Origin of the sequence: Roseicella aerolata, from assembly GCF_020523605.1 — a bacterium.
Taxonomy (GTDB): domain Bacteria; phylum Pseudomonadota; class Alphaproteobacteria; order Acetobacterales; family Acetobacteraceae; genus Paracraurococcus; species Paracraurococcus aerolatus.
In genome coordinates this window covers 1-55927 of sequence record NZ_JAJAQI010000009.1, presented here as the reverse complement: position 1 = coordinate 55927, position 55927 = coordinate 1, and the positions used below count along the sequence as shown (strand labels likewise).

The following is a 55927-nucleotide window of genomic DNA, read 5'->3' as shown; positions in this document are numbered from 1 at the left end:
TCGCGCCCCAGGCGCAGAGCCCGACGCCGATCCGCCCCGGGACGGATGGTCCCGCCAGCACCACCAGCGCCAGGCCGGCCAGCGCCAGCGCCAGCAGCCCCCAGGCCTCGCCGCGCAGCCGCGCCTCCAGCCCCGGCCAGGCGAAGAGCACGCCGCCGAGTGCGAAGCAGGCGGCGAAATAGGACAGGTTGGCCCAGTCCTGCACCAGATTGGGCAGGAAAGGCCAGTAACCACCCGTACCGGCCACCAGCCCGGCCAGCAGCGCGGCGGGCGCATAGGCCATTGCGCGGCCAGGCACCGAAGCCTCCGGCTGGCGGCGCGCCAGCCAGACCAGCAACGGCAGCAGGGCCAGCGAGATCAGGAAGAGGTAGGCCAGGAACCAGAGATGCGACCAGGTCATCAGGTTCAGCCGAGTCAGGTAGCGCGGGATGAATTCCAGGAAGCCATAATCCGGTGGCGCCACCAGCCGGAAACCGCCGAGGCGGAGGTCCCGCCCCTGCTGCAGCTCGATCCACTTGATCACCGGCCCCAGCAGCAGGATCCCGGCAAACAGCGGCACCAGCACCCGTGCCGCCCGGTCCTGGACATATCTCCCCGCTGTCCGGCGCCGCAGGGAGGCGACGGCCGACCAACCGGCAAGGACAAAGAAGATCGCCAGGGTGGCGATCCGCATCGCCTCATAGCTCACCGTCGCCACCAGCCAGGGCTCGGTGCTCTTCACGTGGTAGCGCGGCTCCTCGGCATAGATCAGAAGGGCATGGGCGAGGATGACCGCGAAGCAGATCAGGACCCGCAGCAGGTCGAGGTCGGTGCGGCGATTGTGCGGGACAGCAGCAGACATTCCGGCTGCATACCGTGGCCGCTTGCGCTCACGCTATTGTTGCACGAACACGGCCGAAGGAAATTCGCCCGAATCCCATTCGGCCAGAACCTGGAACTCCCGGATCCGCGCGGCAGCGGGTGGCTCACGCGGCCTTCGCCTGTCCCGCCACCCGTGCCAGCGCCACCAGCAGATCCTTCGCCACCCGCACGCGCTGTTCCAGCTTCATCTCCCGCAGCAGGGCCAGCTTGTGGTCAGGCCGCAGCTTCACCAGGCCCTTCTGCGCAGCAACCCAGCTCACCAAGCCGCCCGGGTTGCGGAACTGGTTCTTGAAGAAGCTCAGCACCACGCCCTTCGGCCCGGCATCCACCTTCTCCACCCCTGCCTCCCGGCAGAGCGCCTTGATGGCGACCACCTGCAGCAGGTTCTCCACCTCCGGCGGCAGCGGGCCGAAGCGGTCGGCGAGTTCGGCCGCCATCGCCTCGATCTCGGCCTCGGTCGCCAGCGCGCCGATACGGCGATAGAGGCCGAGCCGGACCGGCAGGTCCCGCACATAGGCCTCCGGGATCAGCACCGGCAGGCCCAGATTGATGTTGGGCGTCCAGCCGCCGGCATAATCCAGCTCGGACCGCTTCTTCCCCTGCCCGGATTTCAGGTCGGCCACCGCCTCCTCCAGCATCTGCTGGTAGAGCTCGATGCCCACCTCGCGGATATGGCCGCTCTGCTCGTCGCCCAGCAGGTTGCCGGCGCCGCGGATGTCGAGGTCGTGCGAGGCCAGGGTGAAGCCGGCGCCGAGATTGTCGAGCGTCTGCATCACCTCCAGCCGCTTCTGCGCCGCGGCGGAGAGGCGGTGGGTGGCCGGCCAGGTCAGGTAGGCATAGCCGCGCTGCTTGCCGCGCCCGACCCGCCCGCGCAGCTGGTACAGCTGCGCCAGGCCGAACATGTCGGCACGGTGGATGATCAGCGTGTTGACGGCCGGCATGTCGAGGCCCGACTCGACGATGTTCGTCGCCAGCAGGATGTCGTGCTTGCCGTCGCCGAACTCGGCCATGACCTTCTCGAGCTGCGTCGGCGCGAGCTGGCCATGCGCCTCGACCACGCGGGCATCGGGGACGATCTCGCGCAGGCGGGCGGAGACCTTCTCCATGTCCTCGAGGCGCGGGACCACGCAGAAGATCTGCCCGCCGCGGAACCTCTCGCGCTGGATCGCCTCCCGCAGCACCACGCCGTCCCAGGGCATGATGAAGGTGCGCACGGCGAGGCGGTCGACCGGCGGCGTGGCGATGACGCTCATCTCCCTGACGCCGGTCAGGGCGAGTTGCAGCGTGCGCGGGATCGGTGTTGCGGTCAGCGTCAGGACATGGACGTCGGTCTTCAGCGCCTTCAGCTTCTCCTTGTGGGCGACGCCGAAATGCTGCTCCTCATCCACGATGACCAGGCCGAGATCGGCAAACTCCACGCCCTTGGCCAGCAGGGCATGGGTGCCGACGACGATGTTGATGCTGCCGTCCTTCAGCCCTTCCCGCACCTTGGCCGCTTCCTTGGCCGTCACCATCCGCGAGAGTTGTGCGACATGGATGGGGAAGCCGGCGAAGCGCATCGTGAAGGTGCGGGTGTGCTGGCGGGCGAGCAGCGTGGTCGGCACCACCACCGCCACCTGGGCGCCGGACATCGCCACGACGAAGGCGGCGCGCAGCGCGACCTCGGTCTTGCCGAAGCCGACATCGCCGCAGACCAGCCGGTCCATGGGGCGGCCGGCGGCCAGGTCCTCCAGCACGTCGGCGATGGCGCGCTGCTGGTCCTCGGTCTCGGCAAAGGGGAAACGGCTGCAGAACTCGTCCCAGGCGCCTTCGGGCGGGGCCGCCAGCGTGCCTTCGCGGGTCGCGCGTTCCGCGGCGATGCGGATGAGCTGCCCGGCCATGTCCTGGATGCGCTGCTTGGCCCTGGCCTTGCGCGACTGCCAGGAGGAGCCGCCCAGCCTGTCGAGCGCCACGCCCTGGGTCTCGGAGCCGAAGCGCGACAGCACCTCGATATTCTCGACCGGCAGGAAGAGCTTGTCGCCGCCCTCATAGATCAGCCGCAGGCAGTCATGCGGCGCGCCGTTGACCTGCAGGGTCTCCAGCCCGTCATAGCGGCCGATGCCATGGTCCTGGTGCACCACCAGGTCGCCCTGCTCGATGCCCGTCGCGTCGGCGATGAACTGGTCGGCGCGCTTGCGCCGGCGCGGCGGGCGGGCGATCCGCTCGCCCAGCAGGTCCTGCTCACCGACGACCGAGAGGCCGAAGCCGGCGCCGGTCGCGGCGGCGGGGGCGAGGAAGCCGCGTTCCAGCCCCAGCACCGCCAGCGCCACCACGCCCTTGGGCAGCCTGCCGATCTCGGAGAAGTCCTCGACCGCCTGGGCCGCGACCTTGTTCTCCCGCAGCAGGTTGCCCAGCCGCTCGCGCGAGCCGCGGGTCCAGGCGGCGACCACCGGCCGCCGCGCCTGCTCCAGCATCGCCTGGGCATGCTCGGCGAGGGCCTGGAAAACATTGCCACCGGTGTTGCGGACCTCGGTGAAGAGCCGCCCCGGGCGGCCGCCGGCCTCGATCCCTTCCGCGCCATCCGGCTGGGCGAAGGGGGAGAAGCGGAAGAGCGGCCCCTGCCCCAGCATCCGGTCCCAGGCAGCACGCGTCAGATGGAGACCGCCGGGCGGCGCCGGCCGGTAGGGCACCTCTCCCTCGCTGCTGCGCACCGGCTGCCGGCGGGCTTGGTAGTGGTCCTCGATCATCTCGAGCCGCGCTGCCAGCACGTCCTCGGCCTGGTGGTCCAGGCTGACCGACGCACCGGGGAGGTAGTCGAGCAAGGTCTCCATCCGCTCGTGGAACAGCCCGGCCCAGTGCTCCATGCCAGGATGCTTCCGCCCGGCGCTGACCGAGACATAGAGCGGGTCCTCGGCCGCGGCATTGCCGAAGAGCTCGCGGTAGGCGGTGCGGAAGCGGGCGATCGAGGCCTCGTCGAGGAACACCTCCCCCACCGGGCGTAGCCACAGTTCCGCCAGCGCCTCCCCGCTGCGCTGGGTGCCGGTGTCGAAGCGCCGCAGGCTCTCGATCTCGTCACCGAACAGGTCAAGCCTCACCGGATCCGGCTCACCGGCCGGAAAGAGGTCGATGATGCCGCCGCGCACGGCATACTCGCCCGGCTCCATGACCGTGCCGGTGCGGCCGTAGCCATTGGCCTCCAGGAAGGCCGTCAGCTTCTCCGGGGCGACCCGGCCGCCTTTCCGCAGCAGCAGGGTGGCGCCGAGGAAGACCTCCCGCGGCGGGACCTTCTGCACCAGGGCATTGACGGTGGTGACGACGATGCGCGGCCGGGTGCCCGGCTCCAGCAGCCGGGTCAGGGTTGCAACCCGCTCGGCCACGATCTCAGGGTTTGGGGAGACGCGGTCATAGGGCAGACAGTCCCAGGCCGGAAAGCGCAGCACCTCGACCTCGGGGGCGAAGAAGCCCAGCGCCTCGGCCAGCCGGGCGGTGCGCGCGTCGTCACGGCAGACATGCAGGACCGGCCCCTCGGTCTCGGCGCGCCGCCGGGACAGCAGCAGGGCGTCGAACCCCTCCGGCGCGCCATGGACGATGAGCCCCTGGGCACGGTCCTGCACCTCGCTCATCGCGGTCGGAGTTCCTCGGGCAGGCCGGCACCGGTGCCGGCGCATTCCACCGCCATGCGGTCCAGCATGGGGGTCCGGCACTCGGGCGGAATGGGCCGGCGGCCGGAGAGCCAGTCGGCCAGGTCCACATCGGGGTATTCCAGCACCGCCTCCAGCTCGTCCAGCTCGGCGGTGGTGAAGGCCGCGATATGGGCCGCTACGAAGCGGCCAATCATCAGGTCGGCCTCCTTCGTCCCGCGGTGATGGGCGCGGAAGAGAAGCCGGCGGCGGCGGGGATCGAGGGTTTCTGTTTCGGTCGGCATGTCGTCACGGGGCTGAGCCGCTGGCATATAGGGGGGGATGGGAATCCTGTCAGCCCGACGCGGCATCAGCGGTGGAAGTTGCGCGTGACCGAGGAGAAGGAGGCCGATCCGCCCCTGGCGCCGCTTTTCGCCCCCCTGGCCGAGCTGCCGGGGGTGGGGCCGGCGATCGCCAAACGGTTGAAGGAGGCGGTGGGCGGCGAGCGGGTGCTCGACCTGCTCTTTCACCTGCCCGAGCGCTACGCGCAGCGCATCCGGATCGACAGCCCGCTCGAGGCCCCGCTGGACGCCGAGGTGATCCTGCCCGCGCTCGTCGTCTCCCTGCGGGCGGCCCGGTCGAAGCTTGGCCGGCCCTATGTGGAGGTGCGGGCCGAGGCCGGCGGCAAGCGCCTGCTGATCCGCTACATCAACGGCAACCTCGCCTGGCTGCAGAAGCTGCTGCCACCGGGGACCGAGCGGCTCTTTGCCGGAAAGGTGAAGACCGAGGGCGGGGTCTGGTCCATGATCAACCCCCTCTCCGCCACCGGGCCGGAGGGTCTGCCGGAGCTGGAGCCGGTCTGGCCGCTGGTGAAGGACCTGCGGCTGTCGCAGGTGGCCAAGGCGATGGCGGCGGCGCTGGACCGGCTGCCGGAGCTGCCCGAATGGCACGACGCCGCCCTGCTGCGGCGGGAGGGTTGGCCAGGCTTCGCCACCGCGCTGCGGGCGGTGCAGCAGCCCGAAAGGGCGCCGGAGCCGCCCATCCGCGCCCGGCTCGCCTATGACGAGGCCCTGGCCGGGCAATTGGCGCTGGCGCTGGTGCGACGGCGGGTAAGGCTGCGGGCCGGCCGGGCGCTGGCCGGTGACGGCCGCCTCCGTGCCCAGGCGCTGGCCGCCTTCGGGCATGACCTCACCCCCTCCCAGGCGCATGCCCTGTCGGAGATCGATGCCGACCTCGCCGCCCCGCACCGGATGCTGCGGCTGCTGCAGGGCGATGTCGGTGCCGGCAAGACGCTGGTCGCGGTGTTCGCCATGCTCCGGGCGGTGGAGGCCGGTGCCCAGGCCGCGCTGATGGCGCCGACCGAGCTGCTGGCGCGGCAGCATATCCGCACACTCGACCGCCTCTGCACCCCGGCCGGCATCCGGGTGGAACTGCTGGCCGGCAGCGTGAAGGGGGCGCAGCGCAAGCGGGTGCTGGGGGGCCTCGCCAGCGGCGCGGTGGATATCGTGGTCGGCACCCATGCCCTGTTCCAGGAGGGGGTGGTCTTCCGCGACCTCGGCCTCGCCGTGGTGGATGAGCAGCACCGCTTCGGCGTCGCGCAGCGGCTGATGCTGGCCGAGAAGGGCGACGCCGCCGACATGCTGGTGATGACCGCGACGCCCATCCCCCGCACCCTGCTGCTGACCCAGTGGGGCGAGATGGCGGTCAGCCGGCTCTCCGGCAAGCCGGCGGGGCGGCAGCCCATCACCACCACCCTGCACGGGCTGCGGCAATTGCCGGACGTCGTCGCCGCGGTCGGCCGCGCCATGGCCCGCGGCGCCCGGGTCTACTGGGTTTGCCCGCATGTGGCCGAGAGCGACGCCATCGACATCGCGGCCGCCGAGACCCGCTTCGCCGAGCTCTCCGAGCGCTTCCCCGGCCAGGTCGGCCTCGCCCATGGCCAGCTGGATCCGGAGGTGCGGGAGGCCGCGCTCCGTGACCTCGCCGCCGGCCGCACCAAGCTGCTGGTGGCGACCACCGTCATCGAGGTGGGCGTGGACGTGCCGGAGGCGACGGTGATGGTGGTGGAGCATGCCGACCGCTTCGGCCTGGCGCAGCTTCACCAGCTGCGCGGCCGGGTCGGGCGCGGCGCGGCGGCCAGCTATTGCATGCTGCTCTATGACGAGGCGCTCGGCATGACCTCCCGCGAGCGGCTGCTGATCCTGCGGGACACGGAGGATGGCTTCGCCATCGCCGATGCGGATTTCCGCCTGCGCGGCGGCGGCGAGGCGCTGGGGACGCGGCAGTCCGGCGCGCCGGTCTTCCGGCTGGGCCTTGCCGAAGGCGAGGCGCAGGAAGGGTTGATCATCATGGCCAACCGCGACGCCGCCCTGCTGCTGGAGAAGGACCCGCTGCTGCAGGGACCGCGCGGCCAGGCAACGCAGGTGCTGCTGCGGCTGTTCGGCCGGGCGGAGGCGATGGCAACGTTGAGGGCGGGTTAGGGCTCGGCCAGCGCCCGCCCCGCCCGCAGATCACCCCCCGTTTCACGCGGTCGCAACCGCTGGCTGAACCTCCCCTTGCAAAGCCCTGTCAGGCTTGTACATCGGCCGGCTGGACGGGGCAGAGACAGGGGGACCGGCATTGGCCGCGCTGATCGAGATCGAGCGCCTGACCAAACGTTTTTCCGGGTTCACCGCCGTGGACGATGTGTCCTTCTCGGTGGCCCGTGGGGAAGTGCTCGGCTTCCTCGGCCCGAACGGCGCCGGGAAGTCCACCACCATGCGCATGCTGGCCGGCTTCATGCCGCCGACATCGGGCACCGCGCGCATCTGCGGCGCCGATGTGGTCGCCCAGCCGGTCGCGGCCAAGCGCAACCTCGGCTTCCTGCCGGAAGGCGCCCCGACCTATCCGGAGATGACCGTCACCGGCTTCCTTGCCTTCGCCGGCCGCATCCGCGGCTTCCGGGGTTCGGAGCTGCATGACCGGGTCGCGCATGCCATGCTGCTGACCCAACTCGAAGGCGTGCGGCTGCAGCCCATCGAGACGCTGTCCAAGGGCTTCAAGCGCCGCGTCGGCCTCGCCCAGGCGCTGCTGCACGACCCGCCGGTGCTGGTGCTGGACGAGCCGACGGACGGCCTAGACCCGAACCAGAAGCATGAGGTTCGCGAGCTGATCCGCCGCATGGCGCCGCAGAAGGCCATCGTCATCTCCACGCATATCCTGGAGGAGGTCGGCGCCGTCTGCACCCGCGCCATCATCATCGCCCGCGGCAAGCTGGTGGTGGATGCGCCCCCTTCGGTGCTGGAGCGCGAGGGCCGCAGCCTGGAGGAGGTGTTCCGCAGCCTCACCCTCGGCACGCCCGCGCCGGCTGCCGCGAAGGAGGCCGCGTGATGGCCCCTGCCCTCACCGTCGCCCGGCGTGAACTGGCCGGCTATTTCGCGACGCCGGTCGCCACGGTCTTCATCGTCATCTTCCTGGTGCTGGCGGGCGCGCTGACCTTCACCCTCGGCAACTTCTTCGGCCGGGGCCAGGCGGACCTGCAGCCCTTCTTTTCCTTCGTGCCCTGGCTCTTCCTGTTCCTCGTCCCCGCGCTGACCATGCGTCTCTGGGCGGAGGAACGCCGCCTCGGCACGATCGAGCTGCTGCTGACCCTGCCGCTGCCCCAGTGGCAGGCCGTGCTCGGCAAGTTCCTGGCGGCCTGGGCCTTCTGCGGCATCGCCCTCGCCCTCACCTTCCCGCTCTGGATCACGGTCAATGTGCTGGGGCAGCCGGACAACGGCGTCATCCTCGCCGGCTATGTCGGCTGCCTGCTGGTGGCGGGTGCCTATCTCGCGGTCGGCGCCGCGGTCTCGGCCATGACCAAGAACCAGGTGGTGGCCTTCGTCCTCGCCGTCGCCCTCTGCTTCGTCTTCGCGGCGAGCGGCAGCCCGGTGGTGACGGAGTTCCTCTCCGTCCGCCTCCCCGTGCTGGCGGAGGTCTCCCGCGCCCTCTCGGTTGTCGACCGCTTCACCGGCTTCACCCGCGGTGTCATCGGCGCGCGCGACCTCGTGTTCTTCGCCTCCTTCATCGGCTTCTTCCTGTTCGTGAACGCGGTGGTGCTCGACCACCGGAAGGCGGACTGACGCATGAGCGCGACCTCGCTTCCCGCCGCGCGCCCGGGGGCGCGACGCCTCTGGTCCTCGGCCATCGGGCTGCTCGCCGCGGCCGTGCTCGCCATCGGCGTCAACATGCTGGCGGACCGGCTGCTGCCGCGCGCCCGCATCGACCTGACGGCGCAGCGCCTCTACACCCTCTCGGACGGCACGCAGAAAGTGCTGTCTGAGCTGAAGGACCCCATCACCCTTCGCTTCTTCTATTCCCGCCGCCTCGGCGCGGAGTTACCGGTCTATGGCGCCTATGCCGACCGTGTCCGGGAGATGCTGGCGGAGTACGTCGCCCTCTCGAACGGCAGGGTAAGGCTGGAGGTCTTCGACCCCGAGCCCTTCTCCGAGCTGGAGGACCGGGCCATGGCCTTCGGCCTGCAGGGCGTGCCCGTGGACCAGTCCGGCGAGCAGGTCTATTTCGGCCTGGCCGGGACCAACCTGGTGGATGACGAGCGGAGCATCGCCTTCTTCCAGCCGGAGCGCGAGCGGTTCCTGGAATACGACCTGACGCGCCTGGTCTACGAGCTGTCCAACCCGCAGCGCCCGGTGATCGGCGTCATGTCGGCCCTGCCCTTGAACGGCGACCCGCGCGCCATGATGCTGCGCAACCCCGCGCTCGGCCAGCCCGCGGTGGTCATGACCCAGCTCCGGCAGTTCTTCACCGTCAAGGATGTCTCGCTCGATGCCCAGGTGATCGAGCCGGAGGTGCAGGTGCTGGTCGTCGCCCATCCGCAGGGCCTGACCGAGGGCGCGCAATACGCCATCGACCAGTTCGTCATGCGCGGCGGCAAGCTCTTCGTTTTGGTGGACCCGCATAGCGAGAGTCAGGCGGGCCGCCCCAGCCTCACCGGGCAGCCGCCGCAGGATACGTCCTCCTCGCTCGACCGGCTGCTGCATGCCTGGGGTGTCGAGGCGCCGTCGGACAGGGTGGTGCTCGACCTGCGCGGCGCCTGGCGGGTGCGCGCCAACCCTCAGGACCGGGTGCAGGCGGTGGACTATGTCGCCTGGTACAACCTGCAGGGCGACAGCCTGAACCGCGAGGAGGTCTCGCTCGCCCAGCTCGAGCAGGTGACGGTCGCCTCGGCCGGCATGCTGCGGAAGCGGGAGGGGGCGGCGGTGGAGTTCGTCCCGCTGCTCACCACCTCCCCCCAGACCATGGTGGTGGATGCGGCGCGGGTGCGGCAGGAGCCGAACCCGGTCCGGCTGCTGGCGGATTTCCGCAGCGGCAATGAGCGCCACGTGATCGCGGCGCGGCTGCGCGGCGAGCTGGCCTCCGCCTTCCCGGACGGTCCCCCGCGCGACGCGGATGGGAATCCGCCGCCCGCCGAGGGCCAGGAGCGCCCGGCCGGCCTGCCGGCGCATATCGCCCGCAGCCAGGGCCCGGCCAATATCGTCGTCGTCCATGACAGCGACATCCTGGAGGACCGCTTCTGGGTCCGTGTGCAGGAATTCTTCGGCCAGCAGGTGGCGACGCCCTTCAGCGGCAACGGCTCGCTCGTGGTCAATCTGGCGGACACGCTGGCCGGCTCGGATGCGCTGATCTCGCTCCGCTCCCGCGGCGAGAGCCTCCGGCCCTTCGACCTGGTCGAGGATATCCGCCGCAACGCCGATGCCGAGTACCGCCAGACCGAGCAGCAGCTGACGCGCAAGCTTGAGGAGACCGAGCGCCGGCTGCGCGAGCTGCGGCAGGGAACGCCCACCGCCCCCGGCGGCGAGCGGAACCAGAACCAGGCTGTGATCACGCCGGAGCAGCGGGCCGAGATCGACGCGGCGCGGCAGGAGATCGTCAACACCCGCCGGCAGCTCCGTGCCGTTCAGCTCGAGCTTCGCCGTGACATCGAAGGGCTGGAGACGGTGCTGCGCGTGGTCAATATCGCGCTCGTCCCGGCGCTGCTGACGGCCTTCGCCATCGGCCTGGCCTTGATGCGCCGCCGCCGCCGCGCCGCGGCGCGGGCCTGAAGGGGGGGCGCCGATGAACCGCCGTACCCTGCTGGCCCTGGGCGGCGCGGCCGCCGCCTCGGTGGCCGCCGCCGTCCTGCTGACGCCGCGCGATGTGGAACGGGGCGAGCTGGCCTTGGCTGGCCTCGCCTTTCCCGGCCTCGCCGCCCGGCTGCGGGATGCCGCCCGCATCGAGGTGGCGAAGCATGACGGGACACTGATCCTGCTGCGCCAGGGCGAAGCCTGGGTGCTGCCGGACAGGGGCAACTACCCCGTCCGCGCCGAGAAGGTTCGGGAGATGCTGGTCGGCCTGACCGAGCTGCGCCTCGCCGAGGCCCGGACCTCCGACCCTGGGCAGCATGAGCGGCTCGGCGTCGATGATCCAAAGCGGCCGGGCAGCACCGCGCTGCTGCTGCGGGTGCTGGATGGCGGCGGCGCCCCGATTGCGGAGTTGATCCTCGGCCGCCGCCGTGTCCGCACCCAGGGCAATGTGCCGGAGAGTATCTATGTCCGCCGCCCGGCGGAGGCACAGGCCTGGCTGGCCGAGGGGCGCCTTGCGGTCGATGCCGACCCGCAGCTCTGGCTCGACCGCGACATCGCCAACCTGCCGCAGGACCGCATCCAGCGGGTGGAGGTGCGGCGCGCCGGCGAGCCCGCCCTGGTCCTGGCCCGGCCCGGCGAGCCCGATGCGAAGCTCCGCATCGAGGTCCCGGCCGAGGCGCCGGAGGCGGATGAGGTGGCGCTGGACGAGATCGCCCGTGCCTTCGAATTCCTGACCTTCCTCGAGGTCCGCCCCGCCGCCGGGGTGCCGGGCGAGGCGCAGGGCGAGAGCCGCTTCAGCCTGACGGACGACCTCGCCATCACGGTCCGTCCCTCTCTCCACCAGGGCAATGTCTGGATCCGGCTGCAGGCCGAGGGCGGCAGTCCGGAGGCGGCGCGGCTGAATGCTCGCTGGGAGCCCTGGGCCTACCAGGTCGGCGTCTGGAAGCTGAAGGCCTTCGCCCCGCGGCTCGAGGATCTGAAGCCGCGCGAGGCGAACACCCCCGCCGCCCCCGAGCCCCCGGCCACGCCGCGGTGAGCCGGGAATATCCCGACCGGCCCTGGGTCGGCATCGGCGTGGTCGCCTTCGACGGCGCCCCGGGCGAGGAGCGCGTGCTGCTGGTCCGCCGCGGCAAGCCGCCGCGGGAGGGCGCCTGGTCCCTTCCCGGCGGTGCCCAGCATGTCGGCGAGCGCGCCGAGGCCGCGGCACGGCGCGAGCTGTTCGAGGAGACCGGCATCGAGGTGGGTGGCCTCGAACTTGCCGCCGTCTTCGATTCCATCAGCTACGACGAGGCCGGCGCGGTGCGCTGGCACTACACCATCATCGATTTCTGCGGCCGCCGGACGGCGGGCGAGGCCCGGCCGGGCGACGATGTCGCCGCCGTGGCCTGGGCTTTGCCGGAGGAACTGCCGCTCTACGACCTGACCCCCGACGCGCTGCGGGTGATCTCGGAATCGCGCCAGCGCCTCGCGCAGCGCTGAGAATCGATGCCCGTCCCCTCACATGCCGCCGCGCATCCGTCCGGCCGAGCCGGCGCTCGGCCCGTGCCAGGCATATCCTGGACTGCGCCGCGGCCGGGCCTCTGCAGCCCCGGCCGCCCAGCGGCAGGTCGGCCGCGGCGCGACCGCCTCCTGCGGTCGCGAAGATCGTGATCACAGGCTGTGGAACGCGGACGCCGGTCCATGCGTGGCGGCCTGGTCCGCAACCCCCACGATGACCCCTCGGAGACCGCCCATGCCGGGACGCCGTGCCCTCCTCCTCGGGACCGGGGCGCTGCTCGCCGCCCCCGCCCTCCAGGCCCAGCCGATCGCCGGCGGGCGGTCCATCCGCCTCATCGTGCCCTTCCCGCCCGGCGGGGCGGTGGACATCCTCGGCCGGCTGCTGGCGGACGGGCTCGGGCCGGCGCTCGGCCAGACCGTCGTCGTGGAGAACCGCTCGGGCGCCGGCGGCAATATCGGCACCGATGCCGTCGCCAAGGCGACGCCGGACGGCAGCACCATCGGCTTGGTCGGCGTGACCAATCTCTGCGCCGCCCCCTTCCTCTACCGCTCCATGGCCTTCGACCCGCAGAAGGACCTCGCGCCGATCTCCCAGGTGACGACCGGCGCGGTGCTCTGCGTGGTGAATGCGGAGACGGCGCGGCGCAGGGGCTGGACCGACTTCCCCGCCCTCATCGCCTGGGCGAAGGCGCATCCGGAGGAGGTGCGCATGGGCTCCTCCGGCACCGGCACTACCAGCCATCTGACGATCGAGGCGGTGAACCGTGCGACCGGCGCCCGCATCATCCATGTGCCCTATCGTGGGGGCGCACCGGCCATCAATGACCTGCTGTCCGGCGTCATCGACATGATGTTCGATGTCATGCCGGCGCTGATGCCGCATGTGGAGGGCGGGAAGTTCAAGGCGCTCGCCGTCAGCAGCGCGCAGCGCCTCGACATCCTGCCCGAAGTGCCGGGAATGGCGGATTTCGCCGCGCTTGGCCTCGGCGATCTCGACATCCAGAGCTGGAACGCGCTGATGGCGCCGGCCGGCACACCTGACGACGTGGTGGGCCGGCTCGCCGCCGCGGTGCGCCAGGTGGCGGCCGAGCCGGGCTTCATCGAACGCCTGCGCCCGCTCGGCTATACCGTCGTCACCAGCGATACACCGGCGGCGCTGGCCGGGAAGATCCGGGCGGAGACCCCGCGCTGGCAACGGCTGGTGGAGATATCCGGCGCGCGGCTCGACTGATCGTCGCAAGCCGGCCGCGCTGCCCGCAGAGAAGGGGCGCGCGCGGCGCAGTGGGCGTACTGCAACGGGTTGGTGTTCGATGCTAACGCCAACCCGCCGCGGCTCTTCGCTGTTCGAGCAGATTCATGCATCCGGTCGTTCACGGCCTCCCGCGACCTGCTCTAGCATCCCGGGTGGCCACCAGAAGGGAACGTCCCCCATGCCGCTCGAGACCCATGACGCCCGGGATCTGTCCATCGCCGACCAGCGCTGGCAGGCCCGGATCGACCTCGCCGCCGCGCACCGCCTGGCGGTGATGCACGGCTTCAACGAGGGCATCTTCAACCACTTCACCCTGCGCGTCCCGGGCACCGGCGACCGCTACTACCAGATCCCCTTCGGCCTGCACTGGTCGGAGGTCACCGCCTCCTGCTTCATGGAGGTGGGCTATGACGGCACGCTGCTGGCCGGCGAGGGCCATGTCGAGCGCAGCGCCTATTGCATCCATGCGCCGATGCACCGGCTGCTGCCCAATGCCGCCGCCGTCTTCCACACCCACATGCCCTATGCGAGCGCCCTCGCCCGGCTGGAGGACCCGCAGATCCTGCCGATCGGTCAGACCGAGCTCGGCACCTCCATGAACACCGCCTATGACGACATCTACACCGGCCCAGCCTTCGACCCCGCCGAGGGCGAGCGACTGGCGTCCGTCATCGGCGACAAGACCATCCTGATGATGGCGAACCACGGCATCGCGACGGTCGGCAGGACGGTCGCCGAGGCCTATGACCGGCTCTACTATGCCGAGCGGGTGGCGCAGGTGCAGCTCTACGCCATGTGGACCAACCGGCCGCTGAAGATGCTGCCGAAGGAGGTGGTGGACCACACCATCACCACCTACCGGAAGACCGCGCCGAAATATGGCGACCGCTCCAATGCCGAGTGGCATTTCGAGGCGCTGAAGCGGATCCTCGACCGCAGGGAGCCCGACTACAAGGACTGAGATCGACCGGCGCACGCCCTGGCCTGCGGCCGCCCTTCGGCGGCTGAGGCCGCGACCGGTTCCCATCGACGTTGCTGCGCGACGCCGGTGGGGCCCCGGACCGCGGCCCGTAGCTCATGCCGCGCAGCCAGGCCGCCGCAGACGGCGTCGGCGACGGCAAAAATGCGTCAGTTTCGTCGCCGGCTGGCATGAGCCGCGCGGCACGGGTGTCCGGCGCGTGCCGGGCACCCGTGCCGCCGGCCTCCCGGGATGCGATGGCCGGCCCCCATGGGAGCCGGGGCGCCGCCGCGGCAAGGGCTCCCGCAAGCATTGTGGCGCGACGGTAAGGCCGGCCCCGCCCTGCCACCATGGTCCAGGCGTCGCGGCGCACAGCGCCCGACCAGGTGCTGCCATCCCGACCTGCCGGGATGGGGCGCCAGATGGCGGGCCGCCATTGCCCTGGCACCGACAACCAAAGCGGCCGATCACCCCGTCTCCGCCAGCCCCATCACCTCCCGGCAGGGCTGGCGGCAGGGCTCGCCGCTCCGGGGCTGGCGATGCTCCGGGGCGCGCTCACCGCCCCGACCTTGCCGGACCGCCTGCTCGCAAGATCGGCGATGGAGCTACGGTATTCATGTCGATTTCAGAGCATACCAGGATCCAGCAATGATATCAGGTGCTTGCACAGGAAATCCCGGCCCTGCCCCCAGGCTTGCCCAGAGCGCTGTGGGTAACCTCCAGGGGCCATCTGGCCCCGGCTGGCAGCCCGAGGGTGAATTTCTCCGGGCTGCTGCCGGCCAGGAAAGACGCCAGGTCGATCCGGCTGCCGCAAATGCCGATTCTGCCTGACCTTGGCCGCGCTACGGTGCAGCGACCGGTCCACTCCGCCGTGGCAGACATGCACCTGTCCACTCACGATCCGCGGCGGCAACGACAGAGGCTGGAACGCCTCAGGAACCCGCTTGCCACACAAGGGCTGCGCGCCGCCTTCCCCAGCCTGTCCCCAGGCTTTTCCCGAGCCCTGGGGAAAACCGCGGCGGCGCCCGGCAGGGTCATGTGGGGCTTGCGCGCCATGCCGATGCGCGCCCACAACCGCGCACTGCCATGCCGCGCCGCCGGACCTCCCCGCCCCCCCTCACCCTGTTGCCGCCCGAGGCCAGCCCGGCCCCGGCTGCACCTCGCCTCGCGCTCGGCGGGCCGGGCGGCGTGCGGCTGGTCCTGGAAGCCAAAGATGACGGGGCGGTGGAAGCCGCCGCCGCGGCGCTGAAGGCGCGCTTCGGGGCCCGCTTTGCGATTACCGGCCGCCGGCGCGGGTCCGCCGGGCTGCGGCTGACCGGCAGCCTGCAGGTCAGCACGGACGAGGCACTGGATGCAGGGATGCGGGCGGAGGACGCGTAGCGGCGCGCTCCGGAGGCATCCCTCGGGCAGGCCACCTGCCCCGGCGATCCGCGCCCTCCGCGGGAGCCGATCGCGGAGGGGCGCAGAGGAGCGGAAGCGCGACTCCGCCCAACGGCAAGAACCTGCGGCGGCTGCGGGTTCGGATCCGAACCCGCAGCCGCTCTCGCCCATCAGGTCTTCAGGAAGCCCTCGGCCCCATCGGCCAGAATCCGGCAGCACAGCGCCAGATCCTCCTCCTTGGTGTCCTCCGCCCAGTGGTGGCTGATGCCGCCGATCGAAGGCGTGAAGAGCATCGCCACCGGCATCATCCGTGCGATGTACTGCGCGTCATGCCCGGCCCCGCTCGGCATGCGCTGCCAGGCGCCTGGCGCGTGCTTCGCGGCGGCCGCGTCCAGCGCCGCCATCATCGCCGGGTCGCAGAGCGCGGGCGTCGCCTTACTGACATTCAGCAGCGTCGCGGTCATGCGCTCCCGCCGGTTGCTCTCCTGCACGCAGGCGCGGAGGCACCGCTCCATCCGCTCCAGCACCGGCACTTCCACGTCGCGGAACTGGAAGAGGATGTCGGCCTTGCCGGGGATGATGGAGGGCGCGCCGGGGTCGAGCGCGATGCGTCCCGTCGTCCAGGTGCTGCGCTCGCCGCAGGCCCGCGGCATCTCCTGGTCGAGCATGGCGAGCAGCCGGATCGCGGCGAGGCCGGCATCCCTGCGCTCGGCCATGGTGGTGCCGCCGGCATGGTCCTGCTGGCCCTCGATGAGGATGCGCCACTGCCAGATGGCGACGATGCCGGTCACCACGCCGGCGCGCAGCCCCGCCTTCTCGAGCTGCGTCCCTTGCTCGATATGCATCTCGAAGAAGCCCTTGTGGCGCCCCTTCTCCAGTTGCATGCGGGGCTTGCCGGCGAGGCCGGCGGCGGCCAGCGCTTCCCGCAGCGGCGTGCCGTCGGTGCGGTTGCGGCTGCGGTCGATCTCCTCCTCCGTCAGGTCGCCGATGATGGAGCGGCTGCCGAGGAAGCCGCCCTCGAAATGGCCTTCCTCATCGGCGAAGGCGGCGACATCCACCGGCAACCCGGCGCGGGCGAGGGCGAGGCCGGCGACGACGCCCAGCGCGCCATCCAGCCAGCCGGCATAGTTCTGCGATTCGATGTGGCTGCCCGCCAGCAGTTGCGGGCCCGGCCCCTTGTGCCGGCCATAGACATTGCCGATGCCATCGATCGAGGGCTCCAGTCCCACCTCCGCCATCCGCTCCATCAGCCAGCGGCGGCTCTCCATGTCCTGCGGCGAGTAGGTCGGCCGATGGACGCCCGTCTTGTAGGCGCCGATCTGCCGCAACTCGTTGAGGTCGCGGAGGAAGCGTTCGGCGTCGAGATGCGGCATGGGGAACCCGGACTCTGTTGCGGTGCGGGATGCTGCCCCGACGCGGCGGGACGCGCTACCCCTCGATGGTGATCCGCGCCTCTCGCACCACCCGGCCCCAGCGTTCGCGCTCCGCGGCCAGGTAGTCGGCGAAGCGTGCCGGCCCGAAGCCGAGCGGGCTGAAGCCGTTGCCGCGCAGCGTCTCCAGGATATCGCCGCCCAGCACCTGCTGCACCGCCGCATCAATGCTCGCGGCGATGGCGGGCGGCGTGCCGGGCGCGGCGAGCAGGCCGATCCAGCTATCGGCCACCACCGGCAGGCCAAGCTCGGAGAGCGTCGGCAGGTCCGGCACCAGCGGGAAGCGCTCCGCGCTGGCAACCGCCAGCATGGTCGCGCGGCTGCGCTGCGGGTTGGCGACGGCAACCGGGACAATGCAGCAATCCACCTGATCCGCCGTGACGGCGAGGATGGCCGGCCCGGCCCCGCCATAGGGCACATGGGTCAGTTCGATGCCTGCCGCCTGGCGGATCGACTCGCCGGCCGCGTGGGAGACGGTGGCGACCCCATAGGAGCCGTAGCTGAGAGGCGGCCTGGCGGCGCGGGCCCTGGCCAGGAACTGCGCCGGATCAGCGGTGCCGAGGCCGGGCCGCGCCACCAGCGCCATCACCACCGCGGCGATGCCGGTGACGGGCACGAAGGCCGCCGCGTCGAAGGGCAGCTTCGGGTTGGCGGCGGGCAGCACGGTATGGGTGTCGCCGGTCGCCAGGATCAGCGCATGGCCATCCGCCGGCGCGCCGAGCAGGGCTTGGCTGCCGACCACGCCGCTGCCGCCCGGCCGGTTCTCGATCACCAGCGGCTGGCCGAGCCGGTCGCCGAGACGCTGCGCGATGAGGCGGGCGAGCATGTCGGTGGCGCCGCCCGGCGGGAAAGGCACGATGACCCGCACCGGGCGATTCGGCCGCCAGGCACCGGACTGGGCGAGACCGGGCGCGGGCAGCGCCGTGAGGGCAGCAAGGCCCAGGGCGAAGTGCCGGCGCGTGACGGTCTGGTGCATGCGTTCCCCCGAATTCGGCGCCCTTGCCGGGCCTGCCGGAACGGTGCTGAGGGAACCCGGCCGCGTCAATTCCCCTGCTGTTGGCCCGAGTCGAGCCAAAGGGGCACCGGCGGGTGACGCCCTCGCGGAGGGACGCCGCCGCGCGCGACATCCGATGGCCGGCCCTGAGGCATGTATTGTCACAACTTCGTTATTTGGCGCCACGGTCAGGGTGTCTCGGCACCACCCGGCAGACCATCACGGACACCAATTTTGATGCATAGGAATCTATTTTCTTTGCTATGCGTCGCCGGCAATTCGGCTCAAAATCGCGGCAAATTACGCAGTTGTGTGGTTTTGTTCACTCCGGGCCAACCGGATCTGACCGCCCCGGACAACCTCGATTTCGAACAAAATTCGAAAAACGAACAAATGCGTGAGGTGCGACAGCGACCTCTCGTTCCGCTTGAACAAGCGCGCACTGGATTGGATATGCTCATGGCCATGCAACTCACGAACGTCCAAGGCGCTGGACCCATCGCGCCCCCCATCCATGTTATCCCCGGCGCCGCGTCGCTTGCGGAGCCGTCCTGGCGGGAAGAACTGCCGCCCGCCCTGCTGGCCATGATGATGACGGCCAACCGCATCATGGCGATGGAAGCGGTGCGCGCCGTGCCGGATGGTCGTCTGACTCCGCCACAATTCCGTATTCTCAACTATCTCTATGTCTCGCCGGGTGCGTCCCTCTCGGAAGTTGCATCCTATCTCGGCGTCCGCCTCCCTACCGCCTCGGTCATGCTCGTCAAGCTCGCGGCCGAGGGCTATGTCCTCCGCAGCCGCCATCCGAATTCCCGCCGCCGCATGCAGCTCGTTCTCACCGAGCATGGCCAGGAAGTGACCACGACAGTCCGCTCCGCGCTGTTCAGCCGGCTGCGCGCCGGACTCGACCGGCTGGAGGAGGCTGATCGCGCCGCCATCCAGCAGTCCATGTCGGCGCTGCGCAGCCTCTTCGCGCAGGTCTGAGCGCAGCCAGGCTAGGTCGTGACTTGCAGCGACCGCGCGCGGCCTTGCTGGCCGCCGCGGTGCCAGCGCAGACAGTCTTTCCCTCCAGCCCCGACCGCCTCGGCCCCCGCGCCGGACGGCATTCCACGCATCGGAACGCCTAGTCGTCGATGATCGCCACCGCCCGGGTCCAGCCGGCCGAACCGCGATGCACCTTCACCGGAAAGCAGACCACCTGGAATCCATGGGGCGGCAGTTGCTCCAGATTGTGCAGCTTCTCCAGGTGGGAATAGCCGATCTCCCGCCCCGCCCGGTGCCCTTCCCAGATCAGGGAGGCATCGCCGGTCGCCTGTACCCGCCGGCGCGTATAGCTGAAGGGCGCATCCCAGGACCAGCCATCGGTGCCGACCAGCCGGATGCCGCGCTCCAGCAGCCAGAGCGTCGCCGCCTTGCCCATGCCGCAGCCGGAATCGATGTAGTCGTCCTCGCCGTAGCGCGATCCCGCGCGGGTGTTCACCACGACGATCTCCAGCGGCCTGATCTCGTGGCCGATCCGCTTCAGCTCCGCCTCCACATCGCCGGGCTGCACCACATAGCCATCCTCGAAATGCCGGAAATCGAGCTTCACGCCGGGCTGGTGGCACCATTCCAGCGGCACCTCGTCGATACGCCAGGAGGGCTCGCCACCCGGCGTCAGCCGCTCGTTCATGCGGGAGAAGTAGTGGTAGGGCGCATCCAGATGCGTGCCGTTATGGGTGCTGATGTTCACCCGCTCCACCGCCGCATACTCACCCTCCGGCAGGGCGGAGACCGGCACGCCCATGTAGTCCGCCATCCGCGCGGCGGTCATGTGGTGGTCATGATACTCGATCTGCGGCTCCATCCCCGGCGGGTCGGACCTGATGCCGGCCTTGAGCGGCACCGAGATATCGATGAAGCGTCTTGCCATTGGCGTTCCCTCCTCGTGGGGCGGGATCGGCCGCGGCGCCATGGCAGCGCGCACCGGCGGGCCCCTGCCCGGGCGCCAGCCTGCCGCAGCGCCGCCGCGCTGCCCAGCCGGCGCGCAAACCGTCCCGGCCGCCCTCAGCCCTCCGTCAGCGGCAATCCCAGCATGCGGCAGAGCAGCTGGCAGGCTTCCTCGCCATTGAAGGGCTTGGGCAGCACCGGCATGCCCCGGAAGCGCTGCGGGAGCACGGAAGCGGCATCATAGCCGGTCGCGAAGGCGACCGGCACGCCCCGCTCCACCAGCAGGTCGGCGGCCGGGTAGACCAGCGCCCCATCAAGGTCGATATCCAGCAGCGCCGCGTCGATCCGCTGCTGGCGGATGAGATTGAGCGCCTGACCGAGGCTGGCGGCGGGACCGATGATCTCGACGCCGCTGGCCGAGAGGGCCGCTTCCAGTTCCATCGCGACCAGCAGCGCATCCTCGACCACCAGCACCCGCCGGCCACGCAGCCGGGGGTGGGCCGATGAGGGCCTTTGCGACGGAGCGGGCAGCAGCGACAGCAGCGTCCGGGCATCCACCACCTGCCGCAGCGGCAGTTCCACCCGGCAGCGCAGGCCGGACGGGTCGAAGGCCAGGGTCACCGCCCCGCCGATCTCATAGGCCAGGCCGCGCTCGATCACCGTGGTGCCGAAGCCGCGCCGGCCATCCGCCGGCACGGGCGGCCCGTGCGACTCCACCCATTCGAGCAGCACGCGATCATCCGCCAGCCACCAGGCGATCCGCAGCCGGCCCTCCGGCACGGAGAGCGCGCCGTATTTCGCCGCATTGGTCGTCAGCTCGTGCAGGGCGAGGCAGAGGGCGAGCGCTGCCTTGGGCTTCAGCCGCAATTCCGGGCCGTCCAGCAGGATGCGGTCCGGCGCCCCGCCTGGCGCGCCGCAATGGGCGCGGAGCGCCTCCTCCAGCAGCGCCCGCAGCCCGGCGCCTTCCCAGCGGCTGCGCGCCAGCAGGCTGTGGGCCTGCGCCATGGCCTGCAGCCGCTGGCCGAACTCGCTGACGAATTCGTCGAGCGTGGCGGCTCCGCCCCGGGTGTGCCGGACCAGCGCCTGGATCGTGGCCAATGTGTTCTTCACCCGATGGTCCAGCTCGGCCATCAGGAAATCCTGCCTCTCCTTGGCCTTGGCGCGCTCCCGCGCGACCTCGTCCAGCCGGCGCACGACCACCTCCAGCAGGGAGACGCGAAGCGCCTGCGCCGCCTCGATCTCCACCGGCTTCCACGAATGGGCGCGGCCGCGGACCGTCTCCCGCCAGGCCTCGAAGCTCTTGCGCGGCGTCAGGCGCCCCCCCTCCGGCGTGACCTCGACCGGCTTGTTCGGGTTGCCCGCCCAGTTGACGGTCTGCGGCATCTCCGGCCTGAACCAGATGATGATGTCGCGCGGCTCGCGCGAGACCGGCAGCACGAGCGCGCCGCTCGCCACCTCGGCGAAGGCCCGGGCCGGGGGATAGACCTCCGGCAGGCGGTCCAGCGCGACCACGCCATCCCGCGCGCGCTCGCCGATCCAGGCGGCGAAGGCGCGCACATCGGCCTCCTCCGGCGTGCGGCCGATGGCGGCATAGCGGTCCTCGATCAGCACCGCGGCGCCCTCGCTCTGGATGAGGTCCAGCATGTTGGGCCGGTGGCGGATGAGGCCGAAGGCGGGGTCCGCCTCCTGTGCCATGACCTGCACCAGCGCTTCATGCACCCGGCGCTGCCGGCTGCTGTAGGCGAAATCCTCGGCCTGCTGATGCGTCTCCAACTGCAGGGAGAACATCTGGGCGAAGACCTCAGAGGCCGCGCGCGTGGCGAAGGGCACCGGGCGTGGACTGCGGTGGTGGCAGGAAATCAGGCCCCAGAGCTGCCCGCCCCGGATGAGCGACAGCGACATGGAGGCCGCGACGCCCATATTGGCGAGGTATTCGATGTGCAGCGGCGAGACGCTGCGCAGGCCGCAGAGGCTGAGATCGGGCGGCTGGCCGGTCAGCGGGCTGACCGGCGGCAGGAGCGGCGCCGGCCGGTAGCGAGCATCGGGGATCAGCCGGATCCAGTTCCGCAGGTAGAGCTCCCGCGCCTGGCGGGGAATGTCGGAAGCGGGGTAGTGCAGGCCAAGGAAGGCGTCGATATCGGCGTCGCGTGCCTCGGCGACCACCGCGCCGCTGCCATCCTCGAGGAAGCGATAGATCATCACCCGGTCGAAGCCGGTCAGCCCGCGGAGCTGCTCGGCCGCGACCTGGCAGGCCTCCCGCAGGTTCCGGGCCGTGGCGGCCTGCGCCACCATGGCCTGCACCCGGGGCAGCAGGCTGAGCCGGGTACCCGGCGCCCCGGCCGGCACGGGCTCGATCTCCAGCAGCAGCCCGGCCTCGGTCCGGTGCAGGATGAGGTCGAGCCGGCGGCCATCCGGCAGCACCGCCTCCAGCGCGCCCGGCTGCGGGCTACCCGGTGCAAGCAGACCATGGATCGCGGCCAGCGCCTCGGGCGGCAACAGCGCGTCGAGCGGGCGCCCTGCCACCCCGCCCTCCTCCCAGCCGAGCAGGCGCTGCGCATCCCCGGCCGCCTGCAGCACGGCGAGGCTGCCTGGCGCGAGGATGAGGAGCAGGCCATGCGGCTGGATCGAGCCGGGGATGTGGATCGGTTCCCGGTCGCAATTCGTCAGATCCACCTGGCCGAAGCCGGGTGCCTCAGCTTCGGGCGCCGTACCGCCGCTCATCTGGCCGTCCCATCTCCCATGGATGGCATGGCCGTCGGGAACCGGCCGGGGGTGGTCGCGGTGGGTTCCGGCAGCGTCGCAAGCAGGCCGAAGAAGGCCATGGGCGTCTCCCTGGGCGCGGCCCGGCGGTGCTTGCCTTGCCGGTGCCGGCCCGAACTCTATCGATCCATCTTAGCTTCCAAAAATATCACGAAGCATCATCCGGGGCGACTCAGCCCGCCCGGGTCTCCCGGCGCGCGATCAGTACAGGGCATAGCCACCATCGATCACCAGCGTATCGCCCGTATGGAAGGCGGAGGCATTGCTCATCAGGTAGACGGCGATGCCGCCGAAATCGGCGCCGGTGCCCCAGCGCCGCATCGGCACCCGCGGCAGGACGTTGCCGGCGAATTTCGGATCGTGCGTCGCCCGCGCCGTCATGTCGGTCTCGATCCAGCCGGGCAGGATGGCATTGGCGCGCACGCCATGGCGGGCGAGTTCGACCGCCAGCGCCCGGATCATGGAGACCATGCCGCCCTTGGAGGCGCCGTAATGCTCGTTGCGCGCCGCCCCCTCAATGGCGGCGAGCGAGGCGGTGCCGACCAGCACGCCGCCCTTGTCGCCGGACTCGGCCCGCTCCTTCATGTGGCGCGCCGCGGCGCGGAAGGTGAGGAAGGCGCCGCGCAGGTTCACGTCCAGCACGCGGTCCCACTCCGCCACGGTGCGCTCGACGAAGGGTCCGCTGCGGCCGCCCGAGATGCCGGCATTGGCGAAGCAGCCATCCACCCGGCCGAGGACCCGCAGCGTCTCCGCGAAGGCGGCCTCCACCTCCGCCTCCTCGGCGACGTTGCAGCGCAGCGCGAGGACGCGGCGGCCGGTGGCCTCCAGTTGCGCCTGCGCCGCCTGGTTCTTCGCCTCGTTGGTGCCCCAGATGGCGATGTCCGCCCCTGCCTCCGCCATGGCCTGCGCCATGCCGAAGCCGATGCCGCCATTGCCGCCGGTGACCAGCGCCACCTTTCCCGTCAGGTCGAATGCCGCGTAGGGCATGCGCATCCCCTTCCCTTTCCGTGCGGCGCGCAGCCTGCACCCGCCCGGCTTGCGCCGGAAGCCCGGCTGCGCGAGAGGGGCGGCGGGACGGGATGCAGGCCGGGCCGGCGCCGACAGGCCGGACCGCCCTCCGCCCGGCCGGGCGCAGGATCGCGCAGGAGAACAGGGAATGCCCCGGATCACCTTCATCCAGCCGGATGGCAGCCGCACCGTGCTGGAGGCCGGCGAGGACCCGACCGTCATGCATGTCGGCGTGCGCCACAATGTCGCGCGCCTGCCGGCCGATTGCGGCGGCCAGCTCGCCTGCGCGAGTTGTATGGTGGATGTCGCCCCTGCCTGGATCGAGTGCGTGGGGGAACCGGGCCCCGACGAGGGCGACATGATCGAGGATGCGCTGGGCTCGCGGCCGGTCGGGCGGCGGCTCTCCTGCCAGATCCAGGTCAGCGAGGCGCTGGATGGACTCGAGGTGCTGGTGCCGGAACGGCAGGGCTGAGCCGGAGCACCCCTGACCGCCCGGTGCGTCCCCAGAGGAGGTCCGCTTCCGCCTCTGCGGCAACACCGCAGGTGGCGGGCCGACAATCCGGGGATCGCTCCAGCCGCGCCCGCCCCTGACCCTGTCCCGGCTCGGCCCGGCTCCGCTTCGCTCCCTCGCCCCGGGCCGGTGCCGACCGGCGGGGATCTGCCGCGCCTCAGCCCTTCGCCGGCAGCGTTCCGAACACCGTCTCCGCCTCGATCTGCAGGACATTCTCCGGCCGCGGGAAGGGTGCCGGCGGCGTCTCGCCCTCCGCGCGCGGGCGGCCGATGCGGGCGAAGAAGGTCTCCAGCCCGCCGGGCATGATGCACCAGATGAAGGTCAGCGGCCCGCGGCCGGTGTTGTGGAAGGAATGCGCCCGGTTGCGCGGGAAGAAGAAGCAGCTGTTCCGGCGCATGGGGTGCACCTGGCCCTCGATATGCGCCTCGCCCTCCCCCTCGGTCACGAAGATGATCTCCTCATTCGCATCATGCAGGTGTTCCCGCACATGGCACCCCGGATCGACCGTCTGGGTGCCGAAGGCGAAGGGCGTCTCGGAGCCGGTGGCGGCCTGGTCCAGCAGGCAGCGGACGAAGCCATTGGCCGGCACCGGCTGCCAAAAGCTGCGGGCTTCCTCCGGCTGCTGGATGACCAGGCGGGCGGGGCTGGGCGGGGCGGTGTCGGGCATAGGCATCTCTCCGGCGGGGGTGGGATGTTCGGGCCCGGAGGGCGGATGCCGCAAGCCTTGCGATGGCGCGCCGGACATGGAACGCTTCGCAGAAAGAAACGCCGGGTGACACGCCTTCCTTGCTGGGAGAGCTCACGGAATGTCGCGCTGGAACGCCTGGGCGAAGGCCCTGGGAATTGCCCTCATGCTGGCCGCCACGCCGGCCGCCGCGCAGACGCGCTGGGTGATGGCCACCCCCTATGCCGAGAATTTCCACACCCTGAACATCCGCCAGTTCATTTCCGATGTGGAGCGCGCGACGGATGGCAGGCTGACCATCCAGTTGCACAACAACGCCTCCCTGCTGCCCATGGCGCAGATCAAGCGGGGCGTCCAAACGGGCCAGGTGCAACTGGGAGAAATCCTGCTCTCGGCCTATGCCAATGAGGACCCCTTCTTCGAGGTGGACGGCGTCCCCTTCCTCGCCTGGACCTGGCCGCAGGCCGAGGCGCTGCAGGCCGCGACCGAGCCCTTCATCCGCACCCGGCTGGAGCGGCAGGGCCTGACCCTGCTCTACATGGTCCACTGGGACGCGCAGGGCTTCTACACCAAGACCGAGCTGAAGAGCGTGCAGGACCTGAAGGGCACCCGTTTCCGCGCCTACAACAATGTCACGGCGCGGATGGCGGAGCTGATGGGTGCGACGCCGGTGACGGTGCAGGCGGCCGAGGTGGCGCAGGCCTTCGCCACCAACGTGATCCAGTCCATGTTCACCTCGGCCCAGACCGGCGTGAACGTCACCGCCTGGGACTTCACGCGCTACTGGTACAATGTGGGCGGGATGCGGACGCGTAACGCGGTCTTCGCCAATACCCGTGCGCTGCAGGCGCTGGATGCGCCGACCCGCGCCGCGCTCTTGGCCGCCGCCACCACCGCCGCGACGCGTGGGAAGGAGATGGCGAAGCAGGCGGAGGTCGCCCAGGCCGAGCGGCTGCGCAGCCAGGGCATGCAGCTGCCCCAGCCTTCCGAGCAACTGATGGCGGAGCTGAAGGCGATCGGCGAGACCCAGACGGCCGAGTGGGTGCAGCGGGCCGGGCCGGAAGGCGCACAGATGCTGGAGTGGTACCGGGCGGCTCTGAAGTAGGGAAAAAGCCGGGGGAAGGCACTTCCCCCGGTCTCCCTCGTTTTCTGCCAGTTTGCTATTCGGCCGCGAGGCGCCTGCGGTCCAGCAGCCCGGCCTCCGACAGAGCCGCCGCGATGCGGCGGATCTCCCGCTCCTCGATCTTCTTGAGCGGCGGACGCACCACGGCGCGCGGCAGCTTGCCCAGCAGCACCAGCGCCTCCTTCATGCGGTTGTGCATGTCGAAGAAGGGTTCGGCATAGAAGGCCTGCGCGGTCGGGCGGATGCGGTCGTTCAGCGCCTGCGCCGACGCCATGTCGCCGCGCTGCACCGCCTCGAACAGCCGCGCCTGCAGATCGGCGATGACACTGCCCGAGCCGGAGAGCAGCCCGGCGGCGCCGGTCACCAGGGAGGCAAAGAGCCAGGCGCTGTGGGTGGAGAGAACATGCACAGGGCGAGGCAGCCCGTGCAGCACCTGGATGTGCCGCTCGGCGAGCGCCGGGTCGTTGCACCAGTCCTTGATGGCACGGAAGGTCGGGATCTCCTCGGCCAGTTGTACCAATGTCTCCAGCGGATAGGTCAGGCCGGTGACGGCCGGATACTGGAAGATGATCAGCGGCAGGTCGACCGCCGCCGCGATGTGCCGCACATGGTCTGCCAGGCAGTCCGGCCGCGCCGCATGGCCGCGCGCCAGCACGCCGGGCGGGAAGACCAGCAGCGCGGAGGCGCCGCCCGCCGCCGCTCGCTTTGCCAGCCGCACCGCCTGCAGGGTGCCATCGGCATAGACGCCGTTCACCACGGGCAGGCGGCCGCCCAACTCCTCCAGCGTGATCTCCAAAACGCGGTCCTGCTCCTCCGGATCGCAGGAGGCGACCTCGGAGGCATGGGCGTTGGTTGTGATGGCGGTGACGCCGCGCACCCCACCGACATCGCGCAGATGCGCGCGGTAGGAGGCCTCGTCGATCGAGAGGTCGTCCTGGAAAGGCAGCAGCACCGCGGGGATGACGCCGCGGGGTTCGAAGCCGGGGAAGCGGGCAGGCATGCGATGCGTCTCCTCCTGTGCCATGCGTCCTTCTGGACGCAGCCTTGTCACACGCCGCCGCCGCGGGGCGCCGGTCCTACCCCGGCAGCTTGCTCTTCTTCACCCCCAGCCCACGCATGAAGCGGTCGCGGATCTGCGGCGGGTCCCGCTCGGTCTGCGCGGCCGGTCCCTGGTCATCCAGCTTCAGGCCGATGACATGCGGGCCGTCGGTGCTCAGGCAGCGATCCACCAGCCGTTCGAAATCTTCCTCATCCGCCGCCCAGGCGGCATTCGGCAGGCCGCAGGCGCGCGCGATGGCCACATAGTCGGCGCCGCCCGCTGCCGGTGTCGCCTGGCCGCCGGTGATCTGGTAGCTGCCATTGTCCAAAATGAGGATGGCAAGGTTCGCCGGCTTCAGCGTGGCGACGGTGGTGAGGCAGCCGAGTTGCATCAGCAGCGACCCGTCGCCCTCCAGCGCGAAGACCTTCCGCTGCGGCTGGGCCAGCGCGACGCCGAGCGCGATCGGCACCGCCAGTCCCATGCTGCCGAGCATGTAGAAATTCTGCGGCCGGTGCTCGGCGGCCCAGAGGTCGAAATTGCTGTGGCCGATGCCGCCGATGACGGCTTCCTCATTCCGCAGGCGGGCGACCAGCCGCTTCGTGCAGTCGAAGCGGTACAGGCGCTTGGCGTTGTGCGCTTCGCGCGCACGGGCATTCTCCTGGCCGGTTGTCGGCGTCATGGCTCAGCGACCCTCCGCCCCTTGGGGCTTCACCGGCGCGGCCTTCCCGCCGGTCAGCAGCGGCGAGAGGATCAGCGTCGCCGGCTGCTGCGTCATCAGCGCCTGCCTGATGGTACGATCCACGATGAACTCGCATTCGTCGAGGCGGGTGATCACATGGTGCTCCATCGCCAGCGCCTCCAGCGTGGGGCGCATGGTCCGCCAGACCGCCGCCTGGCCCAGGTTGAACTCGCCGAGCGTGCCGCGCTCGCTCACCATCATCAGCACCGGAATCTGGAAGGCGCAGGGCAGGCTGGCCAGCACATTGGCCAGGGTGGCGAAGCCGCTGGTCTGCATCAGCACCATGCCGCGCATCCCCGCCATCGCCGCGCCGGCGACGATGCCGACCGCCTCCTCCTCCCGCGCCGTGGTGAAGGCGGTGAAGAAGGGATCGGCATGGATGGCGGCGATCAGCGGCTTCAGGACATTGTCCGGCACATAGGGAATGAGGCGCACCTCGTTCGCCTTCAGCACCTCCACCACGATCTCATGCCAGGCCTGGCCCATGCGCGTCTTCCCGTCGCTCCGAGGCGATCTTCGCCTGCCGGATGACATCGCGCCAGAGGGGGACCACCCGCGCCAGACGGGCCCTCCGCCCCCGCGCTCCCTCGCCCACCACCGCCGTGGCGGGCCGGCTCGGCCGCATGGCCGCATCGGCCCGCCGGAGGGGCCCGATGACCGGATCCACGCGGCCGGCGGCGCGGGCGCGCCCCCGCTCAGGTGGCGGCCGGCGTCTCGCTCGGCGGGTAGTTCAACTCCACCGCGACCCCATCGGGATCGAAGAGGAAGAGCTGCGTCTGCCGGTCGCGCGGGATCACCCGCTCCTCGTACTTGACGCCGCGCTGCTTCAGGCGCTGCTTCATCTCGGCAAGGCCCGAGCAGGTGAAGGCGATATGGTCCAGCAGGCCGGTCGGCCCGGCCTCCCGCTGCGGCGGATGGCCGTCATCGCCGCGCGGGCCGATCAGGTGCACCGTCGGGTTGTCGCCGACATAGAGCCAGTAGCCCGGGAAGCTCAGCGGCGGCCGGTAGCCGACGCGCAGGCCGAGCACGTCCTCGTAGAAGCTCTTCGTCCGTTCCAGATCCACGGATCGGATGGTGTAGTGGTTCAGGCCTTCCAGCGGCATGGGACGCTTCCTCGCTTTCCGTTTTCATCGGGTCTCAGAAGAACCGCCCGGACGGGTTCATTCCGAGGAAATGCTGGCCGCACATCTCCAGATGCATGGTCCGCCCCTGCACCTGCTGGGCGGAGGCATGGATGTCACGCATGCGGCGCTCGAAGGGCCCACCGGTCATGATCGCGCCTGCCCCGGCCTCGTGATAGGCCCATTCGGCGACCTCCTTGGCGCGGTGGATCGCCGAGGTGGTGGCGAGGCGGACCATCGCGCGCTCCTGCATGGTGATGTGGCCGCGCGTGCGGGCGACCTCCCAGGCCTCGTCCAGCACCTCCACCAGCCAGGCGCCAGCCGAGCGGAGCTTCGCCTCGCAGGTGGCAATGCCGTTCTGGATCACCTCGCTCTCGCGCAGCGGCCGGGTGGTCGCGGCCGCCGTCTTCGTCTTCGCCATCTCCGTGAAGGCATCCAGCATGCCGCGGGCGAGCCCCATGGAGACACCGGCGAAGCCGGACGCATAGAGGTTGGTGGTGGTGAATTTGTACAGCGGGGAGTCGATCCGCCGCTCCTCGTCGCTGTCGCGGCAGACGCTGTGCTCCTCCGGCACGAAGAGGTCGTCATAGGTATAGGTGTCGCTGTTGGTGCCGCGCAGACCGACGACATCCCAGACATCGTGGAAGCGCACCTTCTCCCGCCGCACCATCATGGTGCGCTCGGCCTGGCTGCCGTCCGGGTTCTTGCGGATGGATCCGTCGGGCTCGACGATCTTGCAGTGGCCGCCCATCCAGTTGGCATGCCGGTTGCCGCTGGCGAAGCCCCAGGTGCCGCTGACGCGGTAGCCACCGGGCACCACCCTGGCGGTGCCGGTGCCGAAGCCCCAGGCGACGACCGCGCGCGGCTCGCCCCAGATCTCCCAGGCCGCCTCGGGTGCCATATAGGCGGCGGCGAAGGAGCAGCCGGAAGCCTGGCAGAGGCACCAGCCGGTGGACCCGTCCGCGGCGGAGATGACCTCCTGCATCCGGAAGAAGGTGGAGGGCTTCACCTCCTCGCCATCATAGGCGCGCGGCAGCAGGGTACGGAACAGGGCGTTGCCGTGCAGCGCGTCCAGCACCTCGGGCGTCAGGGCCTTCCCGGCCTCGATCCGGGCGCTGTCCCGCTCGATCAGGCCGGCGATGGATTTCACCCGGGCGACCGGATCGGCCCGGCTGCGCATCGGCGTCACCCCATCCCTCTCCAGCGCTGCGCTCATCCCCGCCTCCCCGCCTTGTTGGTCTTTGCCGTGTTCGGTCGCCCGACCAAATCTCGACGGGAGGCCCCGTCCGTGTCAAGGAGAGGCTGCCGCGCTATAGGAATGGGCGGGAATGCGCCAGGACGGGGTGGACGGATAGAGGATGACGGTGACCGAGAAGACCAGGCCGGCGGCGACCGAACCCGTCGCCAGCGTGCGCAACCGTATCCTGGACGTGGCGCAGGAGTTGTTCTCAGAACTCGGCTATTCCGCGGCCTCCACCCGGGCGATCGCCCAGGCGGCGGGGGTCAACCTGGCCCAGTTGCACTACCACTTCGGCGCCAAGCGGGACCTGTTCAAGGCAGCCTATCTGCGCGGCGCGGTGCAGGTCACGGAAGCCCGAAGCAAGGCGCTGGCCGAAGCCCGCACGGCGCATGCCGAAGGCCCGATCCCGCTCGAGGTGCTGGTCCGCAGCTTCGTCACGCCCTTCATGCTGGCCGGCAACACGCCCGCAGGCCGGGCCACCATGCGCATGCATGCCCGCCTGCACACCGAGCCGGACGACATCTCGAAGGAGGTGCTCAGCACCGTCTATGACGAAACCACGCTGGCCTATGTGACCGAGTTCCAGAAGGTGCTGCCGCATATCAGCCACGAGACGCTGTGCTGGCGGCTCTATTTCATGATGGGGGCCTATCGCTACACGCTCCTGCGGACCGGGCGGCTGGAGGCGATGTCCGGCGGCGCCTGCGACAGCGGTGATTTCGACCGGGCGGTGGCGGAAATCGTGCCCTTCCTCTGCGCCGGCCTCTCGGCGCCCTGAGCGGCCAGGCGCTGCCTGCACCGCTCAAGACCCTTTGTTGTCGCGCGGAGGCGGCACTCCGGGCCTTTCCGGTCGCAGGCCCCTGCGCTGACGCCGGCGTGTGCAACGCGCCCCGCCCGGGACGCTAAGGTCCCGGCCCTGACCAGGGTAGGAGGCGGCGATGGCGAATTTCGACGCGATCGTGATCGGGGCCGGCCAGGCCGGGCCCTCCCTCGCCTTCCGCCTCGCCGCGACAGGGCGGCGCGTGGCGCTGGCGGAGCGCAGCGCGGTCGGCGGCACCTGCGTGAACACCGGCTGCACGCCGACCAAGACCCTGGTCGCCAGCGCGCGCCTGGCCCAGCTCGCACGCCGGGCAGCGGAATACGGCATTGAACTGCCGGGGCCGGTCGGCATCGACTGGCCGCGGGTGAAGGCACGGATGGATGCGGTGGTCGCCCGTTCCCGCGACGGGCTGACCAGGGCGCTGGAGGAGGCGGAGAACATCACCTTCCTCCGCGGCCATGCCCGCTTCACCGGCCCGCATGCGATGGAGGTGAACGGCCAGCCGCTCCGGGCGCCCTGGATATTCCTCGATGTTGGCGGTCGCGCCGCGGCGCCGCCCATCCCGGGGCTGGAGACGGTGCCCTGGCTGACCAACACCACGCTGCTGCAGCTCGAGACCATGCCGCGGCACCTGGCCATCCTCGGCGGCAGCTATATCGGGCTGGAATTCGCCCAGGTCTTCCGCCGGCTCGGTGCCGAGGTCACCGTGCTGGAGGTGGCACCAAGGCTGATCCCGCGCGAGGATGAGGAGGTCTCGGCCACCATCCGCGACATGCTGGAGGCGGAGGGAATCGCCTTCCACCTCGGCGCCAAGGGCCTCTCGGTCGCGCCAGCGCCGGAGGGTGTCGCGCTGCGGCTGGAGGGCGCCCCGAAAATCCACGCCTCCCACCTGCTGCTGGCGACGGGCCGCCGGCCGAACACCGACTCGCTCGGGCTGGAGGCAGCCGGCATCGCCCGCGACGCGCGCGGCTTCATCACCGTGGACGACGAATTGCAGACCAGCGTCCCGGGCATCTGGGCCCTGGGCGAATGCAATGGCCGCGGTGCCTTCACCCATACGGCCTACAACGATTACGAGATCGTGGCGGCCAACCTGCTGGATGGCGAGGCGCGCCGGGTGACGGACCGCCTGCCCTGCTACGCCCTCTTCACCGACCCGCCACTCGGGCGCGTGGGGATGACGGAGCGGGAGGCGCGCGAGGCCGGGCACGAGGTTCTGGTCGGCACGCGGCCGATGACGCGCGTCAGCCGCGCGGTGGAGAAGGGCGAGACCACCGGCTTCATGAAGGTAATGGTGGATGCCGAAAGCAAGCGCATCCTCGGCGCCGCCATCCTCGGGACGGATGGCGACGAGGCGGTGCACGCCCTGCTGGACGTCATGCAGGCGAAGCTTCCCTACACGGCGCTGCAGCGCACGGTGCACATCCACCCGACGGTGTCGGAGCTGATCCCGACCCTCCTGGGCGAGCTGAAGCCCGCCAGACCCTGACCGCCGGCGCCGTCAGCCGGTGGCGGGGATGCGGCCCTCGATCGGGTACTGAGGGTCGTTGTAGCCGGGCGTGGAAGGGTGGCCGGGCGCGACCAGCCCATCGATCAGCGCCTCATCCTCCGCGGTGAAGCGGTAGGCGAGCGCGGCCAGGTAGTCCTCCAGATGCGCCTCGGTCCGCGGGCCGAGGATGCAGCCGGTGACGAGGCGGTTGTTCAGCACCCAGTTGATGGCCAGGTGCGCCGGCGAGGCGCCCTTCGCCGCCGCGTGGTCGCGGATGCGCTGCGCGATCTCCAGCGATTCCGGGCGCAGTTCCGTCTCCAGGATGCGGCGGTCCTGGCGGGCGGCGCGGCTGCCGGGCTCCGGCGCCTCGCCCGGGCGGTACTTCGCCGTCAGCACGCCACGGGCGAGCGGCGAATAGGGGAAGATGCCGAGGCCATAATGCGCGGCGGCCGGGATCTGCTCGACCTCCGGCTGGCGGTTCAAGGCGTTGTAGTAGGGCTGCGAGACCACCGGCCGGTCGATGCCCAGATCGTCGCAGAGGCGGCAAATCTCGGCGATCCGCCAGGAGCGGTAGTTGGAGACGCCGAAATGGCGGATCTTGCCGGCCCGCACCAGGTCGCCGATGGCGCGCACTGTGATGTCCAGCGGCGTCGCGTGGTCTTCCTTGTGCAGGTAGAGGATGTCGATGACGTCGGTGCCCAGCCGCTTCAGGCAGGCCTCGGTGCCCTGCATCACCCATGTGCGGGAGAGGCCGCCCTCATTCGGCCCCTTCCCCACACGGTTAGCGATCTTGGTCGCCAGTACCCAGGCATGCCGGTTGCCGGCGATGGCTTGGCCGACCACCTCCTCGCTCCTGCCACCGTTATAGGCATCGGCGGTGTCGAGGAAGTTGATCCCGGCCTCGGCGGCGCGGGCGATCAGGCGGGCGCTGGCCGAGGCGTCGGTCGGGCCGCCGAACATCATGGTGCCGAGGCAGAGCCGGCTGACCGACAGGCCGCTGCGGCCGAGCGTGCGGTATTCCATGGGCGCATCCCCTTCCCTTGGCGGCCGGCGCATCGGCAGGGGGTGCCGATCGCCGCGCCCGCGACGGAGCCCGTGTCACCACGGGAAAGGCCGTGGTCAAGCCCGCTCAGGGAGGGCGGCGCGGCCGGCTGCCACCCGGCACGTCGTATCAGCGCCACAGTTGTGTGACGGCATCCGGGCAAGCGCGCTGCACTGGCGGCGGGCGGCAGCCCGCGCCGAAGGGGTCACCGGTGATGGTCGCCCGGATCAGGCCACCGCGTAGCGCGACAGCGCCAGGTCGTCCGCCGCGATCTCCGGCGCCCGGCCGGTCAGCAGGTCCGCCAGCAGCCGGCCGCTGCCGCAGGCCATGGTCCAGCCCAGCGTGCCATGGCCGGTGTTCAGGTGCAGGTTGCGGTAGCGCGTCGGTCCCACCACCGGCGTGCCATCCGGCGTCATGGGCCGGAGGCCGGTCCAGAAGCTCGCCTGCGTCAGGTCGCCGCCGCGCGGAAAGAGATCGCCGACGGAATGCGCCAGCGTCTCCCGCCGGGGCTTCCGGAGCCGCAGCGAGAAGCCAGCCAGCTCGGCCGTGCCGCCGACCCGGATGCGGTCGCCAAGGCGGGTGATGGCGACCTTGTAGGTCTCGTCCATCACGGTGGAGACGGGCGCGCCCGCTTCCTCGGTGATCGGGAGCGTGAGCGAGTAGCCCTTCACCGGATAGACCGGGACATGGACGCCGAGTGGCCGCAGCAGCGCCGGGGAGTAGCTGCCCATGGCAACCACATAGGCATCCGCCGTGACGCGCCCCTGGTTGGTGACCACGCCGGTGATGCTGTCGCCCTCGCTCTCCAGCGCCTTCACCGTGACGCCATGGCGGAACACCACGCCGCGTGCCGCCGCCATCTCCGCGAGGCGCTGGGTGAAGACATGGGCGTCCCCAGTCTCGTCGCCCGGCAGGCGCAGGCCGCCGACGAACTTGCCCTGCACGAAGGCGAGCGCCGGCTCGGCGGCGATGCAGCCCGCCGGGTCCAGGACCTCATAGGGCACCTGATAGGCGTCCAGCACCTCGGTGTCGCCGCCGACGGCGTCGAGCTGCTTCTGGGTGCGGAAGAGTTGCAGCGTGCCCTTGGTCCGCTGGTCATAGGCGATGCCGGTCTCGGCGCGCAGGTCGCGCAGCACGTCGCGGCTGTACTCCGCGAGGCGCACCATGCGGGACTTGTTGGTGCCGTAGGCCGCGGCGGTGCAGTTGGCCAGCATCTGCCCCAGCCAGCAATAGAGCCCGTGGTCGAGCTGCGGCCAGAGCACGAAGGGCCGGTGGCGCATCATCAGCCATTTCAGCGCCTTGATCGGGATGCCCGGGCCGGCCCAGGGGGCGGAATAGCCGGGAGAGACCTGGCCGGCATTGGCGAAGCTGGTCTCCATGCCGGCGGCCGGCTGGCGGTCCAGCACCGTCACCTGGTGCCCCGCCTTCGCCAGGTACCAGGCGCTCGTCACGCCCACCACGCCGCTGCCCAGGACCAGGACCCGCATCGCCGCCTCCGTTCGTTTCAGGGCGAGGCTAGGCGGCTGGGGCTGCGAATTTCCCGCCGGTTCGTCGAACTTCCTGCCAAACTGCCGCGAATCGCCGCATGATCAGCGAAGACCTCGCAGAAAATTCGATGCACCCTCTGGACGAGGCCGACCGGGCCATCCTCCGCCACCTCCGCGCCGACGGGCGAATGAGCAATGCCGCCCTGGCCGAGGCGGTGGGTCTCTCCCCCTCCGCCTGCCTCCGCCGCCTCAGGCTGCTGGAGCACCGCGGCGTCATCCGCGGCTACACCGCCATCATCGAGGAGGCGGCGCCGCGCGAGGGCGTGGTGGTCTTCATCCAGATCACGCTGGAGCGGCAGACCGATGAGAGCATGAAGCGCTTCGAGGAGGCGGTGCGCCGCTGCCCGGAGGTGCGGGAGTGCTACCTGATGACTGGCATGTCGGATTACCTGCTGCGGGTCGAGGCCCGCGACGCGCCGGACTATGAGCGGATCCACAAGGACGCCCTGTCCCGCATGCCGGGCGTCGCCCGCATCCAGTCGAGCTTCGCGATCCGCAGCGTGATCCGGGGCTGATACTTGGCTCGTGACATGCTGACGCATGCCCTGCCCCAAACGCCGGCGGCCCTCCGGGCCCGGGCTTCGCGGCCTGGGCCGCGGCGCGCCTTCGCGCGCTCGGCCCGCTCTGCGGGCCGCAGGTCGGGACGTCATGCGCCAGGTATCACGCCCGCCGGTCTGGCCGACTCGCCGAAGGCTGCCCTCGCGCGGCGCGCTGCCGCAGCTCCGGCCTCCCAGGGACAGGAAGGGATGCGCCGGCGGCCGGCCTCGGCCACCACAGTGGCTGCCTGGCCTTTCCGGCCGTGGAGGGGGTCATGGCGCGCCCGGCAGGATTCGAACCTGCGACCCCACGCTTAGAAGGCGCGTGCTCTATCCAACTGAGCTACGGGCGCAAACGCCGCCAGGACCATCGGCGGCGCGGGAAGGATTGGCCGGCGCCCTCGGCCGATGCGGGGCATCCGCCGGGGGCAGCTGGCATGGCGGCCGTGGCGGCCGCCGGGATTCAATGAGTCCAGTTGTCCGTCCGGCCGAAGCGGAAATTATCGGCATAGACCTTGGCCTTGATCCGGACCGGCTTCGGCTCCTCGATCTCGTAGCGCAGCCCGTTCGCCTCGGCATAGGCGACGGCGTCCTCCCGGGTCGCGAAGCGCAGCCGAACCTGGCCGCGGGTATCGCCGGAGCCGGACCAGCCCATCAGCGGATCAAGGCGCTGCTTCTCGCCCGGCTCGAACTCCAGCACCCATTCCTGGGTGCGCCCCTTGCCGGACTGCATGGCGTTGCGGGGCGGCATGAAGATGCGGGCGGTCTGGGCTGGGCCGGGCATGACGGGTCCTTGGTCACACGAATCGGGGCGACTGGATTCGAACCAGCGACCCTCTGCTCCCAAAGCAGATGCGCTACCAGACTGCGCCACGCCCCGTCGCGCGCAACCTATGGGCCCCGGGCCGCCGGGGCAATGGGCCAGACGCATCTTTGGGGCATCAAGAGAGCGTCCCGGCGCCTGACCAGTTGCGGGAGAGCCCTGCCCGGCCAGTCAGGGCGCGTTGCCGAAGATGCGCTGCAGCACCCGGTCACCCACCCGCAGGCCCAGCCGTTCCGCCGTGCCGGCCGCGAGTTCCAGCGTCGCCCGCACCGGGCCGCGGCTCTCGATCGAGGCCAGCGAATGGGGCACCGTCCGTTCCGCGATCCGGTGGATGCGGCCGTCCGCGGCGATGAAGATCATGTCGAGCGAGGTGATGGTGTTGCGCATCCACATCGCCGACTCGCGCGGCGTGCCCCAGTCGAAGAGCATGCCCTCCTCCGGCCCGACGCTCGGGCGGAACATCAGCCCGACCATCTGCTGCTCCGGCGTCAGCGCCATCTCCACCCGGAACTCGTGGCGCCTGCCATCGCGGGTGACGATGACCAGCCTTTCCTCGGGCAGTTTCGGCTGCGGGCCGGTCTGGGCGGGGGCGGGCCGGGCGGCGAGCAGCCCGGCAAGGGCGAGGAGCGAGCGGCGGAGCATGTCGCCACCATGCCATCGGGGGCAGCGCCGGCCAACGCCCCTTCCCTGCCCCGCCTGCCGCGCCCATCCTCCCCGCCATGGCCGAGCTCCGCACCGCCCGCACCCCGACCCTCGAGATCGCCTATGAGGAGCATGGGCCGCCCGATGGCCCGCCGGTCGTGCTGCTGCACGGCTTCCCCTATGCGCCGCGCGGCTATGATGAGGTGGCACCGCCGCTGGTCGCGGCCGGGCGGCGGGTGATCCTCCCCTATCTGCGCGGCTATGGCCCGACGCGCTTCCTCTCGGCCGACACGCCCCGCTCCGGCCAGCAGGCGGCGCTGGGGAAAGACCTGCTGGACCTGCTGGATGCGCTCTCCGTCCCGCGCGCGGTGCTGGCGGGCTATGACTGGGGCGGGCGCGCCGCCTGCGTGGTCGCCGCGCTCTGGCCGGAGCGCTGCGCCGGCCTCGTCACCTGCACGGGCTACAACATCCAGGACATCGCGGCCTCGGTGACGCCGGCGGCACCGGAACAGGAGCATCGCTTCTGGTACCAGTACTACTTCCACACCGAGCGCGGCCGAGCCGGGCTGGCCGCCAACCGCGCCGGGATCGCGAAGCTGCTCTGGAGGTTGTGGTCCCCCAACTGGGATTTCGACGACGCGACCTTCGCCGCCAGCGCCACGGCCTTCGACAACCCGGATTTCGTGGATGTCGTGATCCAGTCCTATCGCCACCGCTATGCCTATGCCCCGGGCGATCCGGCGCTGGAGGGGATCGAGGAAGCGCTCGCCCGGCAGCCGCGCATCACGGTGCCGACCATCGCGCCGCATGGCGCGGGCGATGGCGTCGGGCCGGTCGAGGGCTCGGCCGGCCATGCGCGATTCTTCACGGGTTTCTACCAGCGCCGCGTGATCCCCCTGGTCGGGCACAATGTCCCGCAGGAGGCGCCGGCGGAATTCGCCCGGTGCATCCTTGATCTGCCGCCGGGCTAAAGCAGATCGCCGGAGGCCGTGAACGACCGGAGGCGTGAATCTGCTCGGAAAACAAGGAGCTACAGCGGATCGCGGACGGGCGTGAACGCCCGGCAGCATGAATCGGCTCTACAATCAACCCGTTGCAAGGGGCCGCTCGCGGCAAGGGAGCGATCTTCAGCCCTGCGCGGCGATCCGCTGCAACCTGCCTGCCGCCTGCGCCGGCGGCAGGGGCAGGTCCTGCATCGCCGCCGCCGCGACGCGCTGCACCTCGGCCCGCACCACGCCCGGCCGCGGCGCGTCGCGCAGCGTGGTGAACCAGTGCTCCGGCGGGTTGCGCCCGGCCGCGCGGTGCCAAGTCAGCCCGCGCAGCACCCGCTCCGCCTCGGGCGTCACGCGCTCCGGCACCTCATGGCCGTTGAGCACGGCCCAGATGCCCGCCCAGCAGCGCCCGACCGACCAGGGATTGTAGCCGCCGCCGCCCAGCACGATCAGCCGCGGCGCCTCCCCCATCAGTGCCCGCACCACGCCCCAATGGGCGTTGTTGGACAGGCCGAGGCGCGAGAGCGGATCCTCCTCCAGCGCATCCGCCCCGCATTGCAGCATGATGGCCTGCGGCCGCAGGTGCCGCACGATCGGCAGAATCGCCTGATGCAGCAGCCAGAGCATCTCGCTGTCGTTGAAGCCCGCCGGCACCGGCAGGTTGCGGGCATGGCCACCGGCGCGATCGGTCGCCTTGCCGGTGAAGGGCCAGCGCTCGCACTCATGCACCGAGAGGGTGAAGACGCGCGGGTCGTCATGGAAGGCGTCCTCGACGCCATCGCCGTGATGCGCGTCGATGTCGATGTAGAGGATGTTGTCGAGGCCCTGGTCCAGCCAGGCGAGCAGCCCGAGCACCGGGTCGTTCAGGTAGCAGAAGCCGCTGGCCCGGTCCGGCCGGCCATGATGCGTGCCGCCGCCCGGGCAATGCACCACGCCGCCCGCTTCGGTCAGCCGTGCCGCCAGCATGCAGCCCCCGGCCGAGGTCGCGGGGCGGGAGAAGACCTCCCGGTAGACCGGGTTGCCATGCGCGCCGATATGGAAGCGCGCCTTGTCCTCGGGGTCCGCCTGCTGCGTCGCCTCCGCCCGCATCAGGGCCGCGATGTAGTCCGCGTGATGGAAGCGGGCGAGTTGCTCCGGCGTTGCCATAGGTGCCGGCACCCAGCCGCCTTCCGGCAGCCAGCCCATGGCTTCGATCAGGTCGAGCGTGGTGGAGACGCGCGGGATGGCCAGCGGATGCTTCGGGCCGTAGGTCGAGCGACGATAGATGTCCGAGCCGATGAGGACGGGCCGGAGGCGGGGATCGGGCAGCATTGCCGGCGATATGCGGCGCGCCGGCGTCGACGCAAGCGGCTGGCCTCAAGCACGACGCGAGCAATGGTGATGTAACGCAGGAAGATTTTATAATTTGGCAAGGGCGCGCACTGCGCACGGATGCGCCGGCAGTGTATCGGTTACCGACGAGGCCATGGGCGGAGGCGCAGGGCGATGCGACCAGGGACCTCAGGCCGCCGGCAGGCGGGGCCCGCCGAGAGCAGGGCATCCCGGGACGCGCCCCTGACGGATGCCGCCGAGCTGCGCGCCGCACGGGTCGCAACCCTGTTCCGCCAGGCACCCCTCGCGGCGGCGGTCAGCCTGGTCAATGCGGCCCTGATGACAGCCATTCTCATCGGCGTGCAGGGCGACCGACGCGCCCTGGCCTGGTGCGCGGCGATGGTGCTGGTCGCGGCCTTGCGGCTGCTCTCGGCCCGCGCCTGGCGGCGCGATCCGGCGGCCCGGGACCGTACAGGGTTCTGGAGCGTCATCGGCTGCTGCGGGACCTTCGCCGCCGGCCTTGCCCTCGGCGGCGGCGCCGCCTGGCTCTGGCCGGCCTCGGAAACCTGGCAGCTCTTCTGGGTCTTCCTCGTCGGCGGCATGTGCGCCGGCGCCGCCGGGCTGCACCACGCCCATCTGCCGGCCGTCCTCGCCTTCATCCTGCCGGCCGGCCTGCCCCTGGTCGCCCGCTACGCGCTGGAGGGATCGGAACGCGGCCTCGCCGCCGCGGCCATGATCCTCGTCTTCCTCGGCGCCTTGACCCTCAGCGCCTGCCGCTCCTCCCGCGAATTCGCCGCCAATCTCCGCCTGCGGTTGAGCCTTGCCCAACAGGCGCAGGCGCTGGATGCCGCGAACCAGCGGCTGCGGGAGGAGATGGCCCGCCACCGAGCGACCGAGGAGAGCCTGCGGCAGGCGCAGAAGATGGAGGCGGTCGGGCAGCTCACCGGCGGTATCGCGCATGACTTCAACAACCTGCTCACCGTGGTGCTCGGCAGCCTGGCCTTGCTGCGCAAGCGGCTGCCGGAGGGGGATGAGCGCGCCGCGCGGCTGCTGGAGAACGCCTTGCAGGGCGCCCAGCGCGGCGCCGCGCTGACCCAGCGGCTGCTCGCCTTCGGCCGGCGCCAGGTGCTGAACCCGGCGCTGGTCGAGTTGCCGAAGCTGGTGCAAGGGATGGCGGACCTGCTGCGGGGCGCGCTCGGCGCCGGCACGCATCTGCGCTGCGACTTCCCGCCTGGACTGCCACCGGTCCATGTGGATGCCAACCAGCTCGAGCTCGCCCTGCTGAACCTCGTCGCCAATGCGCGGGATGCCATGCCGCGGGGCGGCGAGGTGGCGATCAGCGCGGAGGAACGGCAGGTCATGCGCGGCGAGCCGGGCGGCCTGCCGCCGGGCCCCTATGTGGTGCTCAGCGTCGCCGATGCCGGCGAAGGCATGGACGAGGCGGTCCTGGCCCAGGCGATGGAGCCCTTCTTCACCACCAAGGGGGTCGGCAAGGGCACCGGGCTCGGCCTGCCGATGGTGCACGGTTTCGCGGCCCAGTCCGGCGGGCGCTTCACCTTGCACAGCGCCAGGGGGGTGGGCACGGTCGCCGAGCTCTGGCTGCCCCGCGCCGGGGCGGTGCCGGCGGGCCGCCCGGAGCCACAGGCGGCGCCGCTGCCAGCGACCCGCCGCGGCACCGTGCTGCTGGTGGATGACGACCCGCTGGTCCTGGCGAGCACGGCCGCGATGCTGGAGGATCTGGGCCATGTCGCGGTTGAGGCCGCCTCTGGCCCCGCAGCGATCGAGTTGCTGCGCGGCGGCGTCCAGGCCGACCTGGTGATCACCGATTTCGCCATGCCGGGCATGACCGGGCTGCAACTGGCGGAAGCGGTGCGGCGCATCCGCCCCGGCCTGCCCGTTTTGCTGGCGACCGGCTATGCCGAGGTGCAGGAGGCGGTGCTGCCGGGCGTGCCCCGGCTGCCCAAGCCCTTCGAGCAGGCGGCCCTGGCCCGCGCGGTGGCGGAGTGCCTGTCCGGCGCGGGCGCGGCTCCGGGGTGACGCCCGGTCGCCGATGCGGGACGCCGCCCGCCCCGGCGAGGGAGCATGCCCGCTGGCCATCGCCCGGCAGGAAGTCACCGCCTGCCATCAGGGGGCGGCAGCCCATCCGCCCCGGTGCTGCATCCGAACCGGATGGCGCCTATGGCGGAGCGTCCATGGAGCGGCGCCACCATCCCGGGCCTTCGCGCCCGCCCATGATGCTCCCCGCCCACGGGCGCCACCGGCAGGTCCGGCATCGCTGCCGATCGGCGGCGGCCGGAGCCCCGGGCGCGGGCGCATCCGGGCCGGGACCCACCCAGGCGGCCCCGGCCGGATCAGCCCGCCGCGGCCGCGATCGCCAGGAAATCCGTCGCCACCAGGCTGGCGCCGCCGACCAGCGCGCCATCCACATGCGGCAGCGCCAGGATCGCCTTGGCATTGCCGGGCTTCACCGAGCCGCCATAGAGGATCCGCAGCGTCTCCCCTGGCTTGCCGAAGCGCCGGACCAGATTGGCCCGGATCGCCGCATGAATGGCGGCGATGTCCGGCTCGGTCGGGGTCCGGCCGGTGCCGATTGCCCAGACCGGCTCATAGGCCACCACGCCACTGGCGGCGGCGAAGCCATCCGGCAGGCTGCCATCGAGCTGGGCGGTCACCACCGCCTCGGCCTCCCCGGCCAGGCGCTGCGCCTCGCTCTCACCGACGCAGACGATCGGGATGAGGCCCGCCGCCAGCGCCGCCTCGGCCTTCGCCCGCACCTTGGCATCCGACTCGGCATGGTCCGCCCGGCGCTCGGAATGGCCGAGGATCACATAGGTCGCGCCGATATCCTTCAGCATGGGCGCGGCGACGTCGCCGGTATGCGCGCCCTTCGCCGCCGCATGGCAATCCTGCGCGCCGACGGCGAGGCCCGCCCCGCCCTGGGAGGCGACCAGGTGGACATAGGGAAAGGGCGGGCAGACCAGCAGCTCCGCGGCCGGCGCCCCGGCGGCTCCCGCGCGCACCGCGCCGGCCAGCGAAGCGGCCTCGGCCAGGGACCCGTGCATCTTCCAATTGCCGGCGATCAGCGGGCGCACTCCGGGGGTCATGCCGTCCTCCATTCCAGGCCCGTCCCCGTATCCGCGGTGCCCCCATTTGGCAACCGGCGCCCTCCCGGGCTACAGCGGATTGCGTTCAGAACTGAACGCAATCCGCTGTAGCTCCTTGTTTTCCGAGCAGATTCACGCCTTCGGTCGTTCACGGCCTCCGGCTATCTGCTCTAGACCGGCTGGGGCCTGACGGGGTCAGGCCTGTACCGGTCCAGCCCCTGCCGAGCCGGCGATCCGCGCCCCGAGTGTTTCCCCCGGGGCGGTGGCAGGCTAAGGGAACGACCAAACGCGCGCACGGACACCGATGCTCACCGCCCTCCGCCGCCTCGCCGGCACCTGGGTCGCCAAGGCCCTCTTCGTCCTGCTCATCCTCTCCTTCGCCGTCTGGGGCATCGGCGACACGGCGAAGAACCTCTTCGCCCCCGATACCTCCATCGCCCGCGTCGGCGGCCAGCCGGTGACGCTGGAGGAAGGCCAGGCCGCCATGCGGCGGGAAATGCAGCGGCTTGCCCGCGAGCTCGGCCCGCAATTCGAGAATGACCCGCGCCTCCGCCGCCTGGTCGCGGAACGGGCAGTGGACCAGCTCGTGCTGGACCAGGTGCTGCGCGCCGAGGCCGAGCGCCTGAAGATCGCGGTCCCGGACAGCGCGGTGCGGGACTTCGTCTTCTCCATCCAGGGATTCCAGGGGCTGGACGGCCGCTTCTCCCAGGCCGCCTTCCAGAACTTCCTCCGCAGCAACGACCTGAGCGAGCCCGGCTTCCTCGCGCTGATCCGCGCCGACCTCGCCCGCCAGCAGATCGCCATGGCCGTGCGTTCCGGCGCCACCGGTCCGGATGCGCTGGCCAAGCCGCTGCTGCGCTGGCTGGAGGAGCAGCGCAGCGTGACGCTGGTCAGCCTGCCGGCCGCGGCGGCGCCCGAGCCGGCGGCGCCGGAGGAGGCGCAGCTCCGCCGCTTCCACGAGAACAATCCCGAGCGCTTCTCCTCCCCCGAATACCGGGAGGCGACGGTGGCCGTGATGACCGCCGAGCTGCTCTCGCGCGAGGTGGAGGTGACCGAGGCGGAGATCGCCGCCGCCTATGACGCGCGGCGCGGCCAGTTCGAGACGCCGGAGCGCCGCCGCCTGGCCCAGGCCCTGCTGCCCGAGGAGGAGAAGGCGCGCGAGATCTCCGGCGCCTGGACCACGGGGGCGGAGTTCGAGGCCATCGCGGCCCAGGCCCAGGCGGCCGGCGGCCAGGCGCTGGAGCTCGGCCTGGTGGATCGCGCGGGATTGCCGGTGCCGGAACTGGCCGAGGCGGCCTTCGGGGCGCCCGAGGGCAGCGTCACCGCCCCCGTGCAGAGCCCCTTCGGCTGGCATGTCTTCAAGGTGGAAGCGGTAGAGCCCGGCCATAGCCGGCCGCTGGCGGAGGTGCGCGATCAGCTCCGCCGCGACCTGGCGCAGGAGAAGGCCGCCGATATCGCCTTCGAGCGGGCGAACAGGGTGGAGGACGCGCTGGCCGGTGGCGCCACGCTGGCCGAGGTGGCGCAGCGCTTCGGTCTCGGCCTCGCCAGCTTCCGCGCCGATGCGAACGGGTTGGATGCCGAGGGCCGGCCGGTGCCGCTGCCGGTGATCGAGGCTGCGCGCGCGCCGCTGCTCCGGGCCGTCTTCGCCACCGACCGCGGCGCCGCGCCGCGGCTGCAGGAAACCGAGGCGGGATTCGTCGCGATCGAGATCAAGGACATCGCCCCGCCCGCCCTCCGCCCCTTCGAGACGGTCGAGGCCGCGGTGCGGGAGGCCTGGGAGGCGGATGCCCGCCTCCGGGCGCAGGAGGAGCGCGCCGCCGCCCTGCTGGCCGCGACCAGGGAGGGCAGGACGCTGGCGGCCGCGGCGCAGGAAGCCGGGCTCGGCTCGCGCGAGGTAGGCGCGGTCGGGCGCACCCCGCGCACCGGCGCGGCGGTCCCGCCCGAGCTGCTCGGGCCGCTTTTCCAGCTGCAGCCGAACGAGGCGACGATGGTCCGCACCCGGGACGGTTTCGCCGTGGCGCAGGTGCTGGAGATCACGCCAGGCAATCCGGAGGCCGACACCGCCGGGCTCGACCGGCTGCGGCGGGAGGTCGAGCAGTCGGTCGCCGAGGATCTGGAGGTACAGTTCCTGGCGGCGCTGCGGGCGCGCTCCGATGTCCGGGTGAACCCGCGCATGCTGGATGCGCTGGCGCAGCCCTGAGGCAGGAAGGCCGGCGCCGGGCCCTCCCCGGTCCCGGGGATGCCGTCGCCAGGGCCGGCCGCGGGGCCAGCCATGACAGGGTGACGATGGCGGCCGCTCAGCTCACCGAGCCCTCCATGAGCGTCCCGAAGCGCTCGAAGGTGCGGCCGGTGAAGCGCTGGAGCTGCATTTGCCGGACCGGCCGGTAGTTGGTCGGGCTGGAGTTCAGCCGGATGCCGGGGAGGAGCGTCGGAATCTCGATATCCCTGAGATTCGTCGCTTGGCGCATGATGTTCTCGCGCGAGGCATCCTGGCCGCATTGCCGCAGCACCTGCTCCATCACCTTCGCGGCGCTGTAGCCATAGACCGAGTTGGCATCCGTCAGGTCGGCGCCCGGCATGTACTTCTCCATGAAGGCCCGCCATTCCCTCATCGCCGGGTCCTCGGCCCAGGACGGGTCGGTCGGGTCCTTCAGATAGGCGGCATGGGTCAGGCCGACCGCCTTCTCCAGCCCCGCCGGCTGCAGCACCACGCCGACCGAGGCCGCGCCGTAATGCACGCAGGTCAGCGGCTTCCAGCCGATCTCGTGCATCTTGCGGATGGCCATGGAGGCGAATTTGGCCACCACCGCCAGCACCAGGCCCTCCGCCCCCGTGGCCTGCAGGCTGATGAGCTGCGAGTCGATGGTCGGGTCGGTGCTCTCGTAGCTGGCGAGCCGCGTCATGTCATCGAAGCGCGCACCGAGCACGTCGCGCACGCCATGCACGTAGTCGCGGCCGAAATCGTCATTCTGGTAGAGGATGGCGATGCGCCCGTTCGGCCGCGCCTCCAGCATGTGCTTGGCGTAGAGCTGCGCCTCGATCCGGTAGCTCGGCGGGAAGCCGATGGTCCAGGGATAGTCCTTGTAGTTGCTCCACTTGTCGGCGCCGGTGGAGGGAAAGAGGTTCGGCACCTTGCGCTGGTTGGTGTAGCGCAGGATGGCGCTGTTGGTCGGGGTGCCGAGATTGCTGAACAGGCAGGCGACCTGGTCCTGCTCCACCAGCCGCCGCACCTGCTCGACCGTCTTCGGCGGGCTGTAGGTATCGTCATAGGAGAGGAACCTTATCTTCCGCCCGGCGATGCCGCCCTGGTCGTTGACGAAGCGGAAATAGGCGTCGATCGTCTTGCCCTGGACACCGAGATTCGAGACCGGCCCGCTGTAGGACATGGTGTTGCCGATGCGGATCTCGGTGGCGGTGACGCCGGGCGAGGTCTGCGCGGCGGCGAGGCGCGGGCTGGCGAGCATGGCGGCGGCCGCGCCCCCGAGGAGCGTGCGACGGGTGGTCATGGCGTTTCTCCCTTGTCCCCTTGGGCAAGGCCGGGCGACCGACCTCGCCTGGCGGGCAGCCTAGGACAGGCCGCAGGCGCCTCGCCATGCAAACCGGCAGCCGCTAGAACCAGCAAGGATGGAGGGGGCGCTGCCCTCCTCCAGACCTCCCCCACCAGGGGTCGGGCGACCCCTGGACCCGGCCCCGATTGGCCCACTGACAGGATCCTGACCAATGTCGCTCCCCGATTTCGCCAGCTTCAGCGCAGGTCTTGCCGCCGGGCAGGGCCAGGTGCTGTGGCGGGAGAGGGTCGCGGATCTCGACACGCCGGTCGGCACCTTCCTGAAGCTCGCCCATGGCCGGCCGAACAGCTTCCTGCTGGAAAGCATCGAGGGCGGCGCCGCGCGCGGGCGCTACTCCGCCATTGGCATGGAGCCGGACCTGATCTGGCGCTGCCGCAACGGCCAGGCGGAGATGAACCGCCACGCCCTGGCCGCGCCGCATGCCTTCGAGCCGGTGCCGGGCCATGCGCTGGACAGCCTGCGCGCCCTGATCGCCGAGATGCAGATGCCGCTGCCGGCCGGCCTGCCGCCGATCGCGGCCGGGCTTTTCGGCTATCTCGGCTATGACATGGTCCGGCTGATGGAGCGGCTGCCGGCGAAGAATGCCGATGTGCTCGGCATCCCGGAGGCGGTGCTGATCCGGCCGACCCTGGTCGCGGTCTTCGACCATGTGCGGGACGCGCTCAGCCTCTTCACCACGGTCTGGCCCCAGGAAGGCACATCGGGCCTCGACCCCAGATCAGCCTGGGAGGCGGCACAGGCCCGGCTGGACGAGGCGGAGGCGGCGCTCGACCGCCCCCTGCCCCGCCCCGCCGCGCCGGTCAGCCTGCCGACCCTGCCGGAGCCCGGGAGCAATTTCACGCGGGAAGGCTTCATCGCCGCCGTCGAGACGGCGAAGGAGTACATCCGCGCCGGCGACTGCTTCCAGATCGTCCCCAGCCAGCGCTTCTCGGTGCCCTTCGCCCTGCCGCCCTTCGCGCTGTACCGCGCGCTGCGGCGGATCAACCCGGCGCCCTTCCTCTTCCACTTCGACTTCGGCGGCTTCGCCGCGGTCGGCGCCTCCCCCGAGATCCTGGTGCGGCTGCGCGACGGGACGGTGACCATCCGGCCGCTGGCCGGCACCCGCCGCCGCGGCGCGACGCCGGAGGAGGACAAGGCGCTGGAGGCCGAGCTGCTGGCCGACCCGAAAGAGCGGGCCGAACATCTGATGCTGCTCGATCTCGGCCGCAACGATGTCGGCCGCGTCGCGGAGATCGGTAGCGTCCGCGTGCCCTATTCCTTCCAGATCGAGCGCTACAGCCAGGTGATGCATATCGGGAGCGAGGTGCAGGGGCGCCTGCGCAGGGGGCTGACCGCGATCGATGCGCTCGCCGCCGGCTTCCCGGCGGGCACGCTGACCGGCGCGCCCAAGGTCCGGGCGATGGAGATCATCGAGGAGCTGGAGCCGAGCCGGCGCGGGGTCTATGCCGGCGGCTTCGGCTATATCGGCGCCGATGGCGGGATGGACACCTGCATCGGCCTGCGCATGGCGCTGGTGAAGGACGGGGTCATGCATGTGCAGGCCGGCGCCGGCGTGGTGGCGGACAGTGACCCGGTCGCCGAATATGAGGAGACGCGGCAGAAGGCGCGCGCGCTGTTCCGCGCGGCGGAGGAGGCGGTGCGCTTCGCCGCCGGGCGGAAGTAGCGGCCACGCGGCGGCTGGGGACGGGCACGGCCGGCCGGCGGGCCGGTTCACGCCCCGCGCGATCGGTCCTCGGAGCTGGGCAGGCCGGCCGCCAGTTCGCGCAGGATTTCGGCGGCAGGCTGGCGCCCCCTGACCGCGCCGACGGACTGCCCGGCCCAGAGGGACATGGCTTCCACATGTCCGGTTGCCGTCGCATCGGCGACGCCGGTGGCAAGGCGCGGCACCGGCGCCCGGCTGCCGTCGAGCCGGGAGACTTCCGCGACGATATCGTCCGTCAGGGCCTCCGCCGCGGCGAGGCAGGAGCGCAGGACACGATGGGGCGCATCCGGCCAGCCGCCCGCGAAGGCGCCGGTATAAATGGTGTCCTCGGCCCGTGCCGTGATCAGCGCCTCGACGTAGCGGGGATGGGCATTAGCCTCGCGCGCCGTGATGAAGCGCGTACCGATGCGCACCCCCTCCGCACCGGCGGCGAGCGCGGCGGCAACGCACCGCGCCGTGCCGATGCCGCCGGCGGCGAGCACGGGCACCCGCACCACCTCCAGCACCTCGGCCAGCAGGGGGAACAGGCCGGTGGTGCCGCGGACATGGCCGCCCGCCTCCTGTCCCTGGGCGACGATCAGGTCGCAGCCTGCCGCCTCCGCCGCGATCGCCTCCGCGCGGCTGCCGACCTGCCAACTCACCAGGGTCCCGTGGCGCTTGGCCAGGTCCACGAGCCGCGGGTCCGGGTCGCCGTAGAAGAATTCGACGACCCGCGCGGCGCGCGCCGCCAACTCGATGCAGGCGAGATCGAGCGGCGGCCGCCCGTGCAGGCCGAGCAGATGCGTCGGCGAGACCAGGAAATTCACCCCGAAGGCGTGGCTGGTGCGGGACCGTACCTCGTCGAGCAGCATCGCCAGGGTGGCGGGCGTGAGGCCGCCGCGGGCCGTGCCGAGCATCCCGAGACCGCCCGCCTCCGACACTGCGGCGACCAGGGCGGGGGGCGCGACGGCGCCCATGCCGGCCTGCTGGATCGGCAGGCGGCATCCGACTAGTTCGGTGAAGCGGGTCGCGGTCACGTCTCGTCCTCCCGGAGCGATGCGGAGAAGGAATGCCGCGCCGCCGGGGCAAGGTCCCGCGCCGGCGCCCGGAATGCCGGCACGGATTGACAGCCGTCCCGGCGCGCCGCCCGATGCCGGGCCAGGAGGAACGCCATGACCCGCCCCTGCCCCGGCCCGCGCGCCGTCACCTCGAAGCCCGGCTGGAAAGCCCCGCCCGGCGCCACCGACTGCCACATGCACATCTTCGGGCCCTATGAGCGCTACCCGCTCTCGCCGGGCCGCGGCTACACCCCGCCCGAGGCCTCCGTCGCCATGTACCGGGACATGCTCTCGACCATCGGCCTGGAGCGCACCGTGGTGGTCCAGCCCAGCATCTACGGCACCGACAATGCCGTGACGCTGGACGCGGTGGAGGCGCTGGGCCGCGACCGCGCCCGCGCCGTCCTCGTGGTGGATGACGGCTTCGACCTGCCGTCGCTGCGCGCCATGGGCGCGCGCGGCGCCTGCGGCGTGCGCTTCAACGCCGTCTCCGGCAACGGCACGCCGCTGGAGCAGCTCGAGGCGCTGGGGGAGAAGTTGGCCGCGCTTGGCTGGCACCTCCAACTCTATGCCCATGCCGAGGAGATGGTGGCGCTCGAGCAGGTGCTTGCCCGCCTGCCCTGCCCGGTCGTCATCGACCATATGGGCGGGGTGAAGGCGGCCGAGGGCGGCGTCGCCAGTCCCGGCTTCCAGGCCATGATCCGCCTGCTGGAGAAGGGCGCCTGGGCCAAGCTCTGCGGCTACCGCTCCTCCGCCGGCGCGCCCTATGCGGATGTCGCCGGGATGGCCCGTGCCATGATCGCCGCCGCGCCCGATCGCTGCGTCTGGGGCACCGACTGGCCGCACCCCTCGCTGCACAGCCCGGAGGAAGTGCCGGATGACGGCGTGCTGCTGGACGCGCTCGGCCAATGGGCGCCGCGCGAGGACCAGCGCCAGGCGATCCTGGTGGCGAATCCGGCCCGCCTCTACGGGTTCTGAGCGGCGCCCGCCTCGGGCGGGCGGCCGGGCAGGCGATGCCTGCGCCCTGCCCCGGGCGGACGCGGCCGGGCCGGGCCGGGGGCAGCCGGTTCGGCGCGGAGGATGGCCGGGACGCTCGACCCGGCCCCGGTATCGCGCCGATGCGCTGCAGCCATGCATGCCTCCTATTGCCCGCCGCCCGGCCGCGCTCTAGTCTCCATCACATGTCCAGGGACACAGCCCCGACCGCGCGATTTTGGTACCGCTGGTACACACCGGCGGCCTAGGACCTCGCGCAGAGCAGAGAGAACCCAAGCCGCCACCCCGCTGGCGGCTTTCGCGTCTCTGGACCCCTACCCCCGCGAACGCTGCCGGCCCGGTGACGGACCCGACACCCAGGAGCCCAGCATGCAGCGCACCGACTTCGATTTCGACGTGATCGGCGGCCCGTCCTCCCCGCCCCTGGTCCTGTCCTCGGCGCCGCGGCCGGCGGAACAGCGCCCGGCCCCCGCGCCGGCGGACCACTCGCTTGACCCGGCCGCGCAGCGGTCCGAGACTCCCGCGCCATGATCCTGCTGATCGATAATTACGACAGCTTCACCTTCAACCTCTACCACTTCCTGGGCGATCTGGGGGTGGAGATCGAGGTCCGGCGCAACGACGCCATCACGAGCCAGGAGGCGCTGGCCATGCGGCCGGACGCCATCCTGCTCTCGCCCGGCCCCTGCACGCCGAACGAGGCCGGCATCTGCCTGCCGCTGATCGGCGCCGCCGCCGCGGCGCGGGTGCCGCTGATGGGCGTCTGCCTCGGCCACCAGGCAATCGGCCAGGCCTTCGGCGGCACGGTCATCCGGGCGCCCGAGCCCATCCATGGCAAGGTCTGGGACATCCACCACCGCGGCACGGATCTCTTCACCGGCCTGCCGAACCCCTTCCGGGCCACCCGCTACCATTCCCTGGTGGTGCGGCAGGAAGACCTGCCCCCGGCGCTGGAGGCGACCGCCTGGACCGAGGACGGGCTGATCATGGGCCTGGCGCATCGCGACCTGCCCATCTGGGGCGTGCAGTTCCATCCGGAGAGCATCGCCAGCCAGCACGGCCATGACCTCCTCCGGAATTTCCTGTCGCTCGCCAGGGCGAAGGCCGGAGTCCCGGCGTGAACTCGCTCAAGCCGGTCCTGGGCCGCCTGGCCGCCGGGGAGCGGCTGGCCGAGAGCGAGGCGGAGGGCGCCTTCGGCGTCATCATGGCTGGTGAGGCGACGCCGGCGCAGATCGCCGGGCTGCTGATGGCCATGCGCGTCAGGGGCGAGACGGTGCCGGAGATCACCGGCGCGGTCCGCGCCATGCGCGCCCGCATGCTGGCGATCGAGGCACCGGCCGACGCCATCGACATCGTCGGCACCGGCGGCGATGTCTCCGGCAGCCTGAACATCTCGACCGCCACCTCGCTCGTCGTCGCCGGCTGCGGCGTGCCCGTCGCGAAGCACGGCAACCGGGCGCTCTCCTCGAAGTCCGGCGCCGCCGATGCGCTGGCGGCGCTCGGCATCAATCTCGAAGTGCCGCTGGACCGGCTGGAGACGGTGCTGGCCGCGGCCGGTATGGTCTTCCTCTGGGCGCCGCGCCACCATGCCTCCATGCGTCACGCGGCGGGCCCCCGGGTCGAGCTTGGCACGCGGACCATCTTCAACATCCTCGGGCCGCTTGCGAACCCGGCCCGGGTGAAGCGGCAACTCACCGGCGCCTTCTCCTCCCAGTGGCTGCGGCCGATGGCGGAGACCCTGGCCCGCCTTGGCACCGAGAGCGCCTGGGTGGTGCATGGCCAGGGCCTGGACGAGATTGCCTTGTCCGGCGAGACCCAGGTGGTGGCGCTGCAGGACGGGGCGCTGCGGGAGTTCACCATCGCCCCCGAGGATGCCGGGCTGGAACGCGCCCCGCCCGAGGCCATCCGGGGCGGCGAGCCGGCGGAGAACGCCGCGGCCCTCCTCGCGTTGTTGCAGGGCACCCCCGGCCCCTACCGCGACATCGTGTTGCTGAACGCCGCCGCCGCCCTTGTGGTCGCCGGCCGCACCTCAGATCTTCGCGCCGGCGCGGCGATGGCGGCCCGCGCGATCGACAGCGGGGCCGCAGCCGGCGTACTCGCCCGCCTCAAGGAGGCCACCGTCGCATGACCGCCCCCCGCAGCCGCCACAGCCCCGAGCCATGAACGCCCCCCATATCACCGCACCCGCCATCGAGGTGCCCGACACCCTCGCCCGCATCCTCGCCGACAAATACGAGGAGGTGCGGGAGCGGGCCGCGGCCACGCCGCTCTCCGAGATGGAGCGGCAGGCCCGCAGCGCCCCGAAGCCGCGCGACTTCATCGGCGATCTCTGCCATGCGGTGGCGGATGGCCGGGTTGGGCTGATCGCCGAGATCAAGCGCGCCTCGCCCTCCGGCGGGCTGATCCGCGACCCCTTCGAGCCGGCCTCGCTGGCCGAGGCCTATTGCGAAGGCGGCGCCACCTGCCTCTCGGTCCTGACCGACGAGCCCTATTTCCAGGGCAGGCCAGAGCACCTGAAGGCCGCCCGCGCCGCCTGCCCACTGCCGGTGCTGCGCAAGGACTTCATGGTCCATCCCTGGCAGGTCTTCGAGGCGCGGGCGATGGGCGCCGACTGCATCCTGCTGATCATGGCCGCCCTCGCCGACGAGACGGCGCAGGAGCTGGAGGACATCGCCCGCAGCCTCGACATGGCGGTGCTGGTGGAGGTGCATGACCGCGCCGAGCTCGATCGCGCGCTCGGGCTGGAGACCCGGCTGGTTGGGGTAAACAACCGCAATCTCAGGACGTTGCAGACCGATCTTGCGACTTCGGAGGAGCTGTGCCCGCTGATCCCGGCCGACCGCATCCCGGTCGCCGAAAGCGGGATCCGCACGCCCGAGGATGTCCGCCGCATGGCCGCCGTCGGCGCCCGCTGCATCCTGGTGGGCGAACACCTGATGCGCCAGCCGGATGTGGCGAAGGCGGCGCATGCGCTCGTCCATGCGCTCTGAGACGAACTCAACGATGTGCCGCAAGAAACTGATCTTGAAGCTTTTTCCTTCAGCTATTGAGCCTCCGAAAGGGCTTCCAACGGCGGCGCTGGCGGCCGGGGCGGGTTGATGTCCGGCTTCACCCATTTCGATGACCAGGGCCGCGCGGCGATGGTCGACGTCTCCGCCAAGGCGGAGACCAAGCGGGTCGCGATCGCGCGCGGCCGGGTGGTGATGGCGCCGGAGACCCTGGCCCGAATCCAGGAGGGCCAGATCGGCAAGGGCGATGTCCTCGGCATCGCCCGGCTGGCCGGCATCATGGCCGCCAAGCGGACCAGCGACCTGATCCCGCTCTGCCATCCGCTGATGATCTCCAAGGTCACGGTGGACCTGACGCCAGCACCGCCGGATGCGGTGGATATCGAAGCCTTGGTGAAGCTTAGCGGCAGGACCGGAGTCGAGATGGAAGCTCTGACCGCGGTCACGGTCGCGGCGCTCACGGTCTATGACATGTGCAAGGCGATCGATCGCGGCATGCGGATCGAGGCCGTGCGCCTGGTCCATAAATCCGGCGGCAAGTCAGGAACCTACGAGGCGGAGTGACCATGCCGCGCGAGGCCCGCGCCATGGGATTTGCCACAGGGACAAGGGCTTCGGGGGAAGCGTGATGATCTCGGTCGAGGAAGCCCGCAACCGTATCCTGACGGCCCTCTCCGCCACCCCGGCCGAGACCGTACCGCTCGCCACCGGGTGGAACCGGGTCCTTGCCCGCCCCGTGCTCTCCCGCGTCACCCAGCCGCCGGCCGATGTCTCCGCCATGGATGGCTATGCCGTCCGGGCCGCGGAGGCGACCGAGGGCGCGACGCTCGCCGTGATCGGCAGCGCCCCGGCCGGCCACCCCTTCGACGGCTCGGTCGGGCCGGGCGAGGCGGTCCGCATCTTCACCGGCGCCCTCGTCCCGCCGGGTGCGGACGCCATCCTGCTGCAGGAAGATGCCGAGGCCGCCGAGGGCTGGGTGCGGGTGATGGAGACCGTGCGCCAGGGCCGCTGGATCCGCCGCCGCGGGCTCGACTTCGCCGAGGGTGAGGAGGTGCTGCCGGTCGGCCGGCGCCTCACTGCCCGCGATATCGGCCTGGCGGCCGCCGCCAACCACCCCTGGGTCACGGTGCACCGGGCCCCACGGATCGGGCTGCTGGCAACCGGCGACGAGATCGCCCTGCCCGGCGAGCCCATCCCCTTGGGCGGCATCGTCAGCAGCAACACCCATGCGCTCGCCGCCCTGGTCCGTGCCACCGGCGGCGACCCGCTGGTCCTGCCCATCGCTCCCGACGATTCGCGTGCCATCGCGGAGGCCGCCATCGCCGCGCGGGCCTGCGACCTGCTGGTGACCACGGGCGGTGCGAGCGTCGGCGACCACGACCTGGTGCAGGCGGCGCTCGGGCCACAGGGCTTCGCGCTCGATTTCTGGCAGATCGCCATGCGGCCCGGAAAGCCGCTGATCTGGGGTCGGCTCGGCGCCACGCCGGTGCTCGGCCTGCCGGGCAACCCGGTCTCCGCCCTGGTCTGCGCCGTGCAGTTCCTGGTCCCGGCGGTCGAGCGGCTCTCCGGCCTGCCGGGCGGCCCGCCGCGCACGATCCGCGCCCTGGCCGGCGCGCCGCTGGCAGAGAACGACCGCCGGTTCGACCATCTCCGCGCCACCCTCGGCACCGGGGCGGAGGGCGAGCCGGTGGCGACGCCCTTCCCGCTCCAGGACAGTTCCATGCTCAAGGTGCTGTCGCGGGCGGAGGCGCTGATCCTGCGTGCCCCGCGCGCCCCGGCCCTGCCGGCGGGCGCCCCGGTGGAGGTCATTCCGCTGGGAGAGCTGGGGATCTAGCGGGAACAGCGCCGGAGCGGATGCTCCGGGCGGCATGACCCGCCTGCCGCATTCTTCGCGGCTTCGCGCATTCCGCCAGTCAGGGCCTCCCACGATCCGAGTTGACGCCTCCGCCGCGGTGTCCCGCCAGGGACCGCATCCGGGGATGCTCCTGCTGAATGGCAACGAGTCCGCAAAGCTGCGACTCGGCTCACCATCTGGAGCGGTCTCTGTGGAAAACCGTTTGACCCGACGCGGAGAACCTTCGTAGAACGGGCCTACCCGGTTGCCCTTTTGTTCCCGCGCGGCGGGAGGGAGCTCTGTCCGGGGACGGAGGCGATAAGGTGCTCACGCGCAAGCAGCATGAGCTGCTGATCTTCATCGACAAGCATCTGCGCCAGACCGGCTTCTCCCCCTCCTTCGAGGAGATGAAGGAGGCGCTGAAGCTGAAGTCCAAATCCGGCATCCACCGGCTGATCACCGCCCTGGAGGAGCGAGGCTTCCTTCGCCGCCGCGCCCACCGCGCCCGGGCGCTGGAGGTGATCCGCCTGCCGGAGAACCTGGCGCCCCGCCGGACGGCGGCCGAGGCCGCGGCATCCGCCCCGGCGCGGGAGGCGAACTTCGCCCCCAATGTCATTCGCGGCAATTTCGCCACCAACCTGCCCGGGGTGCCGAAGGCGGCGAATGAGGCGGCGGCGGTTCACCTGCCGCTCTATGGCCGAATCGCCGCGGGCCTGCCGATCGAGGCGCTGCGGGATTCCGGCAGCAGCGTGGAGGTCCCGGCCGCGCTGATCGGCGCCGGCGATCACTACGCGCTGGAGGTAGCCGGCGATTCGATGGTGGAGGCCGGCATCCTGGATGGCGACACGGTCATCATCCGCCGCGGCGACACGGCGGAGAATGGCTCCATCGTGGTTGCCCTGGTGGATGAGAACGAGGTGACGCTGAAGCGGCTGCGCCGCCGCGGCAACTCGATTGCCCTGGAAGCAGCGAACCCGCGCTACGAGACGCGGATCTTCGGCCCCGACCGGGTGCGGGTCCAGGGAAGGCTGATCGGGCTGCTGCGGAAGTACTGAGCGACCGTGTTGCGGGTCAAGCGGCACGCCATGGCTGTTGGGTCCTGACGATGGCGTTGAGGATGCCGAGCAGCTTTCGCATGCAGGCGACGAGGGCGACCTTCTTGGGTCGGCCTCGGTCGGTAAGTTGCTGGAAGTGGCGTTGGATGGTGGGGTTCCAGCGGGTGGCGGCCAGGGTTGCCATGAAGAGGAC

The 55927-nt window shown here is 71.3% G+C and carries 49 protein-coding genes, 2 tRNA genes and 1 pseudogene (1 of these 52 cut by a window edge); 27 read left to right on the top strand and 25 right to left on the bottom strand.

Translation table 11 applies throughout. The features are described 5' to 3' along the window. The 3 genes from LHA35_RS07830 to LHA35_RS07820 form a co-directional block, all read right to left on the bottom strand. On the bottom strand, positions 1–841 hold the 5' portion of the coding sequence (locus LHA35_RS07830) for an acyltransferase family protein (RefSeq protein WP_226606661.1). The gene continues 293 nt to the left of window position 1, outside the view; only the first 841 of its 1134 coding nucleotides appear in the window; its start codon is at positions 839–841; its stop codon lies off the left edge, out of view. Between the two features lie 124 nt (positions 842–965). Continuing rightward, entirely contained in the window at positions 966–4463 is a 3498-nt protein-coding gene (gene mfd / locus LHA35_RS07825; RefSeq protein ID WP_226606657.1) for a transcription-repair coupling factor, read from the bottom strand. Further along, positions 4460–4765, bottom strand: a complete 306-nt coding sequence (locus LHA35_RS07820; RefSeq protein WP_226606654.1) for an FAD assembly factor SdhE — start codon at positions 4763–4765, stop codon at positions 4460–4462. The genes mfd and LHA35_RS07820 overlap by 4 nt, the downstream gene beginning before the upstream one ends. Before the next feature lie 84 nt (positions 4766–4849). On the opposite strand from LHA35_RS07820, the gene recG reads away from it, so the two are divergent. The 9 genes from recG (at position 4850) to LHA35_RS07775 (ending at position 15648) form a co-directional block, all read left to right on the top strand. Next, the gene (gene recG, locus LHA35_RS07815; protein ID WP_226606651.1) at positions 4850–6940 is read left to right on the top strand and encodes an ATP-dependent DNA helicase RecG; all 2091 of its coding nucleotides are present in this window, start codon (positions 4850–4852) and stop codon (positions 6938–6940) included. A gap of 139 nt (positions 6941–7079) precedes the next feature. Further along, the gene (locus tag LHA35_RS07810) at positions 7080–7829 is read left to right on the top strand and encodes an ABC transporter ATP-binding protein (protein WP_226606649.1); all 750 of its coding nucleotides are present in this window, start codon (positions 7080–7082) and stop codon (positions 7827–7829) included. After that, the gene (locus LHA35_RS07805) at positions 7829–8560 is read left to right on the top strand and encodes an ABC transporter permease (RefSeq protein ID WP_226606647.1); all 732 of its coding nucleotides are present in this window, start codon (positions 7829–7831) and stop codon (positions 8558–8560) included. Before LHA35_RS07810 ends, LHA35_RS07805 begins: the two co-directional genes overlap by 1 nt. A 3-nt stretch (positions 8561–8563) precedes the next feature. Further along, the gene (locus tag LHA35_RS07800) at positions 8564–10540 is read left to right on the top strand and encodes a GldG family protein (RefSeq protein WP_226606644.1); all 1977 of its coding nucleotides are present in this window, start codon (positions 8564–8566) and stop codon (positions 10538–10540) included. 13 nt (positions 10541–10553) lie between these two features. After that, positions 10554–11597, top strand: coding sequence for a DUF4340 domain-containing protein (locus LHA35_RS07795; protein WP_226606641.1), 1044 nt, complete (start codon positions 10554–10556; stop codon positions 11595–11597). Further along, the gene (locus LHA35_RS07790) at positions 11594–12040 is read left to right on the top strand and encodes an NUDIX hydrolase (protein WP_226606637.1); all 447 of its coding nucleotides are present in this window, start codon (positions 11594–11596) and stop codon (positions 12038–12040) included. Before LHA35_RS07795 ends, LHA35_RS07790 begins: the two co-directional genes overlap by 4 nt. Before the next feature lie 253 nt (positions 12041–12293). Next, on the top strand, positions 12294–13289 hold the full coding sequence (locus tag LHA35_RS07785; RefSeq protein ID WP_226606634.1) for a Bug family tripartite tricarboxylate transporter substrate binding protein: 996 nt from the start codon (positions 12294–12296) through the stop codon (positions 13287–13289). Positions 13290–13488: 199 nt separating this feature from the next. Beyond that, the gene (locus tag LHA35_RS07780; protein ID WP_226606630.1) at positions 13489–14271 is read left to right on the top strand and encodes a class II aldolase/adducin family protein; all 783 of its coding nucleotides are present in this window, start codon (positions 13489–13491) and stop codon (positions 14269–14271) included. Between the two features lie 1083 nt (positions 14272–15354). Beyond that, positions 15355–15648 carry a hypothetical protein gene (locus tag LHA35_RS07775; protein WP_226606627.1) on the top strand — a complete coding sequence of 98 codons (294 nt, stop codon included), beginning with the start codon at positions 15355–15357 and terminating at the stop codon, positions 15646–15648. A gap of 170 nt (positions 15649–15818) precedes the next feature. Here LHA35_RS07775 and LHA35_RS07770 read toward each other — a convergent pair whose 3' ends face one another. Both LHA35_RS07770 and LHA35_RS07765 read right to left on the bottom strand, forming a co-directional pair. Then, on the bottom strand, positions 15819–17021 hold the full coding sequence (locus LHA35_RS07770; protein ID WP_226606625.1) for a Zn-dependent hydrolase: 1203 nt from the start codon (positions 17019–17021) through the stop codon (positions 15819–15821). A gap of 55 nt (positions 17022–17076) precedes the next feature. After that, positions 17077–18054 (bottom strand): Bug family tripartite tricarboxylate transporter substrate binding protein, encoded by a 978-nt coding sequence (locus tag LHA35_RS07765; protein WP_226606620.1) that lies wholly within the window; start codon positions 18052–18054, stop codon positions 17077–17079. Positions 18055–18309: 255 nt separating this feature from the next. Here LHA35_RS07765 and LHA35_RS07760 point away from each other — a divergent pair, with 255 nt between their 5' ends. Continuing rightward, positions 18310–19056, top strand: a complete 747-nt coding sequence (locus tag LHA35_RS07760; protein ID WP_226606617.1) for a MarR family winged helix-turn-helix transcriptional regulator — start codon at positions 18310–18312, stop codon at positions 19054–19056. A 139-nt stretch (positions 19057–19195) separates the two neighbouring features. Here LHA35_RS07760 and LHA35_RS07755 read toward each other — a convergent pair whose 3' ends face one another. From LHA35_RS07755 to LHA35_RS07745, 3 genes are all read right to left on the bottom strand, one after another. Further along, a complete protein-coding gene (locus LHA35_RS07755) occupies positions 19196–19984 on the bottom strand; it encodes a cyclase family protein (protein WP_226606616.1) in 789 nt (262 codons plus the stop codon). Between the two features lie 134 nt (positions 19985–20118). Beyond that, entirely contained in the window at positions 20119–22722 is a 2604-nt protein-coding gene (locus LHA35_RS07750) for an HWE histidine kinase domain-containing protein (protein WP_226606613.1), read from the bottom strand. 240 nt (positions 22723–22962) lie between these two features. Then, positions 22963–23748, bottom strand: a complete 786-nt coding sequence (locus LHA35_RS07745; protein WP_226606610.1) for an SDR family NAD(P)-dependent oxidoreductase — start codon at positions 23746–23748, stop codon at positions 22963–22965. Between the two features lie 169 nt (positions 23749–23917). Here LHA35_RS07745 and LHA35_RS07740 point away from each other — a divergent pair, with 169 nt between their 5' ends. Beyond that, the gene (locus LHA35_RS07740; protein ID WP_226606608.1) at positions 23918–24241 is read left to right on the top strand and encodes a 2Fe-2S iron-sulfur cluster-binding protein; all 324 of its coding nucleotides are present in this window, start codon (positions 23918–23920) and stop codon (positions 24239–24241) included. Between the two features lie 196 nt (positions 24242–24437). On the opposite strand, the gene LHA35_RS07735 is transcribed toward LHA35_RS07740, so the two are convergent. Further along, a complete protein-coding gene (locus LHA35_RS07735; protein ID WP_226606605.1) occupies positions 24438–24947 on the bottom strand; it encodes a cupin domain-containing protein in 510 nt (169 codons plus the stop codon). Positions 24948–25086: 139 nt separating this feature from the next. Here LHA35_RS07735 and LHA35_RS07730 point away from each other — a divergent pair, with 139 nt between their 5' ends. Continuing rightward, positions 25087–26070: a TRAP transporter substrate-binding protein gene (locus LHA35_RS07730; RefSeq protein WP_226606602.1), complete on the top strand. Its 984-nt coding sequence runs from the start codon at positions 25087–25089 to the stop codon at positions 26068–26070. 55 nt (positions 26071–26125) lie between these two features. Here LHA35_RS07730 and LHA35_RS07725 read toward each other — a convergent pair whose 3' ends face one another. The 5 genes from LHA35_RS07725 to LHA35_RS07705 form a co-directional block, all read right to left on the bottom strand. Continuing rightward, on the bottom strand, positions 26126–27088 hold the full coding sequence (locus LHA35_RS07725; RefSeq protein WP_226606598.1) for a dihydrodipicolinate synthase family protein: 963 nt from the start codon (positions 27086–27088) through the stop codon (positions 26126–26128). 76 nt (positions 27089–27164) lie between these two features. After that, positions 27165–27806, bottom strand: a complete 642-nt coding sequence (locus LHA35_RS07720; RefSeq protein ID WP_226606595.1) for a thiamine pyrophosphate-dependent enzyme — start codon at positions 27804–27806, stop codon at positions 27165–27167. 3 nt (positions 27807–27809) lie between these two features. After that, on the bottom strand, positions 27810–28352 hold the full coding sequence (locus LHA35_RS07715) for a thiamine pyrophosphate-binding protein (RefSeq protein WP_226606592.1): 543 nt from the start codon (positions 28350–28352) through the stop codon (positions 27810–27812). 209 nt (positions 28353–28561) lie between these two features. Continuing rightward, a complete protein-coding gene (locus LHA35_RS07710; RefSeq protein WP_226606590.1) occupies positions 28562–28969 on the bottom strand; it encodes a VOC family protein in 408 nt (135 codons plus the stop codon). Between the two features lie 34 nt (positions 28970–29003). Then, positions 29004–30203, bottom strand: coding sequence for an acyl-CoA dehydrogenase family protein (locus tag LHA35_RS07705; RefSeq protein WP_226606587.1), 1200 nt, complete (start codon positions 30201–30203; stop codon positions 29004–29006). A 142-nt stretch (positions 30204–30345) separates the two neighbouring features. On the opposite strand from LHA35_RS07705, the gene LHA35_RS07700 reads away from it, so the two are divergent. Together LHA35_RS07700 and LHA35_RS07695 are read left to right on the top strand one after the other, a co-directional pair. Further along, entirely contained in the window at positions 30346–31005 is a 660-nt protein-coding gene (locus LHA35_RS07700) for a TetR/AcrR family transcriptional regulator (protein ID WP_226606584.1), read from the top strand. A 160-nt stretch (positions 31006–31165) separates the two neighbouring features. Next, entirely contained in the window at positions 31166–32536 is a 1371-nt protein-coding gene (locus LHA35_RS07695; protein WP_226606582.1) for an FAD-containing oxidoreductase, read from the top strand. 12 nt (positions 32537–32548) lie between these two features. Here the strand turns inward: LHA35_RS07695 and LHA35_RS07690 are convergent, their stop codons facing one another. Both LHA35_RS07690 and LHA35_RS07685 read right to left on the bottom strand, forming a co-directional pair. Then, positions 32549–33559 carry an aldo/keto reductase gene (locus LHA35_RS07690; RefSeq protein ID WP_226606579.1) on the bottom strand — a complete coding sequence of 337 codons (1011 nt, stop codon included), beginning with the start codon at positions 33557–33559 and terminating at the stop codon, positions 32549–32551. A gap of 246 nt (positions 33560–33805) precedes the next feature. Next, the gene (locus LHA35_RS07685; RefSeq protein ID WP_226606577.1) at positions 33806–35065 is read right to left on the bottom strand and encodes a D-amino acid dehydrogenase; all 1260 of its coding nucleotides are present in this window, start codon (positions 35063–35065) and stop codon (positions 33806–33808) included. A gap of 128 nt (positions 35066–35193) precedes the next feature. On the opposite strand from LHA35_RS07685, the gene LHA35_RS07680 reads away from it, so the two are divergent. Then, positions 35194–35640 carry an Lrp/AsnC family transcriptional regulator gene (locus tag LHA35_RS07680; protein WP_226606574.1) on the top strand — a complete coding sequence of 149 codons (447 nt, stop codon included), beginning with the start codon at positions 35194–35196 and terminating at the stop codon, positions 35638–35640. A gap of 297 nt (positions 35641–35937) precedes the next feature. Here the strand turns inward: LHA35_RS07680 and LHA35_RS07675 are convergent. From LHA35_RS07675 to LHA35_RS07660, 4 genes are all read right to left on the bottom strand, one after another. Continuing rightward, positions 35938–36014 (bottom strand) — tRNA-Arg (locus tag LHA35_RS07675). Between the two features lie 110 nt (positions 36015–36124). Further along, on the bottom strand, positions 36125–36445 hold the full coding sequence (locus tag LHA35_RS07670) for an ETC complex I subunit (RefSeq protein WP_226606571.1): 321 nt from the start codon (positions 36443–36445) through the stop codon (positions 36125–36127). Positions 36446–36467: 22 nt separating this feature from the next. After that, a tRNA-Pro gene (locus tag LHA35_RS07665) sits at positions 36468–36541 on the bottom strand. Positions 36542–36655: 114 nt separating this feature from the next. Beyond that, complete coding sequence (locus LHA35_RS07660) at positions 36656–37126, bottom strand: DUF192 domain-containing protein (protein WP_226606569.1); 471 nt, start codon at positions 37124–37126, stop codon at positions 36656–36658. A 77-nt stretch (positions 37127–37203) separates the two neighbouring features. Between LHA35_RS07660 and LHA35_RS07655 the strand changes: the two genes are divergently transcribed. Next, on the top strand, positions 37204–38097 hold the full coding sequence (locus tag LHA35_RS07655) for an alpha/beta fold hydrolase (RefSeq protein WP_226606567.1): 894 nt from the start codon (positions 37204–37206) through the stop codon (positions 38095–38097). A 156-nt stretch (positions 38098–38253) separates the two neighbouring features. Here LHA35_RS07655 and LHA35_RS07650 read toward each other — a convergent pair whose 3' ends face one another. After that, a complete protein-coding gene (locus tag LHA35_RS07650; RefSeq protein WP_226606563.1) occupies positions 38254–39429 on the bottom strand; it encodes an acetoin utilization protein AcuC in 1176 nt (391 codons plus the stop codon). 339 nt (positions 39430–39768) lie between these two features. Between LHA35_RS07650 and LHA35_RS07645 the strand changes: the two genes are divergently transcribed. Beyond that, positions 39769–41466, top strand: coding sequence for an ATP-binding protein (locus LHA35_RS07645; protein WP_226606560.1), 1698 nt, complete (start codon positions 39769–39771; stop codon positions 41464–41466). Positions 41467–41780: 314 nt separating this feature from the next. Here LHA35_RS07645 and tpiA read toward each other — a convergent pair whose 3' ends face one another. Beyond that, the gene (gene tpiA / locus LHA35_RS07640) at positions 41781–42521 is read right to left on the bottom strand and encodes a triose-phosphate isomerase (protein ID WP_226606863.1); all 741 of its coding nucleotides are present in this window, start codon (positions 42519–42521) and stop codon (positions 41781–41783) included. A 316-nt stretch (positions 42522–42837) separates the two neighbouring features. Between tpiA and LHA35_RS07635 the strand changes: the two genes are divergently transcribed. Next, a complete protein-coding gene (locus tag LHA35_RS07635; RefSeq protein ID WP_226606558.1) occupies positions 42838–44733 on the top strand; it encodes a peptidylprolyl isomerase in 1896 nt (631 codons plus the stop codon). 97 nt (positions 44734–44830) lie between these two features. On the opposite strand, the gene LHA35_RS07630 is transcribed toward LHA35_RS07635, so the two are convergent. Then, complete coding sequence (locus tag LHA35_RS07630; RefSeq protein WP_226606556.1) at positions 44831–46039, bottom strand: ABC transporter substrate-binding protein; 1209 nt, start codon at positions 46037–46039, stop codon at positions 44831–44833. Positions 46040–46253: 214 nt separating this feature from the next. Here LHA35_RS07630 and trpE point away from each other — a divergent pair, with 214 nt between their 5' ends. Then, positions 46254–47765, top strand: a complete 1512-nt coding sequence (gene trpE / locus LHA35_RS07625) for an anthranilate synthase component I (protein WP_226606554.1) — start codon at positions 46254–46256, stop codon at positions 47763–47765. 47 nt (positions 47766–47812) lie between these two features. On the opposite strand, the gene LHA35_RS07620 is transcribed toward trpE, so the two are convergent. Continuing rightward, the gene (locus tag LHA35_RS07620; protein WP_226606552.1) at positions 47813–48820 is read right to left on the bottom strand and encodes an NAD(P)H-dependent flavin oxidoreductase; all 1008 of its coding nucleotides are present in this window, start codon (positions 48818–48820) and stop codon (positions 47813–47815) included. A 135-nt stretch (positions 48821–48955) separates the two neighbouring features. Here LHA35_RS07620 and LHA35_RS07615 point away from each other — a divergent pair, with 135 nt between their 5' ends. The 8 genes from LHA35_RS07615 (at position 48956) to lexA (ending at position 55734) form a co-directional block, all read left to right on the top strand. Beyond that, positions 48956–49819 (top strand): amidohydrolase family protein, encoded by an 864-nt coding sequence (locus tag LHA35_RS07615; RefSeq protein ID WP_226606550.1) that lies wholly within the window; start codon positions 48956–48958, stop codon positions 49817–49819. A 387-nt stretch (positions 49820–50206) separates the two neighbouring features. Then, the gene (locus LHA35_RS07610) at positions 50207–50368 is read left to right on the top strand and encodes a hypothetical protein (RefSeq protein WP_226606548.1); all 162 of its coding nucleotides are present in this window, start codon (positions 50207–50209) and stop codon (positions 50366–50368) included. Beyond that, positions 50365–50958 (top strand): anthranilate synthase component II, encoded by a 594-nt coding sequence (locus LHA35_RS07605; RefSeq protein WP_226606547.1) that lies wholly within the window; start codon positions 50365–50367, stop codon positions 50956–50958. Before LHA35_RS07610 ends, LHA35_RS07605 begins: the two co-directional genes overlap by 4 nt. Beyond that, the gene (trpD, locus tag LHA35_RS07600; protein ID WP_226606546.1) at positions 50955–51965 is read left to right on the top strand and encodes an anthranilate phosphoribosyltransferase; all 1011 of its coding nucleotides are present in this window, start codon (positions 50955–50957) and stop codon (positions 51963–51965) included. Before LHA35_RS07605 ends, trpD begins: the two co-directional genes overlap by 4 nt. Before the next feature lie 31 nt (positions 51966–51996). Further along, entirely contained in the window at positions 51997–52827 is an 831-nt protein-coding gene (gene trpC / locus LHA35_RS07595; RefSeq protein WP_226606545.1) for an indole-3-glycerol phosphate synthase TrpC, read from the top strand. Between the two features lie 108 nt (positions 52828–52935). Continuing rightward, positions 52936–53409, top strand: coding sequence for a cyclic pyranopterin monophosphate synthase MoaC (gene moaC / locus LHA35_RS07590; protein WP_226606544.1), 474 nt, complete (start codon positions 52936–52938; stop codon positions 53407–53409). A 64-nt stretch (positions 53410–53473) separates the two neighbouring features. After that, a complete protein-coding gene (locus LHA35_RS07585) occupies positions 53474–54679 on the top strand; it encodes a molybdopterin molybdotransferase MoeA (RefSeq protein WP_226606543.1) in 1206 nt (401 codons plus the stop codon). A gap of 323 nt (positions 54680–55002) precedes the next feature. Next, a complete protein-coding gene (gene lexA / locus LHA35_RS07580; RefSeq protein WP_226606542.1) occupies positions 55003–55734 on the top strand; it encodes a transcriptional repressor LexA in 732 nt (243 codons plus the stop codon). A 16-nt stretch (positions 55735–55750) separates the two neighbouring features. Here the strand turns inward: lexA and LHA35_RS07575 are convergent. After that, positions 55751–55927: pseudogene (locus LHA35_RS07575) on the bottom strand (IS110 family transposase); the annotation flags it as partial.

Excerpts from the sequence above, each read along its gene's own strand:
- mfd (WP_226606657.1), bottom strand. The coding sequence starts at position 4,463 with ATGAGCGAGGTGCAGGACCGTGCCCAGGGGCTCATCGTCCATGGCGCG.
- LHA35_RS07820 (WP_226606654.1), bottom strand. The coding sequence starts at position 4,765 with ATGCCGACCGAAACAGAAACCCTCGATCCCCGCCGCCGCCGGCTTCTC.
- LHA35_RS07805 (WP_226606647.1), top strand. The coding sequence starts at position 7,829 with ATGGCCCCTGCCCTCACCGTCGCCCGGCGTGAACTGGCCGGCTATTTC.
- LHA35_RS07800 (WP_226606644.1), top strand. The coding sequence starts at position 8,564 with ATGAGCGCGACCTCGCTTCCCGCCGCGCGCCCGGGGGCGCGACGCCTC.
- LHA35_RS07795 (WP_226606641.1), top strand. The coding sequence starts at position 10,554 with ATGAACCGCCGTACCCTGCTGGCCCTGGGCGGCGCGGCCGCCGCCTCG.
- LHA35_RS07785 (WP_226606634.1), top strand. The coding sequence starts at position 12,294 with ATGCCGGGACGCCGTGCCCTCCTCCTCGGGACCGGGGCGCTGCTCGCC.
- LHA35_RS07780 (WP_226606630.1), top strand. The coding sequence starts at position 13,489 with ATGCCGCTCGAGACCCATGACGCCCGGGATCTGTCCATCGCCGACCAG.
- LHA35_RS07775 (WP_226606627.1), top strand. The coding sequence starts at position 15,355 with ATGCCGCGCCGCCGGACCTCCCCGCCCCCCCTCACCCTGTTGCCGCCC.
- LHA35_RS07770 (WP_226606625.1), bottom strand. The coding sequence starts at position 17,021 with ATGCCGCATCTCGACGCCGAACGCTTCCTCCGCGACCTCAACGAGTTG.
- LHA35_RS07765 (WP_226606620.1), bottom strand. The coding sequence starts at position 18,054 with ATGCACCAGACCGTCACGCGCCGGCACTTCGCCCTGGGCCTTGCTGCC.
- LHA35_RS07760 (WP_226606617.1), top strand. The coding sequence starts at position 18,310 with ATGCATAGGAATCTATTTTCTTTGCTATGCGTCGCCGGCAATTCGGCT.
- LHA35_RS07755 (WP_226606616.1), bottom strand. The coding sequence starts at position 19,984 with ATGGCAAGACGCTTCATCGATATCTCGGTGCCGCTCAAGGCCGGCATC.
- LHA35_RS07750 (WP_226606613.1), bottom strand. The coding sequence starts at position 22,722 with ATGAGCGGCGGTACGGCGCCCGAAGCTGAGGCACCCGGCTTCGGCCAG.
- LHA35_RS07745 (WP_226606610.1), bottom strand. The coding sequence starts at position 23,748 with ATGCCCTACGCGGCATTCGACCTGACGGGAAAGGTGGCGCTGGTCACC.
- LHA35_RS07740 (WP_226606608.1), top strand. The coding sequence starts at position 23,918 with ATGCCCCGGATCACCTTCATCCAGCCGGATGGCAGCCGCACCGTGCTG.
- LHA35_RS07735 (WP_226606605.1), bottom strand. The coding sequence starts at position 24,947 with ATGCCCGACACCGCCCCGCCCAGCCCCGCCCGCCTGGTCATCCAGCAG.
- LHA35_RS07730 (WP_226606602.1), top strand. The coding sequence starts at position 25,087 with ATGTCGCGCTGGAACGCCTGGGCGAAGGCCCTGGGAATTGCCCTCATG.
- LHA35_RS07725 (WP_226606598.1), bottom strand. The coding sequence starts at position 27,088 with ATGCCTGCCCGCTTCCCCGGCTTCGAACCCCGCGGCGTCATCCCCGCG.
- LHA35_RS07720 (WP_226606595.1), bottom strand. The coding sequence starts at position 27,806 with ATGACGCCGACAACCGGCCAGGAGAATGCCCGTGCGCGCGAAGCGCAC.
- LHA35_RS07715 (WP_226606592.1), bottom strand. The coding sequence starts at position 28,352 with ATGGGCCAGGCCTGGCATGAGATCGTGGTGGAGGTGCTGAAGGCGAAC.
- LHA35_RS07710 (WP_226606590.1), bottom strand. The coding sequence starts at position 28,969 with ATGCCGCTGGAAGGCCTGAACCACTACACCATCCGATCCGTGGATCTG.
- LHA35_RS07705 (WP_226606587.1), bottom strand. The coding sequence starts at position 30,203 with ATGAGCGCAGCGCTGGAGAGGGATGGGGTGACGCCGATGCGCAGCCGG.
- LHA35_RS07700 (WP_226606584.1), top strand. The coding sequence starts at position 30,346 with ATGACGGTGACCGAGAAGACCAGGCCGGCGGCGACCGAACCCGTCGCC.
- LHA35_RS07695 (WP_226606582.1), top strand. The coding sequence starts at position 31,166 with ATGGCGAATTTCGACGCGATCGTGATCGGGGCCGGCCAGGCCGGGCCC.
- LHA35_RS07690 (WP_226606579.1), bottom strand. The coding sequence starts at position 33,559 with ATGGAATACCGCACGCTCGGCCGCAGCGGCCTGTCGGTCAGCCGGCTC.
- LHA35_RS07685 (WP_226606577.1), bottom strand. The coding sequence starts at position 35,065 with ATGCGGGTCCTGGTCCTGGGCAGCGGCGTGGTGGGCGTGACGAGCGCC.
- LHA35_RS07680 (WP_226606574.1), top strand. The coding sequence starts at position 35,194 with ATGCACCCTCTGGACGAGGCCGACCGGGCCATCCTCCGCCACCTCCGC.
- LHA35_RS07670 (WP_226606571.1), bottom strand. The coding sequence starts at position 36,445 with ATGCCCGGCCCAGCCCAGACCGCCCGCATCTTCATGCCGCCCCGCAAC.
- LHA35_RS07660 (WP_226606569.1), bottom strand. The coding sequence starts at position 37,126 with ATGCTCCGCCGCTCGCTCCTCGCCCTTGCCGGGCTGCTCGCCGCCCGG.
- LHA35_RS07655 (WP_226606567.1), top strand. The coding sequence starts at position 37,204 with ATGGCCGAGCTCCGCACCGCCCGCACCCCGACCCTCGAGATCGCCTAT.
- LHA35_RS07650 (WP_226606563.1), bottom strand. The coding sequence starts at position 39,429 with ATGCTGCCCGATCCCCGCCTCCGGCCCGTCCTCATCGGCTCGGACATC.
- LHA35_RS07645 (WP_226606560.1), top strand. The coding sequence starts at position 39,769 with ATGACAGCCATTCTCATCGGCGTGCAGGGCGACCGACGCGCCCTGGCC.
- LHA35_RS07635 (WP_226606558.1), top strand. The coding sequence starts at position 42,838 with ATGCTCACCGCCCTCCGCCGCCTCGCCGGCACCTGGGTCGCCAAGGCC.
- LHA35_RS07630 (WP_226606556.1), bottom strand. The coding sequence starts at position 46,039 with ATGACCACCCGTCGCACGCTCCTCGGGGGCGCGGCCGCCGCCATGCTC.
- trpE (WP_226606554.1), top strand. The coding sequence starts at position 46,254 with ATGTCGCTCCCCGATTTCGCCAGCTTCAGCGCAGGTCTTGCCGCCGGG.
- LHA35_RS07615 (WP_226606550.1), top strand. The coding sequence starts at position 48,956 with ATGACCCGCCCCTGCCCCGGCCCGCGCGCCGTCACCTCGAAGCCCGGC.
- LHA35_RS07610 (WP_226606548.1), top strand. The coding sequence starts at position 50,207 with ATGCAGCGCACCGACTTCGATTTCGACGTGATCGGCGGCCCGTCCTCC.
- LHA35_RS07605 (WP_226606547.1), top strand. The coding sequence starts at position 50,365 with ATGATCCTGCTGATCGATAATTACGACAGCTTCACCTTCAACCTCTAC.
- trpC (WP_226606545.1), top strand. The coding sequence starts at position 51,997 with ATGAACGCCCCCCATATCACCGCACCCGCCATCGAGGTGCCCGACACC.
- moaC (WP_226606544.1), top strand. The coding sequence starts at position 52,936 with ATGTCCGGCTTCACCCATTTCGATGACCAGGGCCGCGCGGCGATGGTC.
- LHA35_RS07585 (WP_226606543.1), top strand. The coding sequence starts at position 53,474 with ATGATCTCGGTCGAGGAAGCCCGCAACCGTATCCTGACGGCCCTCTCC.